The following is a 56,519-nucleotide window of genomic DNA, read 5'->3' as shown; positions in this document are numbered from 1 at the left end:
CCGAAAATCATCGCCACCCGTCGCCCACTCACGAGGAAGCCGCCCACCTCGAAAGGGGGCGGCTTCAGCTGCTCGTCTACTTCTTGTTCAGGTTGACGATGACGCCCTGATCGGCGCGCGCCGTCTGCAGCCCGGCCACGTGAGTGCCCATCGGGCCGATGAACGCCAGCGCCCCCATCTCCTCACCCTCCGGGAGGTTCGACACCTGCCACACGATGTCAACCAGCGCGGTGCCGTGCTCCCGGAGCTTCTCGTGCCGGGAGTCCTCGAACATCTCCCGCACCTCCCGGTACTCGGCCTCAGTCATCTTGTCGTCGCCGCCGGACTTGTCGTCGGCGACGACCTTGGTGCCGTCGCGCATCGCCTTGCAGGCCGCGACGCCGGAGTCCTCCTTGATGAAGCCCTCGTAGACGGCGAGTCCGGCGGTGGCGAGCAGCAGCACGGCCAGGACGGCGCCGAGGGCGACGACGAGCGGCTTGCGGCTGCGCTTGATCGGCGGGGTGGTGAGGTCTCCAGCCGGCTGCGGCTGCCCGACGGCGTCGGGCTGGTACTGCTGCGGCGGGTAGCCGGGGCCGCCCTGCTGATAGGGCTGCTGCGGCTGCTGCGTCGGGTACGGGTCGGTCATCTGTGTAGCGCTCCCCACGTGGTGTTGGCGTGTCGATGCTGGTGGGGACGGTTCGCCGGGCCTACGGGTTGTCGGGTAAGTGACTGTTGTTGTGGCCGGTCGGGCAGGGTGGGCGACCGGTCAGACACGCACGTGCGGAACGCGTCGGGGCGCACCTCGGGCGCCTACCTCACGCAGGGGCGCGTCATCGGCGGCTGCTCCCGCGGGTCACCACCGCGAGGCGGTCGCCAGTGTTGACCACGGCAAGGTCGCCGTCGGTGTCGGTGCGCAGCACCCGGGCGCCCGCGCGGGTCAGCCGGTTCAGCAGGCCCGCGTTGGGGTGCCCGTAGTCGTTGTCGACGCCTACGCAGACCAGCGCGACCGCCGGGCGGACCGCCGCGAGGAACTCCGGATCCTGGTACGCCGACCCGTGGTGGGCCACCTTCAGCACGTCGGCCCGGATGGCGCCGGCCGGCACGGTCTCCCGCAGCGCCCGCTGCTCCTCGGTCTCGGCGTCGCCGGGCAGCAGGATCCGCACCCCGCGCACGGTGGCGGCCAGCACCAGCGAGTTGTTGTTCGGGTCCGACCGGCTGCCGCGCAGCGGGTACGGCGGCCCGATCGCGGCCAGCTCGACCGCCCCGGCCCGCCACCGCCAGCCCGCCTCCACCGGCGCCAGCGGGGTGCCGCCCTCGCGCGCCGCGTCGCGTACCTGGGTGACGCCGTAGGGCGGCTCGGACCACTGCGGGGTCGCCACCGCGGCCACGCGCCGGCCCCGGAACACCCCGGCGACCCCGCCCACGTGGTCGGCGTGGAAATGGCTGACCACCAGCAGCGACACCTCACGTACGCCGAGCCGGCGCAGGCATCCGTCCACCCCGGACGGGTCCGGGCCGGCGTCGACCACCACGGCCCGGCCGGCGGCGACCGGCAGCACCACGGCGTCCCCCTGCCCCACCGCGCACGCCACGATGACCCAGCCCGGCGGTGGCCAGCCGGCCGCGAGCAGCCGGACGGGCAGCGCGCCGAGCACCACGGCGACCACGACGACCGCGACCAGCCGCCGGAGAACCGGCCGCCGGACGGCGACCAGCAGCGCCACGCTCACGGCGGCCAGCAGCAGGGCACCGGTCACCCCGCCCGGCCAGGGCAGCGTCCCCGCGGGCAGCCGCGCCCCCTGCGCGGCCACGGTCACCAGCCAGCGGGCCGGCCAGCTCGCCAGCCAGGCGGCGAACCCGGCGCCGGCCGGCCAGACCGGCGAGAGCACCGCCGCGAGCACCCCCAGCACCGTGGCGGGCGCGACCACCGGCACGGCCAGCAGGTTCGCCGGCACCGCGACCAGGCTCACCGTCCCCGAGATCCCGGCGATCACCGGGCCGCAGGCGAGCTGCGCGGCCGCCGGCACGGCCAGCGCCTCGGCCAACCCGGGCGGTACGCCCCGCCGGCGCAGCCCGTCCCGCCAGCCCGGGGCGAACAGCAGCAGCCCACCGGTGGCGCAGACGGAGAGCGCGAACCCGGGGTCCCCGGCCAGCTCCGGGTCCACCAGCACCAGCACGGTGACCGCGGCGGCCAGGGCGGGCAGCGCGGCCCGGCTCCGACCGGTGGCGAGCGCGGCCAACCCGATGGCCCCCATGGCCGCGGCGCGGACCACGCTCGGCGAGGGCCGGACCAGGATCACGAACCCGACCAGGGCGAGTACGCACAGCGCGGCGGCCGTCCGTGGACCGGCCCGGGCCCAGCGGGCGAGCAGCAGCACCGCCCCGACGACGATGGCCACGTTGGACCCGGACACCGCGTTGAGATGCGTCATGCCGGTGGCCCGGAAGTCCTCCTCCACCTCCGGCGGCAGCCGGCTGGTGTCCCCCACCACCAGGCCGGGCAGCAGCCCGCCCGGCGCGTCGGGAAGTGGCGCGCAGGCCCGTTGCAGCCCGGTCCGCAGCACGCCGGCCGCCCGCTGCGGCCACGGCGCCGGGCCGTGCCGGGTCGGTGGCCCGGTGGCCGACAGCACCGCCGCCGTCAGGTCCCCGCCGCGCGGGGCCGACAGCCGACCCTTCGCGGTCACCCGCTGCCCCGGCAGCAGCATGCGCCAGGCCGGGTCGCTCGCCAGCACGAGGCCGCGCACCGTGCCGGTGACCTGGCGGCCGGCCGGGTCGGTGAGGCGTACCAGGTCGGCCCGGACGAGCAGGGTGGCCGGGCGGCCCGCGGCACCCCGGACGGGGCGCGGGTCGTCGCGGACCACCAGCTCGGCGGTGACCAGGGTCCGCCCGGTCACGAGCGCCCGCACGGGCCCCGAGTCGCGGACCGCCAGGCGGGCCGCGGTGGCGGTCGCGCCACAGACCACGCCGAGCAGCACGGCCACGGCGATCCAGCCGTAGCGGCGGACCGGGGCGGCCGGGCGGCCGATGACGCCGCACAGGTAGGCGCCGGTGAGCAGCGCCAGGCCTGCGGCGACCGCGGCCAGGGTGACGCTCGCCCGTGCGGTGGAGTGCAGGCCGGCCAGGGCGGCGAGCCAGGCGGCCACGGCCAGCCCGGCCAGCCGCAGGTCGGGGACGTCCCCCACTGTCGCGCCGCCGCCATCGACCGGGACATCGGGCGCGCGGTCGGCGCGTCGCTCTCCTCCGGCTGCCACGCCGCTCCCGACGGCGGCGCGGCGGGGCGGCTCGCCGGTGTTCACACCGTCACCAGGTCCTTGAGCTGTTCGTACCGGGCGTCGCCGATGCCGTCGACCTGGCGCAGGTCGGAGACCGAGCGGAAGCCGCCGTGCTGGTCGCGGTGGTCGAGGATCCGCTGGGCGAGCACGGGGCCGACGCCGGGCAGCGCGTCGAGCTGGGCCAGGGTGGCGGTGTTCAGGTTGACCGGGCCGCTTCCCGGCGCCGCGCCGCCGGCCGCGGGTCCGCCTCCGGTCGTCGGCCCGGGCGGGGCGGCCTGACCGGGTGGGGCGCTGACGCCGACCAGGATCAGCTCGCCGTCGGTGACCTTGCGGGCCGGGTTGAGCAGGGCGACGTCGACGCCGGGCAGCGCGCCGCCGGCCGCCTCGATGGCGTCGGCAACCCGCGCGCCGGCCGGGAGGCGGACGAGGCCGGGGCGGCGGACCTTGCCGGCCAGCGCCACCACCACCTGGCCGGTGGAGGCGGTGGGCGCCGGCGCGGGGGTTTCCGGTGCGGCGACCGCCGCGGCCGGACGGACGGGCTCCGCCTGTGGCCGGGAACGCCAGGCCCAGACTCCGGCGACCAGCACGACGACGACCGCCACGGCGGCGAGGGCCCGGACACCCCGCCGGCCGGGATCGAAGGCACCCGGCCCGGGCAGCCGGGACGCCAGAGGAGGCCGCCGTGCCCCGGCATCGTCGGCAGCGCCCCCAGGTTCGTGCCCGCGTCGACCACCTTCGCCACCGGCCGGCAGCGCCTCGTCGGCAAGGCTCGTCAACGGCCACCTCTCGCCGACGTCAGGGGTCACCCGGCCCGACTCGGTTGTGCGACCGGACGCACGCACGGGGACCGAACCCGCGACCGCTGCGAGTGGCCGAGGATCGGCAGAGGAGGAAGCCTGCGCAGCCCACGGCAGGTCCGGGTCGAGATCCGGACCGAGCCGGAAGCCCTCTGCCGGCATGGCGGCACCGACCGGCTCGAACAGCCGGGACAGCCGCCGCCGTACCGTCGTCTCCTCGTCGTCTGACACGGCTGGAAGCTACGGCGCCAACCGGGCCCGGAGCGGACGTCAGCGCTCGCCTGTGGACGACGAACAGCCTTGTGGACGACCCCCCGGACCACCTCCATCTGTGCTAGGTGAGCCCTTGTGAGAGAGGTCGGAGCCGTCGCGCCGGGACACCGCGACCGCCCCGGCTCGTTGACAATGGTCGACATGACGATCCGATACGCCGAGGTGCTCAGCCCGCTACGAGAGGCGTACGACGCCCGCGCGGCATGGCGTGAAGGGCTCACCAAGGAGCCGTGGAAGGTGGCGGAACGGCAGGCGTTCCGTGACCGGCTGGCGGCGGGGGCGCGGCTGCTGGAGATCGGTGCCGGCACCGGACACGACAGCGCCTGGTTCCAGCGGGAGGGCTTCGCCGTTGTCGCGGCCGACCTCTCGCCGGCGATGGTCGAGCACTGCCGGGCCAAGGGCATCGAGGCCCACGTCATGGACTTCCTGCGACTCGACTTCCCGGCCAGCTCGTTCGACGCGGTGTTCGCGATGAACTGCCTGCTGCACGTGCCCAACCACGACCTGCCCACGGTCCTGGCGGCGATCCGGGCGATCCTGCGCCCCGGCGGGTTGTTCTTCGTCGGCGTGTACGGGGGCACCGAGAGCGCCGAAGGCCCCATCGACGGCGATGAGCACGAGCCGCCGCGCTTCTTCTCGTTCCGCACCGACGAGCAGCTGCTCGCGTTCGCCGCCGCGTCGTTCGACGTCGTGGACTTCCATCCCGTGGACGTCGGCCGCGGCCACCGGTTCCAGTCGCTGACGCTGCGCCGCCCGGACCTCGGCTAGCGGGAAGCCGCCCGCACGCCCACTGCCAGCGGGCCGGGGACAGCTCCCGGGCGAAGCGGCGTACGGCGTCGGTGACCGCCGCCGGGTTGTCGAAGTTGGCCGGGTGGCCGGCGCCCGGGACCAGATCGCCGGACGATCCACAGTGCCCGGTCTGCCTCCGGGACCGGACCCGGCGCCGCCCGACCCCCGTCGACCGGCAGGGTCACCACCCCTACCGCGCCTCGGGGTCGGGGCCGAGTGCCGCCCGGCCCCCGTCGACCGGCAGGGTCACCCCGTTGACGAAGGCCGCCCCCGCCGACAGCAGGAAGGCCACCACCTCGGCGACCTCTCCGGCGCGCCCGATCCGGCCCACCGGATGCAGCCGGGCCAGTTCCGCCTCGACCCGGTCCGCCTCGGCCGGACCCAGGTCCGCCAGGAAGGCGGCGTGCCGCTCGGTGTGGATCGAGCCGAGCGCGACCGCGTTCGTGCGGATCCCCTGGCCGCCGTAGTCCACGGCGAGGGCCCGGGTCAGTCCCTCGACGGCGGCCTTGGCGGTGGCGTACGGCAGCGCGCCCGGCACCGCCCGGCGGGCCTGGTGGGAGGAGACGTTGACGATCGCGCCGCCGGCGCCGGCGGCCAGGAACCGGCGTACGGCGGTGCCGGCGCCGACCACGGCGGGGCGCAGGTTGGCGGCGATCAGGTCGAACACCTCCCCCGCCGGCACACGGTGCAGGGCGGCGTCGCGGAACACGGCGGCGTTGTTGACCCAGCCGGCGAGCGGGGCGGCCGCCTCGGCCAGGTCGGCGGCCCGCCCCGTGGTGTCCTCGTCGGCGGCGTCGCCGGTCACGGCGCGCAGCCGGTCGGCGGCCGGGTGCCCGGCCAGCCAGTCCAGCGCGGACTCGTCCCGCTCGACGACGACCACCGTGCCACCGTCGGCGGCCAGCCGCTCGGCGATGGCCCGCCCGACGCCCCGGCCCCCGCCGGTCACCACGAAAGACCCGGCGCTCATCGGGCCGCCGAAGACCCGGCGACCAGGTAGGACCGCGCGGTCATCCGACCCTCCGAGTCCCGGCGATCGTGGCGAGTTGCCGTTCGAGAAAAACGGAAACTCTCCAAGATCCGACCAGTCGCAGCCCGACAACCAGAGCAACGACACCGACCACGGCGATCAGGACGCCACCCACGGCGGCGGACGCCATCACGGGCGCCGGTGGAGGACGACGCACGCCAGGCCGGGGCCGGCGTGCGCGGCGATCACCGCGCCGGCCTCGGTGACGTACGTGTCGTGGAGCCGGTCGCCCAGCCGCTCGGTGAGCGCGGCCAGCAACTGGTCGGCGCGCTGCGGCGCGGCAAGGTGGTGCACGGCGAGGTCGACGTCGGCGTCGCCGGCCGCCTCGACCGCCAGGTCGACGAGGCGCGCGATGCCCCGGCTGGCGGTGCGGACCTTGTCCCGCACCACGATCGAGCCGTCCGGCATGTGCATGATCGGCTTGACCGATAGGGCGGTGCCGAGCAGCGCCTCGGCGGCGTTGATCCGGCCGCCCCGGCGCAGGAACTCCAGGGTGTCGACGTAGAAGAAGATGGTGGTGCGGTCGACGGCGTCGAGCGCCGCCTGGCGTACCCCGGACAGGTCCGCGCCCCCGGCGGCGGCCGCGGCGGCGGCGAGCACCGGGAAGCCCAGGCCCATGCCGGTGGAGCGGCTGTCGACCACGGTGACCCGGTCGTCGCCGACCTCGGCGGCGGCCAGCCGGGCCGCCTCCACGGTGCCGGAGAGTTCGGCGGAGAGGTGCACGGAGACGACCCCGTCGGCGCCGTCGGCCAGCAGCTGCCGGTAGACCTGCGCGAACTGTTCGGGGGCCGGCCGGGAGGTGCTCACCGTGACGCGCCGGCCGCTCAGTACGCGGGTGGCGTCCTCCGGGAACGTCTCGACGCCTTCCAGCCCTTCGGCGCCGTTGAGCACGACGGTCAGCGGGACGACGGTGAGCCGGTGCGCGCGGACCAGCTCGGGCGGCAGGTAGGCGGTGGAGTCGGTGACGACCGCGACGGGCATGCCCGGCACGCTAGCCGATCTCACGGCGGCGCGCCGGGGCCGAACGGCTCAGAACGCGTCGGTGAGCGCGGGCTGGGTGATCAGCCCGACGTTGTGCGCCCGCAGGTGCCAGCCAGGAGATGTCCGCCGCTGCACGCCGTCGTCGTGCCGCAGCTCGGTCCAGTGGCAGTTGGCCAGCGACCCGACGCTGCGCAGCACCGCGTGGTCCCAGCCGAGGAGGTGGCCGACGCCCTGCCGGGCGCCGCCGCCGTGCGTGGTGACGACCACGGTGCCGCCGGCGGCCAGGTCGGCCGCCTCCTGGAAGGCGGCGCCGAGCCGCTTGCCGAGGTCATCGAGGCTCTCGATGCCCGCGCCGGGGTCGGGGTCGCCGGCCCGCCAGCGGGCGTACTCGTCGGGGAAGCGCTCGGCGACCTCGGTGAGGGCCAGGCCCTGCCACTGGCCGAAGTGCCGTTCGCGCAGCCGGGCGTCGGTGCGGACCGGCAGCCCGGTCAGCGCGGCGAGCGCGGCGGCGGTGTCGGCGGCCCGGCGCAGGTCACTGGCGACGATGGCGTCCGGGCGCAGCGCGGCCAGCACCGGCGCGGCGGTGCGGGCCTGCTCGCGGCCGAGGTCGTTGAGCGGCACGTCGGTCTGCCCCTGGACCCGGCCGGCGGCGTTCCAGTCGGTGTTGCCGTGCCGCCAGATGATCAGGCGGGTCATTCCGCGCTGGCGGTGCCGGCGGCCGAGTCGGCGAGGTCGCGATCCACGAACGGGACCTGCGGGCAGTCCTTCCAGAGCCGGTCGAGGGCGTAGAACTCGCGCTCCTCGGTGTGCTGCACGTGGACCACGATGTCGACGTAGTCGAGCAGCACCCAGCGGCCGCCCCGCTCGCCCTCGCGGCGGACGGGCTTGGCCTTCTCCGGCAGCTCCAGCAGGCGCTCCTCGATGGCGTCGACGATGGCGAGCACCTGACGCTCGTTCGGAGCGGCGGCCAGCAGGAACGCGTCGGTGATCGCGAGCTGGTCGCCCACGTCGATGATGACGATGTCCTGCGCCTTCTTGTCGGCCGCGGCCTGGGCGGCGGCCATCGCCAGCTCGTGAGCGCGTTCGGAAACTGTCACCGTTCTCCTTCGATCAACCGTGCGACCCTCCAAGCCTCTCACACCCGCCGGGGCGGCGACTTGTCAGTTCTGGTCGATTACGCGGACAAACGCTCACGTTCCGGGCGGAATCACCGCTGATACAGCCGCCGTTTGGCGATGTACTGCACCACACCGTCCGGTACCAGGTACCAGACCGGCTCACCCCGGGCCACCCGGGCACGGCAGTCGGTCGAGGAGATCGCCATGGCCGGGACCTGCACGAGGCTGACCGTGTCGGCGGGCAGGTGCTTGTCCGACAGCTCGAAGCCGGGGCGGGTCACCCCGATGAAGTGGGCAAGTTCGAGGACCTCGTCCAGGTCCTTCCAGGAGAGGATGCGCTCCAGGGCGTCCGCGCCGGTGATGAAGAAGAGCTGCACCTTCGGGCCGTACTCGGCCTGCAGGTCGCGCAGCGTGTCGACGGTGTAGGTGGGGCCGCCCCGGTCGATGTCGACCCGGCTGACCTGGAAGCGGGGGTTGGAGGCGGTGGCGATCACCGTCATGAGGTAGCGGTCCTCGGCCGAGCTGACCGGTTCGTCCGCCTTCTGCCACGGCTGGCCGGTGGGCACGAAGACCACCTCGTCCAGGCCGAACCGGTCCGCCACCTCGCTGGCCGCCACCAGGTGCCCGTGGTGGATGGGGTCGAAGGTGCCGCCCATGATCCCGATCCGCCGGATGTCTTCCTCCACCCCGCGATCGTAGGCCGGGGCCCGGCGAGCGTCCGCCGGGGCCGCTGGGCCGTCCCACGGACCGCGCCGGGCAGGGGTACGCCCCACCCGGCGCGGTCGCCCCGTCAGGCGCCCGCGGCGGCCACCGCCGTCCTGGCGACCAGGGCGCGGCGCAGGTCGTCGTCGAGGTCGACGACCCGCCGGCGCAGCCCCGGCGTGAGGTCGTCGCGGGCCAGCAGCGCCGCGGCCATTTCCCGGGTGGGCTGGGCCACGGCGTAGCGGGGGAATGCCAGGGTGGCGACCCGGTCGGCCGTCCAGGGGGTACGCAGCCGCGCCGCCGCCGGCATGTCGGCGAAGTACCGCTCGACGTAGCCGGCGGTCAGCTCGGTCTGCTCGGGCTGCCAGAAGCCCTCCGCGGTCGCCTCGACCAGTCGGTTGGAGAGGTCGGTGTTGCTGGTCACGATCTCCCAGGCGGCCCGCTTGGCCTCGGCGTCGGGCAGCGCGGCCCGGCAGCGCGCGGCCCGCTCCGCACCGGTGGCGCTGCGGTCGGCCGCCGCCTCGGCGGCGATCTCCGGCTCGCCGGCCGCGCCCAGCACCACGAGCCGGTGCAGCAGCGCCCAGCGCAGGTCGGCGTCGACCGCCAGCCCTTCGGGCACGCCGTCGCCGGCCAGCCAGCCGGCGAGCAGCCCCGTGTCGGTGGTGGCCCCGATCAGCCCGCGGGCCGCGGCGAGTTGCAGCGAGCCGCCGGCCGGGGCGCCGGCCAGCAGGGTGGCGCAGGCCCCGGCGACGCGGAGCAGGGCCGCGTCCCGGGCCAGCGGGTCCAGGTAGCGGTCGACCAGGTTGCGGCTGAGGCTGAGCACGTCCTCCGCGATGATCACCTCGGTCTCGGCCGGCAGCGCCGCCGCGATGAGGGACACCAGCGAGGTCACCGGCCGCTCGCCGTCGGTGGCCGCGTCCAGGGCCTCGCCCCAGAGCAGCGCCCGGGCCAGCGGGTCGGCCAGCCCCGGGAGCACCAGGGGCACCGCGTCCGCCGAGGCGGGGTCGAGCCGGATCTTGGCGAAGGTGAGGTCACCGGCGTTGGGCAGCAGCAGGCCGGTGGCCGGCTGCCCGACCAGCTCGGCCAGCACGGTGCGGCCCCGGTCGGCGGCCGGATCGAGGTCCACCTCGAAGTGGTGCACCGGGGCGTCGGGGGCGTGGCGGGCCACGCCGATGCGGTGCGGGCGCAGCACCGGGTACGCCTCCGGCGCGGTCTGCACCACCGCCGCCTTCGCCCAGCGGCCGTCGGCGTCCACGGCGGTCTCCATCCGCAGCGTGTTGACCTGCGGGCGGCGCAGCCAGCGCTCGGCCCAGTCGGCCAGGTCCCGCCCGCTGGCGGCGCTCAGGCTCTCCAGGAGGTCGGCGAGGGTGGCGTTGCCGAACCGGTGCTTGCCGAAGTGCGCGTTCAGGCCGGCCAGGAAGGGCTCGTCGCCGACCCAGGCGACCAGCTGGCGCAGGACGCTGGCGCCCTTGGCGTAGGAGATGCCGTCGAAGTTCAGCAGCGCCTGGGCCGCGTCGGCGACCTCCTCGGGGGCCACCGGGTGGGTGGAGGGGCGCTGGTCGGCCGCGTAGCCCCACGCCTTGCGGCGCATGGCGAAGGTGGTCCACGCCTGGGTGAAACGGGTGGCCTCGGCGGTGACCCGGGTGCCCAGGTACTCCGCGAAGGACTCGTTCAGCCAGAGGTCGTCCCACCAGCGCATGGTGACCAGGTCGCCGAACCACATGTGCGCCATCTCGTGCGCGATGGTGGTGGCCCGCAGCTCCCGCTGGGTGTCGGTGACCGCGGAGCGGAAGATGTAGTCGTCGCGCAGGGTCACCAGGCCCGGGTTCTCCATGGCGCCGGCGTTGAACTCGGGGACGAACGCCTGGTCGTACTTGCCGAACGGGTAGCGCTCGGCGAAGAGCTGGTGGAACCGGTCGAGGCACTGCTTCGTGACGGTGAAGATCTCCTCGGCGTCGGCGTCCAGGTGCGCGGCCAGGGACCTGCGGCAGTAGACGGCGAGCGGGATGCCGTCGTGCTCGTCCTCCCGGACGTGCCAGGGGCCGGCGATCAGCGTGACGAAGTACGTGGCCAGCGGCGCGGTGGGCGCGAACTCCCACCGCCCCGGCGCCGGCCGGTCGGCGAGCTGGCCGTTGGCGGCCACCGTCCACTCCGGCGGGGCGGTGACCGCGAGGGTCACCGGGGCCTTGAGGTCGGGCTGGTCGAACGCGGCGAAGATGCGCTGCACGTCGTCGAGGAAGGACATGGCGTAGAGGTAGGTCTCGCCGTCGGCCGGGTCGACGAAGCGGTGCACCCCCTCGCCGGTGTTGGAGTAGGCCATCTCGGCGCTCACGGTCAGGGTGTTCGTCGCGGCCAGCCCGGTCAGCGGCAGGCGGTTGTCCTCCAGCAGCGCCGGGTCGAGGTCCCGGTCGTTGAGGCGCGCCCCGAGGAGTCGGTGGGGTTTGACCTCGGCGAAGGTCTCGGCGCCGGGGGTCGCCCGGAACCGGATGGTGACGGTGGAGCGGAACCGCTCGGCGTCGCCGGTCAGGTCGAGGTCCACCTGGTAGGACTCGACGGTGATCAGCGCGCCACGCGCGGTCGCCTCTACACGGCTCAGGCTCGGCATCCGCTTATCCTGCCCGATGGGGTCCGAGTGGGCTCCCCCGTTACCCCTGGCGATGGAGGAACAACGATGGGTCAGCACCCCAAGGGCGACTTCGACCTGTCCCGTGCGGTCTGGCAGCGGGCCGAGGGCGACACGTCCGACAGCGCGGTCGAGGTGGCCTTCGTCGACGACCTGATCGGGATGCGCAACTCGGCCGAGCCGGACGGGCCCGTGCTGGTCTTCACCCAGGACGAGTGGGACGCCTTCGTCGCGGGCGCCCAGGACGGCGAGTTCGACCTGAGCTGAGCCCGGGCGCTCAGTCACCGTCGCCCCACCCGAGCCCGCCGGGCCCGGGCGCGTGGTGGAAGCCCGGGTGGCCGGCCACGTCCGCGCAGCGCTCGCCGTCGGGGCCGACCGCCCCGCAGAAGAGCCGCTCCGCGCGGTGCCAGGCGTCGGCCGGGGAGAGCGCCGCCGCGCCGAGCGCCAGCTCCGGGCGGAGCAGGCCGAGCGCCTCGGCGTAGGCGACCGCCAGCTCCCGCGCGATCGTGGGGTCAGCCGCCTCGAAGCCGAGGTGCACGGTGAAGTGCCGGGGCGGCCGGGCCCCGGCGCGCCGGGTCGGCGCGATCAGCGGCTCCTCCCGGTCGCCGTGGCGCAGCCCGGTCACCGCCCGCCGGTGCCGCCGGTGTGCCGCTCTGTCGTCGCGCATCCGTCCTCCCCGTCGCCGATGCCGCCCCGCCGGTGTCCTGCCGGCGCGGGCGGGACCGGCCGCCGCCGGCCCCGCCCCGAAGCGAACCAGCTTTTCCGCGCCCTGGGAGGGGCCAGCTTCCGCGCTCGCCGCCGGCCCCTCCCCCGGCACACCGCGACCGCCGGACCCGGAAGGCCGGGCCGAGGTGGCGCGGGGGCGCCGGCGGCGCCGACGGGCGGAGGGCTGGGTAGAGGAGGCTCGGGGGCGCCGGCGGCGCAGACGGGCGGGGGCTGGGTAGAGGATTCGCCTGCGCCGGCCCGGGTAGGTAGCGCAGCGACCGTGCAGGGCCGCCGAGCCGCGTCAGGAGCAGCTGATGAGCACCATCCCGAGCGACCGCAGCCCGGAGAGCACCCTGGCGTTCCTCCGCGAGGGCTACCGGTTCGTCGGCCCGCGGTGCGACCGCCTCGGCAGCGACATCTTCCAGACCCGGCTGCTGCTGGAGCCGACCATCTGCCTGCGCGGCCGCCCGGCCGCCGAGCTGTTCTACGACAACGAGCGCTTCGTGCGGCGCGGCGCCATGCCGATGCGCGGGCAGCGCACCCTGGTCGGCGTCGCCGGCGTCCAGGGCCTCGACGGCGCGGCGCACCGGGACCGCAAGGCGATGTTCATGTCGATCATGACGCCGGCGGCGGTCCACCACCTCGGGCAGCTCTTCGACGACGAGTGGCGGGCCCGGATCCCGGCCTGGGCCGAATCGGGGCCGGTGGTGCTCTACGACGAGGTGGCCCGGATGCTGACCCGGGCGGTCTGGGCCTGGGCCGGGGTGCCGCTGGCCGACGCCGACGTGCCGCGCCGGACCGCCGAGATGCACGCGATGATCGAGGGGCCGGCCGCGGTGGGCCCCCGGTACTGGCGGGGCGTGCTCGGCCGCCGCCGCGCCGAACGGTGGGCCGGCGACGCGATCAAGCGGGTGCGCTCCGGTGCGCTGCCCGCGCCCGAGGGCAGCGCGCTGCGGGTGATCGCCGGGCACCGGGACGAGCAGGGGATCCTGCTGCCCCGCCGGATCGCCGCGGTGGAACTGCTCAACGTGCTCCGCCCGACCGTCGCGGTGGACCGCTTCGTGGTCTTCGCCGCGCTGGCGCTGCACGACCACCCGCACTGGCGGGACCGGGTGCGCGGCGACGACGCGGCCACCGAGAGCTTCGTGCAGGAGGTCCGCCGCTACTACCCGTTCTTCCCGGTGGCCGCGGCCCGGGTCCGGCGCTCGTTCGAGTGGCAGGGGTACGCCTTCCCGCAGGGCCGGCGGGTGCTGCTCGACCTCTACGGCACCAACCACCACCCGCAGCTCTGGCCGGAGCCGGAGCAGTTCCGGCCGGAGCGCTTCGACGACTGGCGGGGCGACCCGTTCGGGCTGGTGCCGCAGGGCGGCGGCGACCACTTCACCGGCCACCGCTGCGCCGGCGAGTGGATCACGATCGAGCTGCTGAAACGGGCGGTCGGCAACCTGACCGGGTCGATGAGCTACCGGGTGCCGCCGCAGGACCTGGCGCTGGACCTGGGCCGGATGCCCGCCCTGCCGCCCAGCGGCCTGGTCGTCGACGGGGTACGCCGGACCGCGTGATCAGCGCACCACCGCGAACCGCAGGTCGGTGATCTGCCCCGGGTCGTCGCAGCGGGTCTTGCGGAGCGTCACCGGACCGAGGTCGGGGCTGTCGAAGAGGCGTACGCCGCCGCCGAGCAGCACCGGCACGAGGTGCACGACCAGCTCGTCGAGGAGCCCGGCCCGGAGGCACTGGCGCGCCACGTCCGCGCCGAACACGCCCACGTCGCGGTCGCCGGCCGCCTCCCGGGCGAGGTCGGCGGCCTTCCCGACGTCACCGGAGAGGAACGTGACCCCGTCGAGCGGCTCGGCGGGCCGGTGGGTCAGCACGAAGACCGGACCGGACCAGGCCCCGCCGTAGATGGCCCGGGCCCCCTCGCCGGGCCGGTTGCCGAGCTCCAGGCCCCGCCGGCCGGAGAGGATCGCGCCGGTGCGGCGCATGGTCTCGACCCCGAGCGGGCCGGCGGCGCCGAAGCCGAACATCCACTCCGCCGAGTCGTCCGGCGGGGCGATGAACCCGTCGAGCGACATGGTGACGTGCCAGATCATCCGCGCCATCGCGCCTCCTCGCGCCGCCCGCCCCGGACGGGCGGGGTCGGCGCCAGTCTCACCCGGGGGTGTGACAGGCGGTCACTCGGCGACCACGAGCGCCTGCGGGGCGGCCTGCTTCATCCGGGTGCTGAGCCACTTGAGCTGGATGGCGGTCTCCTGCTCGCACGCCTTGACCACACCGAGCAGGTCCTCGTCGCGCGCCCCGTACGCGGCCTGCCCGACCACCGTCCAGCAGATGTCGCACTCGGCGGCCATCAGGTAGAGGTCCTGGAGGTCACGGAGCAGCCCGATCGGACCGGTCCGGGTGCCGGAGAACAGCTCGGAGTGCAGCCGGTCCGGCTCGGCCGGGGCCTCCTCGGCGTACCGGCGGGCGAAGGGTTCCAGCTTCTCCGCGTGTCCGCGGCACTGGGTGGCCAGCTTCTCGCAGGTGTGGAAGACGTCCGGCTCGTCCCCGTGCGACTTCCCCACCTCGGTGAACGCGTCACCGAGGCGCTCCTGGGCCTTGTGCAGCAGGCCGAGATAGTGGGCCAGGTGCATGTCACTCCCCCCTCGACGGCGCCTCGGCGGCCGGCCCGCCGACCGTGGCCGGGATCCCGGAGCCCTCCGGCGGGGCGGAACCGCCCACCGTGGGCGCGGGCGAGGGCCGGCCGCCCGAGTCGGCCTCCTTCACCACCCGCACCGCCGCCACCTTGAAGATCGGCTGCTTGGAGACCGGGTCCCAGGCGGTGATGGTCAGCTCGTTGGCCGCCCGGTCGTGCCGCCCCTCGCCCGGTGCGGCCCCGTCGGCCGCGTCCCAGTAGCCGTAGTGGAAGGGGAGGAAGACCACGCCGGGGCGTACCCCGCAGATGCGGGCCCGGGCGCGGACGACGCCGCGCGGCGACTCGATGCGCACGAGGTCCCCCTCGCCGACGCCGAGCGGTTCGGCGTCGGCCGGGTTGAGCTCCACCCACGACTCGGGGGCGGCGTGCACGAGCTGGGCGGCCCGGCCGGTCTTGGTCCGGGTGTGGAACTGGTAGACGGTCCGCCCGGTGGTGAGCAGCAGCGGGAAGTCCCCGCTCGGCACCTCCGGCGACGGCTGGTACGGCGCGGCGTGCAGGAACGCCCGCCCGCCGGGCTGCTTGGCCCGGTACTCCCCGGGCAGCAGCTCGGCCCCGGTGGCCAGGTCGTGGCCGTACGACTCGCAGTAGTCCGGGTCGGTGTTGAACACCCCGTCGGTGTAGAGCCGCTCGGTGCCGTCCGGGTGCTCGTCGGTGCACGGCCACTGGACGCCGCCGGTGCGCAGCTTGTCGTAGGTGATCGCGGTGTAGTCGCAGGGCCGCCCGCGGGAGCACTCCTTCCACGCCTCGAACACCTCCTCCGGCCCGGTCCAGGTGATCAGCGGGTTCCCGTCGGAGTCCCGGAAGTCCATCCGGCGCGCGTAGTCGAGGAAGATGTCCAGGTCGGGCCGGGCCTCGCCGGGCGGCTCGACGGCCTTGTCGGAGATGTGCACGGTGCGGTCGACGCTGGTGAAGGTGCCGGTCTTCTCGCCCCAGGTGGCGGCCGGCAGCACCACGTCGGCCAGCTCGGCGGTCTCGGTCAGGAAGAGGTCCTGCACGACCACGAACAGCTCCGGGTTCGCCAGGATCCGGCGGATCCGCGCCAGGTCGGGCAGGGAGACCGCCGGGTTGGTGGCCGAGATCCAGAGCAGCTTGATCGAGCCCTGCTCGGCGTACCGGAAGATCTGCATGGCGTGCGTCGGCGGCGCCCAGTGGGGGATCTTGTCGACCTCGACGTTCCACAGCCGGGCCAGCTCGGCGATGTGCTCCTCGTTGGCCCAGTTGCGCAGGCCGGGCAGGTCGCCGTCGGCGCCGCACTCGCGGTTGTTCTGCGCGGTGGGCTGCCCGTTCATCTGGTAGAGCCCGGCGCCGGGCCGGCCGAGCATGCCGCGGATGAGGTGCAGGTTGTTCACCTGGCAGGACGCCGCGGTGGCCTGGTTGGACTGGTAGAAGCCCTGGAGGACGGTGGAGAGCAGCCGCTCGGACCGCCCGAGCAGCTCGGCGGCGCGTTCGATGTCCGCGGCCCGCAGGTCGCAGATGTCGGCCACCGTGGCGACCGGGTAGTCCTCCACCACCCGGCACAGCTCCTCGAAGCCGAGCGTGTGCGCCTCGACGTACGCCTCGTCGTACCAGCCGCGGTGGATGACCTCCCGGAGCAGGCCGTTGAGCAGCGCCTGGTTGGTGCCGTTGCGCAGCGCCAGGTGCACGTCGGCCTCCCGGGCCACCGGGGTGGCGCGCGGGTCGACGGCGAGCATCGCCGGCGGGTTCGGCCCGCGCCGCCGGTCCAGCATCCGCATCCAGAGCACCGTCTGGGTCTCCGCGACGTTGTGCCCCCAGAGCGCGATCGCGTCGCAGTGGTCCACGTCGGTGTACGACCCGGGCTGCCCGTCGGTGCCGAAGGACGCCTTGAGCGCAGCCGCGGCGGTGGCGGTGCAGAGCCGGGTGTTGCCGTCCATGTGCGGGGTGCCGATCCCGGCCTTCCCGATCACGCTGAGCGTGTAGTACTCCTCCAGGAAGAGCTGCCCGCTGGTGTAGAAGCCGAAGTGGCCCCAGCCGCCCGGGCCGTCCAGCAGTTCCCTGGACCGGGCCACGATCCGGCCCATCGCGGTGTCCCAGTCCGTCTCGACCAGCCGGTCCCCCTCCCGGACCAGCGGCCGGCGCAGCCGGTCCGGGCTGTGGTTGGCCTGCCAGCCGTAGAGGTCCTTCGGGTCGACCCGGCCGTGGTTGACGCGGTCGCCGGAGCGGCCGCGGACACCGACGATGCGGTCGTCCATGACGGCGATGTCCATGGCGTCGCCGTTGGAGTGCAGGATCGAGGCGCTGGGCACCCAGCGCTGCACGTCGGCCTCGGTGTGCCCGTCGGCCAGGAAGGTGTCCACCCGCACCGGCCAGCGCTCACCCGGACCGTACGGCGTGCGCGGCCCCCAGGGGTCGGCGATCCGGTCCACCATCGCTCATCCCTCCTTCGGCGCCGCCCAGAGCGGCATCGGTCGACCGGTCGCCCGGTTGAACAGCAGGTCCACCACGGTCACCAGCAGCACGGCGGCGAAGGCGACGGCGAGCTGGCCGGGGGTGTGCAGCAGCCCGAGGCTCACGATCAGCGTGGTCGCGCCGGCCGGCGGGTGCGGGGCCTTCAGCAGCACCAGCACCGCGGCGGTGACCGCGAGCGAGCCGGCCGCGGCCACAATCCGCGCCCCGGACACTCCCTCCTGGAGTGCCGACGGATGGTCGGCGAGGCCGGTGGCCAGCAGGAACCCGTATCCGGCGAGGAGCGCCACCAGGTGCCCGACGACCGTGTTGCGGGGCGAGGACTCGGGCTTGGCGGGCTGCTCGACGTGCAGCATGATCGCCGGTCCGAGGCTGGGGAACAGCCACGGCTGCCGGGTCAGCAGGGCGACCGCGCCGGCCACCACCACGGCGACCGCGCTGCCGGCGAAGGCCCGCGCGGCGGGCCGGGACGGCGTCTCATCGATCTCGGCGGGCATGGGGATGCTGTACCCCGCCCCGGGATTTCAAATCGACGCACGTCCCGGCGGTGCCGCGCCGGTCAGGCCGCCTGCGGGTGCAGCACGGTACGCAGGCAGCCGTCCTCCTTCTTCTGGAAGATCTCGTAGCCGCGGGCGCCCTCCTCAAGCGACATCGGGTGGGTGGCCAGGTAGCCGGGGTCGATCTCGCCGATGGCGACCCGGTCCAGCAGCATCGGGATGTAGCGCTGGGCGTGCATCTGCCCCATCCGCAGCACCAGCGCCTTGTTCATGGCCGCGCCGAGCGGGAACTTGTCGACCAGGCCGCCGTACACCCCGACGATGCTCACCGTGCCGCCCTTGCGGCACGCCATGATGGCCTGTCGGACCGAGGTCGGCCGGTCGCTCTGGAGCCGGGCCGTCTGCTTCGCCTTGTCGTACGCGTAGGTCGGCCCGACGTCGTGCGACTCCATGCCGACCGCCTCGATGCAGGCGTCCGGCCCGCGCCCGGCGGTCATCTCGCGCAGCGCCTCCAGCACGTCGGTCTCGGCGTAGTTGATCGTCTCCACGCCGAGCCGCTGCGTCGCAGTGGCCAGCCGTTCCGGCAGCCGGTCGATGACGACGACCCGCTCGGCGCCGAGGATCTGCGCGGACCGGGCGGCCATCTGCCCCACCCCGCCGGCGCCCCAGACGGCGACCACCTCGCCGCCCTTGAGGCCGCAGAAATCGGCCGCCATCCAGCCGGTCGGCATGGCGTCGGAGGCGAACACCACCGAATCGTCGGGCACCCCGTCGGGCACGGTGAACGCGCCGACGTCGCCGAACGGCACCCGGATGTACTCGGCGTGGCTGCCGGAGTAGCCCCCGGCCGCGTGCGAGTAGCCGAGGATGCCGGCCGGCGAGTGACCCCAGAGCTTCTCGGTGAAGACCGGCTGCGGGTTGGAGTTGTCGCAGAGCGAGTACTGCTCGGTGCGGCAGTACCAGCAGCCGCCGCAGGCCACCACCGAGCCCACCACGACGCGGTCGCCGACCTTGATCCGCTGCACGTCGGGGCCGGCCTCCACCACCTCGCCCATGAACTCGTGGCCGAGGATGTCACCCTCGCGCATCGCCGGCAGGTAGCCGTTGATGAGGTGCAGGTCGGAGCCGCAGACGCTGCTGGCCCGCACCTTGACGATGATGTCGCCGGCCGACCGGATGGTCGGCTCCGGCACGTCGCGCACGGCCAGCCGGCCGACGCCCTCCCAGCACAGCGCCCTCACGGCCGCCCTCCCGCCATCAGCTTCTCCCGGATCCGGTCGGTCGCCTCCTCCTGCTTCGGGTTGCGACCCGACGGGTCGTGCCGGGTGTCCAGCACCTGCCCGGTCTCGATCAGCGATTTGATCCGCCGCAGGCCGCTGCGCAGCGCGAGGTCCGGGTCGTCCCCGGCGGCCAGGCCGAGCGCCCGGCGGATCGGGCCGGACCGCCAGCGCAGCTCGGCGCGGATCTCGGTGCCCCGGTCCTGCGGCGCGGGCGCCAGCTCGACCCGCCCCTCCTGGGCCACCGGTCCGTCGGTGACCCGCCAGCTCAGCCGGCCCGGGCCGTCGACGGTGATCTCGGCCCGCCACTCGGTGCCCCCGCCGGCCGGGTCGCTCGCCACGCAGCGCCAGCGGTTGTCGTCGACCTGCTCCAGGGTCGCCCACTCGGCGAGCCCCCGGTCCAGCCGTTCCCGGTCGGTCCAGAAGCCGATCACCGCCGGCATCGGCCGGTCCACGGTGATCCCCCGGTGGACGACGTACCAGCCGTCCGCCCGGTCGGGTTGGTGCCGGCGCCGGCGCCGGGCCACCACCCGGCCGACCCCGAGCGCGGTCATCGTGGCGGCGCCCGCCAGCGCCCACCTCGTCGCGTTGCTGCTCATCACGTCTCCTCCACCGGGTCGTCTCGGACCGCCCGCATCCCGCAGCGCTACCCGGCCCGACAGGGTCGAAACGGCAAAACGGTTTGATCACCGAAATTTCGGGCACGCTGCCGGCCACCCTGCCAGACCGGAGAGGGGTTCGCGTGGCCTTTGACCGCGAGGAGTACGGCCGGCGCATCCCGGCCGCCGACGACGCGCCGTTCGTCCCGCCCGACCCCGGCACGGCGCCCGCGCCGGGCCGGCTCCCGCTGGCGTACGTCCTGCCGCTGCCCGCGGCCGGCGACACCGACCTCGCCGAGCTGACCGGCTACCTGCGCGAGCTGAGCCGGTCGGTGGACGTGATCGTTGTCGACGGGTCGCCGCCGGAGCTGTTCGCCCGGCACGCCGCCGCCTGGCGCGGCCTGGTCCGGCACGTCCCGCCCGATCCCGCGCTGCACGGGCGCAACGGCACGGCGCTCGGCGTGCTGACCGGGGTCGCCCTGGCCCGCCACGAGCACGTGGTGATCGCCGGCGCCGACGTCCGGTACGACGGCGCGGCGCTGCGTGCCGTGCACGGGCTGCTCGACCGGGTGGACCTCGTCCGGCCGCAGCACCACTTCGACCCGTTGCCCTGGCCGGCCTGGTGGGACACCGGCCGGATGCTGCTGCACCGGGCGCTCGGCGGGGACCGGCCGGGCAGCCTCGCGGTGCGCCGGAGCACCTTCCTGGCCATGGGCGGCTACGACCCGGACGTGCTCTTCGGGAGCCTGGAGCTGGTCCGGACGGTCCGCGCGTACGGCGCCGCCACGGCGGCTCCCGCCTGGCTGTACGTGCGCCGGCGCCCGCCCACCGCCGCGCGGTTCCGCCGGCAGCGGGTCCGGCAGGCGTACGACGACCTGGCCCGACCCGGGTGGCTGGTGGCCGCGCTGGCGGTGCTGCCGGCCGCGGCGGCCGCGCTCGCCGCCCGCCGGCCCGGGCTGCTGCTGCGGGCCGGGGTGGCCACGGTGGCCGTGGCGGAGCTGGGCCGGCGGCGGGCCGGCGGCGCCCGGGTCTTCCCGGCGCACACCGCGCTCGCGGCGCCGGTCTGGCTGCTCGAACGCGGCGTCTGCGCCTGGCTCGCCGTCGGCCGGCGGCTGCGCGACGGCGGGCCCGGCGCGGACGCCCGCCCGGTCGCGAACCCCACCCGGGCGTTGCGCCGGCGGCTGGCCGGACGCCGCCCCGACGACCTGGTGCTCTGGGTGGAGACCGGCGCCGCGCCGGCCCCGGCCCGGACGGACCGGCTGGTCCGCTGAGCGTCACCCCGGACGCGAACAGCTCGCGGCCACTCCCCGTGCTGCCGGGAGTGGCCGCGAGCTGCGGCGTACGGATGCCCTGGTCAGTACCGCACCTGATCGCGGGACTGCTGGGCGGTGTCCTTGACGTCCTGCGCGGCGGTCCTCGTGTCGTCCTTGACCGCGTGCACGGCGTCCTGCGCGGTGGCCTTCACCGACTCGGTGGCGTGCTGCGCCGGCTCGCGCAGCTCCTCCTTCAGCTCGCCGGCGACCTCGCTCAGCTTCTCCTTGACCACGCCGCCGTGCTCGGCGGCCTTCTCCTTGACCTGCGCGGCGACCTGCTGTTCGCGGCGGGTGGCCGGGATCAGCGAAGAGACCAGCATGCCGACGCCGAAGGCAATCACGCCGGCGGCGATCGGGTTGCCCTCGGACTTCTCCCGCAGCACCTGCGGCGCCCGCTGGGCGGCGTCACCGACGGTCGAGGCGGCGGCGTGCGCCTTGTCGCCGACCGTGGACGCCGCCGAGGAGGCGTGGTCGCCCACCGAGTGGGCGGCGTGGCCGGTGCTGTGGCCGAGGTCCGATGCGCTTCCCATCACCTTGTCCTTCACATTCGTCAGCGCGCTGCGGACGCGCTGCTTGCGGTCGTCGACGATGCGGCTCGGGCTGACCTTGTACGCCAGGGCGTCCACGTCCGAGCTCAGGTTGGTGCGAGTGGCTTCGATCTCCCGGCGGATCTGGTCGGGGTCGGTGCTCATCGGGTGACTCCCTCCGGGTGCGGCTTGAGCGCGTCGGGGATGCGCTGCACGCTGTCGTTGGTCTGCTTGAGGCCGCGGATCCGCTCGGCGTTCTTCTTCGCCATCGAGTAGAGGACCCCGGCGACGACGGCCCAGATCACGGCCACGATCAGCGCGGCCAGGCCCGAATCCATCACGTTGTCCAGGAACTGCCACAGCGCGATGGAGACGAAGAGCGCCACCATGTAGCCGCCGAAGCCGGCGCCGCCGAAGAGCCCGGCGGCCTTGCCCGCCTTCTTGCCCTCCTGGCGGATCTCGGCCTTGGCCAGCTCGACCTCCTGGCGCATCAGCGTCGAGAGGTCGGTGGTGACCTGGCGCATCAGCTCACCGATGGAGCTGCCCCGGACCTCGTCCGCGGTGGGCGGCGCCCCCGCCGCCTGGTAGCCGGAGTCCAGTCCGGACCCCTGCGTCGGCATGCTCATGCCGTCGCCTCCCTTCTGCCGGTCAGGCCGCTCACGGACGGTTCACGCCGCTCGACGGCACGCCCGGCAGGGGGTCGGTCCGGCTCGGCGGGGGCAGCGGCTGGCCGGTGCCACCCTCCGGGTCGGCCCAGGTGTTCGGGGCGCCGCCGGCCGGGTAGGTCGCGCCCGGCGCGGAGTAGCCCGGGTCCGGCTCGGCGTACGTGCCCGGGGTCGGGTCGAGGTAGCCGCCCGGCGGCACCTGCTCCGGCACCGCCCGGGAGGTCGGGATGACCGCGGTCCGGTCCGGGTCGTAGGACGGCCGGACACCGTCGGCGCCGTCGCCGATCGCCGCGATGTTCCGGGTCAGCCGGCCGGCGACCACGCCGAGGAGGGCGGCGCCCAGCAGGAAGGTGCCCGGGTTGCGGCGGGCGTAGGTCTTCACCTCGTTGAGCAGGTCGCCCGGCTCGCGCTGCTCCAGCCAGCCGGCCACGCCGTGCACCCGGTCGGCGGCCTGGTGGGCCAGCTCGGTGACCGGGCCCGCGCTGCCGCCGTTCTGCGCCATCGAGCGCATCTCCTCGGCCAGCGACCGAAGCCCGCTGGCCGCGCGCTGCTGCTGCTGGCTGGTCTGGGCGGTGACCTGGGTCCGGGCCTCGCCGTAGAGGTTGCGAGCCTGGCGCTTCGCCTCGCCGACGACCTCCTGGCCCTGCTCCTTGGCGGTCTGGGCGACCGCGCCGCCCGCGTTGGCGGCCTCGTTGCCGACCTGGCGGGCCTGGTCACGGACCCCGCCGCCGTTGGTCGACTCGTACGTGCCGGACGTGGATGAGAGATCGTAGGTCATGATGTCCCTTCCGCTCGGAATTCGTAGCGGTTGTGCTCGGGGGATCACGCCGACGTTGCTGTCGGCGTGTCGAATTCCCTACCCCCGGTCGTCGGGTCCATGCCTGATTCGTCATTTCTCTGCGGGAGCGACCCGCTCCGGTCACACAATGGAGGGTCTGCCCGCCCGGGCGGCGGTGAGCTCCACGGAGGTGACAGCGATGGCACGTGCCGTGCGCGGACGCGCCCCGGCCCGGCCCCGGCCGACGATCCAGAAGGTCGCCCTCGCGGTGGCCGCCGTCTTCGTGCTGATCGGCGTGCTCGGCTTCGTGCCCGGCTTCACCACCCACTACGGCGAGCTGAAGTTCGCCGGCCACCACTCCGAGGCCAAGCTGATCGGCCTGTTCCAGGTGTCGATCCTGCACAACCTGCTGCACCTGCTCTTCGGCCTGGCCGGCCTGGTGCTGGCCCGCCGGATCGCCGGGGCGCGGCTGTTCCTGGCCGGCGGCGGCGCGGCCTACCTGGGCCTCTGGCTGTACGGCTTCGCCATCGGCCGGGAGACCGCGGCGAACTTCGTGCCGTTCAACGACGCCGACAACTGGCTGCACCTCTTCCTCGGCTTCGGCATGCTCGCCCTGGGCCTGCTGCTCAACAACGAGGTGGGCACGGGCGGCCGGCCGGACAGCCCTCTCGACCGGCCCTGAACAGCACCGTCACCCGTTCGGGCGGCATCGCCCGGGACACACCGGGCACGCGTTTGCCCGCTCACCGCCCGGGGCAGGAGGACCACCACGGGGAGTGATCCCGGCGGGACGAGGAGGTCCGGCGATGCCACGGTGGTTGCGGGAGAACGCGCTCACGGTCGCCATGCTCGGCGCGTTCGTGGTCTTCCTGGTGTTGCAGAGCGTGTTCGGCTGGCAGGTGCACAACGAGGAGTTGGCCGAGTACGGGGCCGCGCCGCTGAGCTGGTGGGCGTACCTGGGCACCGGCCACTTCGCGGAGGCGGTCTTCGAGAACTGGGAGTCGGAGTTCCTCCAGATGGGTGGCTACGTGCTGCTCACCGCGTACCTGGTGCAGAGGGGCTCGGCCGAGTCGAAGCCGGAGGACCAGACGGACCGGCCCGAGGACGACCCGCGGCGCGCCGGCCCGGACTCCCCCTGGCCGGTGCGGGCCGGTGGCCTGCCGCTAGTGGTCTACCGGAACAGCCTCTCCATCGCGCTGCTCATGATCTTCGGTGGGGCGTTCCTCGGCCACCTCTTCGGTGGCGTGGCCGCGTGCAACGAGGAGCAGGCGTTGCAGAGCGGCGCCGCCCCGATCAGCGCGTGGCAGTTCCTCGGCACCAGCGACTTCTGGTTCCAGTCCATGCAGAACTGGCAGAGCGAGTTCCTCGCCGTGGGCGTGCTGATCCTGCTCAGCATCGTGCTGCGCCAGCACGCCAGCCCCGAGTCCAAGCCGGTCACCGCCGCGCACGCCCAGACCGGCGCCTAGGCCGTCGGCTCAGGCGGCGACCGGCAGGCGCTTGGCGAAGCAGACGCTGTACGGGTTGTCGACGTACTCCCCGTAGACCGGGACGGGCCGGTAGCCGCAGGACCGGTAGAGGCCGATGGCGGCCGGGAGGTAGATGCCGGTCTCCAGGCAGACGGTGGTGTGCCCCTGCCGGAAGGCCAACTCCTCCAGGGCGGCCAGCAACTGCCGGGCGATCCCCCGCCCCCGGTACGCCGGCCGGACGTACATCCGCTTCAGCTCGCCGGTGTCGGCGTCGAGGGCCTGGAGCCCGCCGCAGGCGACCGCCCGCCCGCCGTCGACCACCGCCAGGTAGCGGATGTCGTCGTGGGTGATCGTCGCCTGCCCGTCCAGGCCGCCGTCGGCCTCGCGCAGCTCGCGCTGCTGGGCGGCGACCAGGGCGGCGATCTCCGGATCCGTGGCGGGACGGGATTCGATCAGCATTCCGTCACGGTAGGTCGGCCGGATTTCGCGGAGGTTTCCGGCCAACATCCCGAACACGGACGGAGCGGAACTACTCCCAGTCCTCGTCGTCGGCGTCGTCCTGCGGGGCGGCCGCCACCTCGTCCTCCGGACGGATCCGGCGCGCCTTGCGGGCGGCCAGCCGCTCCGCGGCGGGGACGCGGGTCGACTTGTCCTCCAGCCGGACGTCGGTGCCCCGGTTGCCGGGGACGAAGTCGACGCCGGCGTAGAGGGTGGGCTGCCAGTCGAACTCCCGGTCACCGATGCGGACCAGGTCGCCCGCCTGGGCGCCGGCCTTGGCCAGCTTCTCCTCGACGCCGAGGCGGGCCAGCCGGTCGGCCAGGAAGCCCACCGCCTCGTCGTTGTCGAAGTTGGTCTGCTTGACCCAGCGCTCCGGACGGCTGCCCCGGACGGTGTAGGAGCCGTCCTCCTCCGCCTCGATGGTGAAGCCGGCGTCGTCGACCGCCTTCGGCCGGATCACGATCCGGGTCGGCTCGGCCGGCGGCGCGGCCCGGCGGGCCTGGTCGACCAGCTCGGCCATGGCGTACATCAGCTCCCGCAGCCCTTCGCGGGTGGCGGTGGAGACGTCGAACACCCGGAAGCCGCGGGCCTCCAGGTCGGGCCGGACGATGTCGGCGAGGTCCCGACCGTCCGGTACGTCGATCTTGTTGAGCGCGACCAGGCGGGGGCGGTCGGTCAGGCCGCCGTACTGGGTCAGCTCGGACTCGATGGCGTCGATGTCGGCGAGCGGGTCCCGGCCCGGCTCCAGCGTCGCCGTGTCGACCACGTGCACCAGCACGGCGCAGCGCTCGACGTGGCGGAGGAACTCCAGGCCCAGGCCCCGACCGGTGGCCGCGCCCGGGATCAGCCCCGGCACGTCGGCGACCGTGAAGGTGTGGTTGTCCACCCGGACCACGCCCAGGTTGGGCACCAGCGTGGTGAACGGGTAGTCGGCGATCTTCGGCTTGGCGGCGGAGATCACCGAGATCAGGGACGACTTGCCGGCGGAGGGGAAACCCACCAGGCCGACGTCGGCGACGCTCTTCAGCTCCAGCACCACGTCGAGCCGGTCGCCGGGCTCGCCCAGCTCGGCGAAGCCGGGGGCCTTGCGCCGGGCGTTCGCCAGCGAGGCGTTGCCCCGGCCGCCGCGCCCGCCCCGGGCCGCCTCGAAGGTGGTGCCCGCGCCGACCAGGTCGGCCAGCACCTTGCCGTCGAGGGTCTGCACCACGGTGCCGTTCGGCACCTTGATGATCAGGTCGTGGCCGTTGGCCCCGTCCCGGTTCGAGCCGGCCCCGCCCTTGCCGTTCTCGGCCTTCATGTGCGGCCGGAAGTGGAAGTCGAGCAGCGTGGTCACCTGCGGGTCGACGACCAGCGAGACGCTGCCGCCGTGCCCGCCGTTGCCGCCGTCGGGGCCGCCGAACGGCTTGAACTTCTCCCGGTGGATGGAGACACAGCCGTGCCCGCCGTCGCCGGCCTGCATGTGCAGGACGACCCGGTCAACGAACGTCGTCACGACGCCAATCCTTCCAGCGGGATCCACCCCGCACCTGAAAAAGCGAAGCGGGCCGGGACCCGAGGTCCACGGCCCGCGACGCCTGCGAATTACTGCTGCGGCACGATGCTGACGGTCTTGCGACCACGCTTGGTGCCGAACTGGACCGAGCCGGCGGCCAGCGCGAACAGCGTGTCGTCGCCGCCACGGCCGACCAGGTCACCGGGGTGGAACTTGGTGCCACGCTGACGGATGAGGATCTCACCCGCGCTGACGACCTGACCACCGAAGCGCTTCACGCCGAGCCGCTGGGCCGCGGAATCGCGACCGTTACGCGAGCTGGACGCACCCTTTTTGTGAGCCATTGGAGGACGACCTACTTCCCGCTGGAGATGCCGGTCACCTTGACCTGGGTCAGCGGCTGGCGGTGACCCTGGCGCTTGTGGTAGCCGGTCTTGTTCTTGAACTTGTGGATCCGGATCTTCGGGCCCTTGGTGTGCGCGGCGATCTCGCCGGACACCGCGACCGAGGCAAGCTTCGCCGCGTCGGTCACCAGGTCGTCACCGTCGACGAGGAGCACCGCGGTGAGCTTCACCGCGTCGCCGGGGGCACCGGCGAGCTTCTCGACCTCGATCACGTCGCCCTCGGCGACCTTGTACTGCTTGCCGCCGGTCTTGACGATCGCGTACATCGGAGGCGGACTCCCTGTCGTTGAGGCTGCTGGCGTTTTTACCCACCGTTGCCGGTCGGTCGTTCCCACGGCGTCTCGCCGGGAGCCGTGACACCGGCGGCGCGGGCACGCGGGAACTCGGCACACCAAAGTGCGCCGCAGGCAAGCGTACGCCATACCCGGCCCGCCACCCAAACCGGGCCACCGGTTCGGCGCGGGGTGAGGCGGAGCCCACCCGTGAGCCGGTCCTCGTGGGGTCGACGGAGACGACAGGGCCCCCGCCCGGGCTCTGTGGCCGGGGCAGGGGCCCTGTCGAACGCGCGTGCGGTCAGCGGCTACGGCCGGGTACGCCGCCGGGCGCCGCCACGCCGGGACCGCCGGCGGGCGGTGCCGGTGTCGGCGCCCTCCTCGTCCCCGTCGCCGAGGGCGTCCGGGTCGTCCGCGGCGGCCAGCCGGGCCGAGTCGCCCTCCTGGCTGTCCGTGACCGCCGGGGCGGCCGCCGTCTGGGTCTCGAACCGGGACAGGTCGTAGCCCTGGGTGTCGTAGTAGTCGTCGTCCGAGCTGTCGACCACCTCGGCGACGGCCTTCTCCGGCGCGGCCGGGGCGGGCTGCTCCGCGGCCTCCGCGGCGGGCTTCTCCGGGGCGGCCTTGCGGCCCCGGCGCCGGCCCTTCTCCTCGCCGGCGGGGGCGGTGACGGCCGAGGCGACCGCCTTGACCTTCTCCCCCGCGCCGCCGCGCGGCTTCTCCGGCACCGGCTCGGTGTGGATGATCACGCCCCGGCCCTTGCAGCACTCGCAGGTCTCGCTGAACGCCTCCAGCAGGCCCGCGCCGATCCGCTTGCGGGTCATCTGCACCAGGCCGAGCGAGGTGATCTCGGTGACCTGGTGCTTGGTGCGGTCCCGGCCCAGGCACTCGGTGAGCCGGCGCAGCACCAGCTCCCGGTTCGACTCCAGCACCATGTCGATGAAGTCGATCACCACGATGCCGCCGAGGTCGCGCAGCCGGAGCTGGCGCACGATCTCCTCGGCCGCCTCCAGGTTGTTCCGGGTGACCGTCTCCTCCAGGTTGCCCCCGGAGCCGGTGTACTTGCCGGTGTTGACGTCAATGACGGTCATGGCCTCGGTCCGGTCGATCACCAGCGACCCGCCGGAGGGGAGGAAGACCTTCCGGTCCAGCCCCTTGAGGATCTGCTCGTCGATCCGGTACTCGGCGAAGACGTCCGTGGTGCCGGCGTGCCGGCGCAGCCGCGCCACCAGGTCCGGCGAGACGTGCGACAGGTAGGACTCGACCACGTCGTACGCCGGCTCGCCCTCGATGACCAGCTCGCGGAAGTCCTCGTTGAACAGGTCCCGGACCACCCGGATGACCAGGTCGGGCTCCTCGTAGAGCAGCACCGGGGCGCCACCCTCGGCCGCCTTGGCCTGGATCTCCTCCCACTGCGCCTGGAGGCGCTTGACGTCCCGGGCCAGCTCGTCCTCGCTGGCGCCCTCGGCGGCCGTCCGGACGATCACGCCGGCGCCGTCCGGCACCAGCTTCTTGAGGATGTCCCGCAGCCGCTTGCGCTCGGTGTCCGGCAGCTTCCGGCTGATGCCGGAGGCGTTGCCGTTCGGCACGTAGACCAGGTGCCGGCCGGAGAGCGCGATGTGGCTGGTGAGCCGGGCGCCCTTGTGCCCGATCGGGTCCTTGGTGACCTGCACCAGCACCGAGTCGCCGGACCTGAGGGCCTGCTCGATCGAGCGGGCGCGGCCCTCCAGGCCGGTGGTGTCCCAGTTGACCTCGCCGGCGTAGAGGACGGCGTTGCGGCCGCGCCCGATGTCGACGAAGGCCGCCTCCATGCTGGGCAGGACGTTCTGCACCTTGCCCAGGTAGACGTTGCCGGCCATGGTGCCGGACGAGTTGCGGGTCACGTAGTGCTCGACCAGCACGCCGTCCTCGAGGACCGCGATCTGGGTCCGGTCGCCCCGCTGGCGCACGGCCATCACCCGGTCGACCGCCTCCCGGCGGGCCAGGAACTCCGACTCGCTGAGGATCGGCGGGCGGGTACGCCGCTGCTCGCGGCCGTCCCGGCGGCGCTGCCGCTTGGCCTCCAGCCGGGTCGAGCCGGAGACGCCCTGCACCTCGTCGACGGCCTTGCGCGGCTCGCGGATCTTGACGACCGTGGGCACGCCGTCCTCGGCGGCGGTCTCCGCCTCACCGGCGCCCCGGCGGCGGCGCCGACGGCGACGACGGGTCATCCCCTCGCCCTCACCCTCGGCCTCCTCCTCGTCCTCGGCCTCCTCGGCCTCGGCTTCGGCGGCCTCGGCCCGGACGGCCTCCTCGGCCTCCTCGTCCTCGGCCTCCTCGGCGCCCCGACCGCGGCCCCGGCCCCGGCGGCCCCGACGACGGCGGCGACGCAGGGCCGCCTCGTCCTCGTCCTCCTCCGCCTCGGCGATCTCCTCGGCCTCGGCGGTCGGCTCCTCCTCGACCTCGACCTCGACCTCGACCGGCTCGGCCTCGCGGCGACCGCGCCGGCGGCGCCGGCCGGTCTCCACCGGCTCCTCGACCGGCTCCTCGGCGACCGGGTAGGTGACCCGGACGACCGGGGCCTCCTCGGGCTGGGGAGGCATGAACAGGACGGTCGGCGCGGAGAGCGCGGCGCGACGGCGGCGGGTGGTCGGGGCGGGCTCCTCGGCCGGGCCCGGCACGGCGGCGCCCGGCGACACCTCACCGGTCCGGTCCTCCGGACCGCCGGCGCGGGCCAGGCGGGTCTCGTCGGCGCTCGGCTCGTCCTCGGCGTCCTCGCCGACCGCGTCCTCGTCCTCCGGCTCGCCCTCGGCGGGCGCCGGCGCGGCGGGCGGCTCGACGTCGGCCTGCGGCTCGGCGACCGCGTGCGGCTCGACCGCCGGCCCGGCGGCCTCGGCGGGCGCCTCGGTCGGCGACTCGTCCGCCGGGGTCTCGACGGGCGGCGGGGTGGTCTTGCGGCGGCGGGTACGGGTCACCTTGACCGGCGGCACCACCTCGTCGGAGGCGGCCTCCGCGCCGGCCGCGGCCACCGGCTCCTCGACCGCCTTGGCGGGGGTCGCCTTGCGCCGCCGCCGGGTCTTCGGCGCGGCCTCCAGGTCCCCGGCGACCGGGGCGAACACCTCGGCCTGCGGCGACTCGCCGCTGCCGGTCGCCGCCGTCGACGCCTCCACCGGCGCGTCCGTCTGCTCCGGCTGGTTCAGCGGCGCGGCCTTGCGGCGGCTGGCCCGCTTGCGGGCCGGCGGCTTGACCTCGGCGGTGCTGTCGGTGCTGCTGCTGGCGGTCGCCTCGGCCGGCTCTGCGCCGGTCCGTTCGCCGCCCTCGGGCTCGTTCTCGAGCATGGACGTTCTCCAGTTCTGGCTGCCCCGGGCGCGGGTGAGCGCTGCCACGCAGGGTCGCCGCAAAAGGTGTTTCCGCCGGGCGCGCAGGTGCGCGACCGCCGAAGTCTGCCTGCCAGAACGCTGACCGTCCGGTCAGCGCTCTCCGATGGCTGCCCCGTCGCGATCCGCGTCCAACGGATCCACGATCTCGCCCTGCGCGGTCAGCGTGCCCTGCGCCAGCCGGATCACCCTCGGGGAGACCGGCGGCTCCAGGTCGGCCACCACGCGGAGGCCGGAAAGGACGTCATCGGGTCGTACGGACGGGGTGACCTGCCGCACGACCAGTTCGAGTATCGCACACGGTACGGCCGTCGCCCCGGAAGGCGTCTCGGACGGCGGCAGCGTATCGATGGCGATGACCGCGGCACGGGCGTCGAAGGTGCGTCGGCCCTGCTTGGTCATCCGCTCGACCTGGATCTCCTCGGCGGCCGTGAACGCGCTCACCGCCCGCTCCAGCACGGCCGGGTCGACCTCGGGCAGCTCGATCCGCCAGCGGGACGCCTCGATCCGGTCGGCGAGGCTGCCACCGGTGGCCTCCACCGCGTCCAGGACGTCGAGCCCGGGCGACAGGGCGGCGTCGAGGGCCGCCCGCAGCTGGGCCGGGTCGACCGGCTCGCGCAGGCCGATCTCCAGGTACTCCGCCTCGGAGGCCACGCCGGTGGGCGCCGCGGAGGCGTACGAGATCTTCGGGTGCGGGGTGAAACCCTGGGAGAAGGCGATCGGCACGCCGGCCCGGCGCAGCGCACGCTCGAAGGCCCGGGCGAAGTCCCGGTGCGAGGTGAACCGCAGCGGTCCACGCTTGGCGTACCGGATCCGGACCCGCTGGACGACCGGCGCCTGGCCGCCCTCGGGTTGAGGCTTTCTGGCGATCGTGAGCTCCTCGGCTGTACCTGCGTGTCCGTCCCATCCTGGCGCAGCGGCCGGCGCGGCCCGCAGCCGGGGCGGCGCGAGCGGGCGGACGAACCGGCCGGAACCGGTCGACGGGGGATTCCCGCCCCACCCGGAGACGACGGTGGCCGGCCGGTGACGCAGGTCACTCGGCCGGCCACCACGGTTCAGGACCGGTTCCCGCCCGGTGGCGGGTAGGACCCCGGCGGGGGCGGGACGTGACCGGGCGGCGGCGCGTACGGGTTGGCGCCCGGCGGGGCCTGACCACCCGGCGCGCCCGGCGGGGCGTGGTAGCCGGCCGGGACGGGCGGGGTGCCGTAACCGCCCCCGGCGCCCTGGTCGAGCAGTTCGTCCGGTACGTCGGCGGCCCGGGCCGCCTCCCGCCGGTAGCGGCGCCGGTTCCAGATCAGGAACACCACCAGCGCCACCAGCACCACCAGCGCCACCGCGATGCCGATGCCGATGACCAAGACCTGCTGGTCCGTGGGACCGCCGCGGTCGCCGTGCTCGGTGACGTCGAAGTCGTCGTCCTCGGCGGCCTGCGGAGGGGCCGGGCTGGCCGCGGCCGGCTCCAGGAGCGGGTTCGCCGCGACCGCCGGCACCTTGGCGCTCAGCGCCGCCAGGGCGTCGATCCGGCCGAAGCCGAACTGCGGGTCCCGGCCGGGCGGGCCGGCGTCCCGGGCGGTGCGGATGATCCGGTTGATCACGTTGGGGGCGGAGAGATCCGGATACTTCGAGCGGATCAGCGCCGCCACCCCGGAGACGATCGCCGTGGCGTCGGAGGTGCCGTCACCCCAGCCGTAGCCGTGGTCCGGGCCGGCGTTGTAGATGGCGTCGCCGGGTGCGGCCACCACGGCCTCGGGTCCCTGGGCCGAGCCCGACCAGAAGCGCCCGCCCCGGGTGGTGCCCGTCACCGCGATCACCCCGCGGACGTTGGCCGGGCTGGTCACGTCGACCTCGCCCTTGCCCGTGTTGCCCGCGGCGGCCACCACCACCACGTCCCGGTCCAGGGCGTACCTGATCGCGGACTCCTCGTCGGCGGAGGCCGCGCCCACGGCGCCGTAGGACAGGTTGATCACCTTGGCGCCGCCGTCGACCGCCATCCGGATGCCCTGGGCGGACGCCGCCTCGCTGATCTCCCCGTCGCCCGGCTTCGTCTTGATCGGCAGGATGCGCACACCCGGCGCGATGCCGGTCACCCCGTCCGACCCGGCGTTGCGCGCCGCGATGATGCCGGCCATGTGGGTGCCGTGGCCGTCCACGTCGGAGCGCCCGTCACCGGCGGCGCCGTAGCTGCGGCGACCGGGGAGCACCTGGCCGGCGAGTTCCGGGTGGGTGGCGTCGACACCGCTGTCCACCACCGCGACGGTCACCCCGCGCCCCGTGGAGAGCCGGTGCACCTGGTCGATCCGCAGCTCGTCCAGGTACCACTGCTCGGCCCGTCGCGGCGCTGCGGCCGCCGGCTGGGCGACCCCCAGCACCATGAGCCCGGCCAGCAGGCCGGCCGCAGCCGGTCGGAGCGCGCCCGCGTGCAACCTCATCCGTCCGTCCTCAGCGCAGGATGCCCGGGGACGCGGCGTCACCGCTGCCCCACGGATCGTCGTCCTCAGTCAACCACGACGAGTGCTCGCTGCCGCTGCCGCCGTGCCCGGCCCCGCCGTGCCCGCCCATCCCGCCGCCCATCATGCCGGCGCCGCCGCGCGGGCCACCCGCGCCCGCGCCGGCCGCGTTGCGCAGCGCGCTGGCCGCGCTGGTCATCGGGGGCACCTTGCCGTTGCCGCCACCCACCATGCCGGGGATGCCGCCCATGCCCACCGCACCGGCCGCGCCGAGACCGCCGCCCCCGATGCCGCCGGCCGAGCCGAGGCCCGCCCCGCCACCACCGAAGCCGCCGCCGGCGCCGCCGAGCCCCGCGGAGTTGAGGCCGCCACCGAGACCGCCGGTGCCGCCGCCGATGGTGCTGGGGCCGCCGGCGCCGGCGAGGCCGCTGCCGTAGTCGTGGCCACCGGTGCCCGGGTAGCCGGCGCCGGTGGACGGCGGGGTGTAGGTGCCGGCGCCGCCGCCGGCCCCGCCCCCGCCGCCGAAGTCCGGGCCGCCGGTCGTGGGCGGGGGCGTCAGTGATCCGCCACCGCCGCCGCCGAAGGAGCCCCCGCCGCCCACGCCGGTGCTGCCGAGGGAGGGCCCGCCGCCGAACCCGCCGCCCGCGCCACCGCCACCGATGCCGCCACCCCCGCCCGGGAGGCCGGACGGCGGCTTGCGGTCGTCGGGACGGTAGTCGTCGGACTCGGTCCTCGGCTGCGGCACGACCAGCTTGGGCCGCTCCGTCTCCACCGCGGTGGGCAGCGGCGACATGGCCGAGTTGGCCGCCTGCTGGTTGTCCCGGTACCAGTTGTCCAGGTGCGACTTGGTGTCCCACCAGCCGCCGCGCTTGTTGTCGTCGGCGTTGCCGTCGACCTTCATGGTCGCCTCGAGGTCGTCGGCCTTGTCGCGGAACGCGCCGTCGGCGTACGAGGCGGGGTTGCTCTGGTAGTCCTTGCGCAGCGCGGCGAGGAAGCCCGAGGCGCTCTCGCCGTCGCGGGCGTCGTCGAGCTCGGTGCCGTTGGGCAGGCTCCACTCGTTCCAGCCGAAGTCGTCCATCAGCGGGATCGGGATGCTCGCCACCGACTTGCGGATGTCACCCTCGATCCGCGACAGCGCCCCGCTCACGTTGCTGGCGTGGGTGATCAGCTCCTCGATCTCCTTGCCGATCTCGCCCAGGTGCTCGCGGTACGCGTCGCCGCCGCTGCCCTTCCAGCCGGCGAGCAGGCCGGGCAGGCCGCCGCTGTGTGGACGCTCCTGGCCGGGCGCTATCGGACCGACGAAGGACCGCCCGACGAGCGCGTCGCGCAGGTAGCCCAGGCCGGTGGAGAGGCTGCTCCACCCGACACCGACCGAGCCGACCGTCTCCGGGTCCGCCGACAGCGTCACCTCGCGGACGCACCGCTCCCAGGTTCCTCCAGCCATGACCTTCTCCCCCTCAGGCCGTGTACGGGTAGGTGGGCTGCTGGCCCGTCGCCGGCGGCGGGGCGGCGGACTCCAGCATCCGCTCGATCTCCTTGCCGTTGGCGGCGTTGCGGGCCTCGGTGTCCCGGAACGCCTTGGCGATGTCCTCGGTGCCCTGCTTCAGGGTGGCCAGCTTGAGGGAGAGCGCCTTGAGGTGACCCTCCATGTTCGCCGTCGACTTCGTCAGCGCCTGCCACTGCATGCGGGCGTCCTCGTACGCGCCGAACGGCGTGCCGTTGGGCACCGTCTGCGCGTTGTTGCTGTCGCCCTTCATCCGCTCCTTGATGCGTTCCATCTCGTAGCCGATGGTGTCGTCGACGTACTGCTTGAGGCGCTCGACGTACTCCGCCGCGGCGTCCAGGTCCTCGACGCTGACGTGCAGATCGCCGGTGTCCGGCGGCCTGATGTCACCCATGCTGCTGCCCTCCCCGCTGCCGGCCCCCGGCCGGTCCAATACGGACGCAGCGTATCGAGTGACGGCCAGTCGAGGCACCCCCACCCCGCGGCGCTGGACATCGACGGGCGACGAGTCCCGGAATGTGACGGAGCGCGGGAGCCCTGTGGGGCTCCCGCGCTCCGGTGTGCGTCGCTGGCGTTACTGCTGGGCGCCGGTGGGCAGCTTCAGCCCGTTGACCGGGGTCAACGACAGCAGCTTCTTTCCGGTCGGGCCGATCTGGATCTCGGTGTCCATGGACGGGCAGACGCCGCAGTCGAAGCAGGGCGTCCAGCGGCAGTCGTCCTGCTCGTACTCGGTCAGGGAGTCCTGCCAGTCCTGCCAGAGCCAGTCCTTGTCCAGGCCGGAGTCGAGGTGGTCCCAGGGCAGGACCTCCAGCTCGTCGCGCTCCCGGGTGGTGAACCAGTCCAGGTCCACCCCGAAGGACGGCAGCACCTCGGCCGCCGCGTCCACCCAGCGCTGGTAGGAGAAGTGCTCGCTCCAACCGTCGAACCGGCCGCCGTTCTCCCAAACCTTGCGGATCACCGCGCCGACCCGGCGGTCGCCCCGGGACAGCAGGCCCTCGATCAGCGACGGCTCGCCGTCGTGGTAGCGGAAGCCGATGGCCCGGCCCAGCGACCGGTCGCTGTTGATGGCCTGCTTGAGCAGCCGCAGCCGGCCGTCGATGACCTCCGGCCGCTCCATGGCGGCCCACTGGAACGGGGTGTGCGGCTTCGGCACGAAGCCGCCGATCGAGACGGTGCAGCGGATGTCCTTGGACCCGGTCGCCGCCCGGCCGGCCTTGATCACCTCGTGAGCCATGTCCGCGATCTCGAGGACATCCTCGTCGGTCTCGGTGGGCAGGCCGCACATGAAGTAGAGCTTCACCTGCCGCCAGCCGTTGGTGTACGCCGTGACGACGGTGCGGATCAGGTCTTCCTTCGACACCATCTTGTTGATGACCTTGCGGATCCGCTCCGACCCGCCCTCGGGGGCGAAGGTCAGGCCGGTCCGCCGCCCGTTGCGGGACAGCTCCTGGGCCAGGTCGATGTTGAAGGCGTCCACCCGGGTCGACGGCAGCGACAGCGAGACGTTGGTGCCCGCGTACTGCTCGGCGAGGCCGGAGCACATGTCACCGATCTCGGAGTGGTCGGCCGACGACAGGGACAGCAGCCCCACCTCGTGGAAGCCGGAGAACTCCAGCCCCTGCTGCACCATCTGGCCGACCGTCGTGATCGAGCGCTCCCGCACCGGGCGGGTGATCATGCCGGCCTGGCAGAACCGGCAGCCCCGGGTGCAGCCGCGGAAGATCTCCACCGCGTACCGCTCGTGGACCGTCTCGGCCAGCGGCACGAGGGGCTTCTTCGGGTACGGCCACGCGTCCAGGTCCATGGTCGTGCGCTTGTGCACCCGGAACGGCACGTCGGGACGGTTCGGCACGACCCGCTGGATCCGGCCGTCCGGCAGGTAGTCCACGTCGTAGAAGCGCGGCACGTAGATGCTCTCGGTGCGGGCCAGCCGCAGCAGCAGCTCGTCCCGGCCGCCCGGGCAGCCCTCGGCCTTCCAGTCCCGGACGATCGCGGTGATCTCCAGCACCGCCTCCTCGCCGTCGCCCAGCACGGCGGCGTCGACGAAGTCGGCGATCGGCTCCGGGTTGAACGCGGCGTGCCCGCCGGCCACGATCACCGGGTCGGCCTCGGTGCGGTCGGCGGCCAGCAGCGGGATGCCGGCCAGGTCGATCGCGGTGAGCAGGTTCGTGTAGCCCAGCTCGGTGGAGAAGGAGACGCCGAACACGTCGAAGTCGCGCACCGCCCGGTGCGCGTCGACGGTGAACTGCGGCACGCCGTGGGCGCGCATCAGCTTCTCCAGGTCCGGCCAGACCGCGTACGTCCGCTCGGCCAGCACGTCGGGCAGCTCGTTGAGCACCTCGTAGAGGATCTGCACGCCCTGGTTGGGCAGGCCCACCTCGTACGCGTCGGGGTACATCAGCGCCCACCGGACGGTCGCCGCGTCCCAGTCCTTGACCACCGCGCCCAGCTCGCCGCCGACGTACTGGATGGGCTTGGTCACCTGGGGCAGCAGCGGCTCCAGCCGGGGCCACACGGAATTGGCCGCGACCGGGCGCGGCGTCGTCGACGGGGCACTCATGATGCCCAAGCGTACGCGGTCCCCAGCCGCCCACCACGCCGCACCGCTCCCCCCGGACCAGCGCGGGAGCCGGCCGCAGCCGCGTTGATCAAGAGGTTCGCGTCCGGACTCGCGGCCGATCCGGACGCGAACCTCTTGATCGACGCGGGTGGCGGTGCGGGGGCGGGGCGCGGCTGTGGATTCGTCGTGGTGGCGGGGCGGTACTAACCTCGTCACCGGCGCGAGAGGAGATTGCCGCGATGTCGCAGCCGCAGCCGGGGGCGGACCGGCCGGCCGACGGGGGCACCCCGGCCACCGGCCGGGACGGGAATCCGGCGGTCACCGAGCCGTCGGCCGACGTGCCGCCGCAGGCCGCCCCCACGCCCCCGACCACGACCGACGCATCCTCCGCGCCGGAGTCCGGGCCGGCGTCCGCCGCGCCGGACGCCGAGGCCGGGCCCACCGCACCGGGCCCGCAGCCGACCCCGTGGGCTGAACCCGCCGCGCAGGCCGACCCGGAGGCGCAGGCGGAGGCCACCGCGCCGGCCGAGCCCGCGACGCCGGCCGAACCGGAGACGCAGGCCGAACCGGAGACGCCGGCCGGACCGGAGACGCAGGCCGAGCCGGAGGCGCAGGCCGAGCCGGAGGCGCAGGCCGAACCCGACACCCAGGCGGCACGGGACACCGGAGCCGAGCCCGGCACGCAGGCCGAACACGACGGCCAGCCCGCACCCGATGCCCAGGCGGCGCCGGACGTCGAGGTGCGACCCGAGCCCTCGGCCACCGCGGAACCCGACCCGACCGCGAAGCCCGACCACACCGCGGAAGCCGACCCCACTGCGGACCCCGACCCCACCGCGGACCCCGACCCCACCCCGGTCTCGCCGGCCCATCCCGCCCGCGGTTCCGCCGCCGTGCCCGGCCCCGCCCGCGCCGCCGGCTCGGCCCCGGTCGCGCCCCGCCCCGACCCCACCCGGCTGGAGCGGCGACCCGACCCGACCCGCGTCGACGACCAGGCGGACGCCACCCCGGCCGGGCCTCCCGCGCCCCGCTGGAGCGGCTCGGCGGCCGTACCGCCCCCGCCGCCGCGCAAGCGCGCCTGGGGCGAGTCGGCCGACCTCACGCCGGTGCCGCCGGCCGACTCGCCGGAGCACCAGGTCCCGGTCGACCCGTGGGCGGGCGTGGACACCACCGGCTGGGACCTGCACTCCGCCGACTTCCCGGCGCTCCCGCCGACGCTCCCCTACACGGCGCCCTACCCGGTGCCGCACCCGCCGCCGGCACACACCCCGCCCCACCCGGTCGCATCGCCGCCGCCGCTGCGCCCGGCGCCCGCCGCCCGCCCGGCCCCGGCCCCGCCGCCGGCTGTCGCCCCGCCGGTCCCGCCGCCCCGGCCCACGCTGCCTAAGCAGCGCCGCGGGAAGACCCCGCCGGCGGTGACTGCGCCGCCGGGGTGGCAGCCGCCCAAGGGGTACGTGGCCGTGCCGGTCCGCCGCCGGCGCCGCTGGCCCTGGGTGCTGCTGCTCAGCGTCGCCTGCTGCTGCGGCGTGCCGCTCTGGTGGGTCCAGCCGCTCTCCGCCCAGTACCCGGCCCGCGCGAGCCTGCCCGACCAGCTCGGCTCGCTGCGGCTGCGCCAGGACGAGCGCAGCCAGGCCGCCGCCGAGGAGCTGAAGTCGCAGGTACGCCAGTCGCACCTGTTCGCCGAGGACACCTTCGCCGGCATCTACGGCACGACCGACGGCAAGCGGGTCACCCTGTTCGGCGGCACCGGGTTCCGGCTGAGCCCGGAGTCGGACGCGGAGGCCGAGCTGGCCCGCCTCACCGACCGGTACGCCCTCAAGCCGTCGGTGCCGGTGGAGACCGGCGTCCGGGGCCGGTACGAGCGCTGCGCGATCGGCCGGGCCGACGGCGACACGGTGGTGGTGTGCACCTCGGTCGACCACGGCAGCCTGGCCACCGGCGTCTTCACCCGACTGTCGCTGGACGACAGCGGCCGGCTGCTGGACGAGCTGCGCGAGCAGGTCGTGGTCCCCGAGGGATCCTGAACCGTCGTCACCGTTCGCAACGTATCGAACACGTAAAGGTTCCGTCTTCCTCCCGGGTCGGATCGGCCCGCGGGGCGACAATCGGGACATGTCGCGGCGTTGGCTCTTCGCTGACCAGCTGGGGCCGCACTTCCTCGACGAGCGGAAGCAGCCGGTTCTCCTCATCGAGTCCAAGGCCGTCTTCCGGCGCCGGGTCCACCACCGGCAGAAGGCCCACCTGATCCTCTCCGCGCTGCGGCACCGCGCCGCCGAGCTCGGCGACCAGGCGATCTTCCTGCGCGGCGAGACGTACGGGCAGGCGCTGCGCCGGGTCCGCGAGCCGCTGGAGGTCTGCCACCCGACATCGCGGCGGGCGCTGGAGTTCGTCCGCGAGCTGGACCGGGTGACCGTGCTGCCGGCCCGGGGCCATGTGACCAGCCTGGAGGACTTCGCCGACTGGGCGGACGGCCGGCGGGGCGCGCTGCGGATGGAGGCGTTCTACCGGTTCGCCCGGGAGCACCACGGCGTGCTGCTGGACGGCCGCGAGCCGGCCGGCGGCCGGTGGAGCTTCGACACGGAGAACCGCGAGCCGCCGCCGAAGGACGGGCGGCTCGACGTGCCGGCTCCGCCCATGCCGAAGGAGGACGACATCGACGCGGAGGTCCGGGCCGACCTGGACCGCTGGGCGCGGGAGGGCATCCGGTTCACCGGGCGGGACGGGCCGCGCCGCTTCCCGGCCACGGCCGAGGAGGCCACGGCGCGGCTGCGGCACTTCCTCCGGCACCGGCTCGCCGCGTTCGGCCGGTACGAGGACGCCATGCTCTCCACCGACCCGTGGCTGGCGCACAGCCTGCTGTCGTCCTCGTTCAACCTGGGCCTGCTGGACCCCATGGAGGCGGTCCGGGGCGCCGAGCGGGCGTACCGGCGGCAGGGCGCGCCGCTGGCCGCCGTGGAGGGCTTCGTCCGGCAGGTGATGGGCTGGCGGGACTACATCTGGCACACCTACTGGTACTTCGAGGAGGGCTGGCGGGACAGCAACGAGCTGGGCGCCCGCCGCTCCCTGCCGGACTGGTGGCGCGACCTGGACGCGGACGCGGTCGACGCGCGCTGCCTCCGGGACGTGCTCACCGGCGTCCGCGACCGGGCCTGGGTGCACCACATCCCGCGGCTCATGGTGCTCGGCAACTACGCCCTCCAGCGCGGCTGGCGCCCGGCGGAACTGGTCGAGTGGTTCCACACCCGGTTCGTGGACGGCTACGAGTGGGTGATGACCGGCAACGTGGTCGGCATGAGCCAGTACGCCGACCTGGGCCGGATGACCACCAAGCCGTACGTGGCCGGGGGCGCGTACATCAACCGGATGAGCGACTACTGCGGCGGCTGCCGCTACGACCCGCGCAAGCGGCTCGGCGAGGACGCCTGCCCGTTCACCGCCGGCTACTGGGCGTTCCTGGCCCGCAACCGCAGCCGGATCCCGGCGAACGCGCGGATGGCGCGGACCATGAAGCAGCTGAGCCGGCTCGGCGACCTGGACGCGGTGGTGGCCCAGGAGAAGCGGCGCGGCAGCGACCCGCCGTGACGCCTCAGGCGGTCGGGTCGGCGGTGGGCTCGGTGGGCTCGGCGCGCTTCGGCGCGTAGCGCGGCACGTACTCCTGGCCGGTGAGCTTCTGGATCTCGGCCATCATCTCGTCGGTCATCTCCCGCAGCGAGGTGCGGTCGTCCGACCGGCCGGTGAAGTCCAGCGGCTTGCCGAACCGGATGCTGATCTCCGCCCGCCCCGGCCGGGGCACCCGGGTGCCGATGGGCTGCGCCTTGTCGGTGCCGGTCACGCCCACCGGGATGATCGGCACGCCGGCCGCCACGGCCAGCCGCGCGGCGCCGGTCCGCCCCCGGTAGAGCCGGCCGTCGGGCGAGCGGGTCCCCTCCGGGTAGACGGCCACCAGGTCGCCGGCCTTGAGCACCGGAATGGCGGCGTCGAACGCGGACAGCGCCGCCCGGCCGCCGGCCCGCTCGACCGGGATGGCGCCCAGCCCGGTGAGCACGAACTTGGAGAACGCGCCCTTCACGCCGGTGCCGTTGAAGTACTCAGCCTTGGCCCAGAAGGCCAGGTGCCGGGGCACCACCGTGCCGAGCAGCAGCTCGTCGGCCACGGAGAGGTGGTTGCCCGCGAAGATCGCGCCGCCGGTCGCCGGGATGTGCTCCAACCCCTCCACGTGCGGACGGAAGGCCAACCGGAGCGTGGGCGCCACGGTGAGCTTGCCGATGGTGTAGAGCAGGGGCACGGGTCCTCCGGCGGTCGTACGCGAACAGGCGCTGTCACGGTAGCGGACGGGTCGACACCCGGCGGATCGGGTGGTCAGCCGTCCGCGGGGTGGTCCGGCGGCGCGGACGCCGCCGGACCCGCCATCAGAACCTCATACCCGCCGGACGGCCACCGTCACCCGCTCGCCCTCGCCGACCTCGCCGGCGAAGCCGTCGACGCCGTCGGCGAAGTCGACCGTGTCGGCCAGGACCTCCCGGGCCACGAACTCGGTGTACGCGGCGACCGCCGCGCGGACCTCCTCCGAGGCGGAGACGGCCACCACGATCCGGTCCGAGACGTCGAGGTCGGCGTCCCGGCGGGCCTGCTGCACCACGCGGACCACGTCCCGGGCCAGCCCCTCGGCGGCCAGTTCCGGGGTGACCTCGGTGTCCAGCACGACGACGCCCTCGCCGCCGGGCAGCGGCGCGGAGTGCTCGGCGTCGGCCGCGACGAGGCGCAGCTCGTACTCGCCCTCGGCCAGGGTGATCCCGGCGGCGACCGGGGCGCCGTCGTGAAGCTCCCACTCCCCCGCCTTGACCGCCTTGATCACCTGCTGGACCGCCTTGCCGACCCGCGGGCCGAGCGCCCGGGGCACCACGGTCAGCACCTGCTGGCAGTAGGCGGACACCTCGTCGGTGATCTCCACCGCCTTCACGTTGACCTCGTCGGCGACGAGGTCGGCGAAGGGCCGGAGCTGGGCCGCGACCGGGGAGGCCACGGTCAGCTTCGACAGCGGCAGCCGCACCCGCAGCCCCTTGGCCTTGCGCAGCGACAGGGCCGCCGAGGCGACCGCCCGGACGTTGTCCATGGCGGCCACCAGGTCGTGGTCGGCCGGGAACTCCTCCGCCGACGGCCAGTCGGTCAGGTGCACCGACCGCTCGCCGGTGAGCCCGCGCCAGATCTCCTCCGCGGTCAGCGGCGCCAGCGGCGCCACCACCCGGCAGAGCGTCTCCAGCACCGTCCACAGCGTGTCGAACGCGTCCGCGTCACCCGCCCAGAACCGGTCCCGGGACCGGCGCACGTACCAGTTGGTCAGCGCGTCCAGGTAGGACCGGACGGTGGCGCAGGCCCCCGAGATGTCGTACGCGTCGAACTGCCCCTGGACCGTCGACACCAGCTCGTTCGTCTTCGCCAGCACGTACCGGTCGAGCAGATGGGTGGAATCCACCCGCCGCTTCGCGGTGTAGCCGTCGGCGTTGGCGTAGAGCGAGAAGAAGTACCAGACGTTCCAGAGCGGCAGCAGCACCTGCCGCACCGCGTCCCGGATGAGCGTCTCGGTGACCGCCATGTCGCCGCCGCGCAGCACCGGCGAGGACATCAGCATCCAGCGCATCGCGTCCGACCCGTACGCGTCGAACACGTGGTAGACGTCCGGGTAGTTGCGCAGGCTCTTGGACATCTTGCGCCCGTCGGAGCCGAGCAGGATGCCGTGGCTCAGGCAGTTGCGGAACGCCGGCCGGTCGAACAGCGCGGTGGCCAGCACGTGCATGGTGTAGAACCAGCCGCGCGTCTGTCCGATGTACTCGACGATGAAGTCGCCCGGGTAGTGGTGCTCGAACCACTCGCGGTTCTCGAACGGGTAGTGCACCTGGGCGAACGGCATCGAGCCGGACTCGAACCAGCAGTCCAGCACCTCGGGCACCCGGCGCATCATCGACTTGCCGGTCGGGTCGTCCGGGTTGGGGCGGACCAGGTCGTCCACCGCCGGCCGGTGCAGGTCGGTCAGGCGTACGCCGAAGTCCCGCTCCAGCTCGTCCAGCGAGCCGTACACGTCGACCCGCGGGTAGTTGGGGTCGTCGGACTTCCACACCGGGATCGGCGAGCCCCAGAACCGGTTCCGGCTGATCGACCAGTCCCGGGCGTTGGCCAGCCACTTGCCGAACGAGCCGTCCTTGATGTGCCCCGGGGTCCAGTTGATCTGCTGGTTCAGCTCGACCATCCGGTCCTTGAACCGGGTGACCGCGACGAACCAGGAGGACACCGCCTTGTAGACCAGCGGCGTGTCGCAGCGCCAGCAGTGCGGGTAGGAGTGGGTGTAGGTGTCCTGCCGCAGCACCACCCCCCGCTCCTTCAGCTCCCGGATCACCGGCTTGTTCACGTCGAAGACCTGCTCGCCCTGGTACGGCGGGACCAGCCCGGTGAACCGGGTGTGGTCGTCGACCGTGACGACGGTCGGGATGCCGGCCGCGTTGCAGGTGTTCTGGTCGTCCTCGCCGAAGGCCGGGGCCAGGTGGACGATCCCGGTGCCGTCCTCGGTGGTGACGAACTCGGCGCCGAGCACCTGGTAGGCGTTCTCGCCGGCGTGCTCGACCAGGAAGTCGTAGAGCGGGGTGTAGCGGCGCCCGACCAGGTCGCGGCCGTACACGGTGCCGACCTGCTCGTACCCCTCCAGCTCCTTGGCGTACGCGGCCAGCCGCGCCGCGCCGACGACGTGGCGCTGCCCGTCGCGCTCCAGCACCGCGTACTCGATGTCGGGGCCGACGGCGAGCGCCAGGTTCGACGGCAGCGTCCACGGCGTGGTGGTCCAGACGCCGAGCCGCACCGGGCCACGCACCGGCTCGGGGGCCGACTCGTCGGCGGTCAGCTCGAACCACACGGTCAGCGTGGGGTCGTGCCGGTCCTTGTAGACGTCGTCCATCCGGGTCTCGGTGTTCGACAGCGGGGTCTCGCACCGCCAGCAGTAGGCCAGCACCCGGAAGCCCTCGTAGACCAGACCCTTGTCGTGCAGGGTCCGGAAGGCCCACATGACGCTCTCCATGTAGTCCAGGTCGAGCGTCTTGTAGTCGTTGGCGAAGTCGACCCAGCGGGCCTGCCGGGTGACGTACCGCTCCCAGTCCTGGGTGAACTCCAGCACCGAGGTGCGGCAGGCCTCGTTGAACCGGGCCACGCCGAGGTCGAGGATCTCCGCCTTGGTGGTGATGCCGAGCTGCTTCTCGGCCACCACCTCGGCGGGCAGGCCGTGACAGTCCCAGCCGAACCGGCGCTCGACGTGCCGGCCGCGCATGGTCTGGTAGCGCGGCACCACGTCCTTGACGTAGCCGGTGAAGAGGTGGCCGTAGTGCGGCAGGCCGTTGGCGAAGGGCGGGCCGTCGTAGAAGACGTACTCGTTCTTGCCGTCCTCCCCGGCGGGGCGGGCCTCGACCGACGCCTCGAAGGTCTTGTCGGCCGTCCAGTGCTCCAGGACCCGGCGCTCGACCGCGGGCAGGTCCGGGCTCGCCGGGACGCCGCCGGCGGTCGGGTCGTGCAACGGATAGGCCATCGGGGGTCGCTCTCCTCGCGCAGCTCACTCGTCGGTGGGTCTGCGAGGACGAGCTTCTCCGGGTTGGCCGTGTCGGCGCCCCCGGGTGGCCCGCGGTACCACCCCGCTTGACGGTCAAGGTGCGACCGCCCGCTCGTTGGTCGGCTGTGACGGGCCGTCCCGTCCGGTTCTACTGAGCCGGTCACCCGGCTGTTCTTCCGGAGGCTCACCGGTGATGGCCGGGTCGTCGCCTGTGTGCCCACAAGAGTACTCGACCCACCGCCCGTCCCGCCCCCGAGTATCGCCCCGGCCCGGTGATCATGAGGTTGACGGCGACGGCCGGGATCGTCGTCGCCGTCAACCTCATGATCGACCTACCGGGTGGGGGCCGGGAGGGTCGTGGTCCAGAGGGAAGCGCCCGTCCGGTCGCGGAGGTTCACCGTCAGGGCGGCCGTCCCGCCGTCGATCTCGACCTCGCCGAAGTGCTGGAAGCCCTCCGCCGGGGAGGTGTTGGCGCGGGGCGGGGCGTGGACGAAGACGGCCTGCGGGCCGAAGGTGCCGTCCAGGGCGTTCGGGCCGAAGGCGCCGGCGTGGGCCGGGCCGGAGACGAACTCCCAGAACGGGGTGAACTCGCCGAACGCCGCCCGGGCCGGGTCGTAGTGGTGGGCCGCGGTGTAGTGCACGTCGGCGGTGAGAAACACGAGCCCGGTCACCCCGGCCCGGTGCACGGCCCGCAGCACCTCGGCGAACTCCCGCTCGCGGCCGGCCGGCGCGCCCGGGTCGCCCTGCGCGACACCCTCCTGCGCGGCCGGGCCGTCCGGCACCACGAGGCCGAGCGGCAGGTCGTTGGCGATCACCTTCCAGGTCGCCGTCGACCGGGTCAGCTCTCCGACCAGCCACTCCCGCTGCTCCCGCCCGAGCAGGCCGCGGCCCGGGTCGGCGTACGTGTTGCCGTCGTTCGGGTCCTTGTACGTGCGCATGTCGAGGACGAAGACGTCCAGCAGCGGCCCGTACGACAGCTTCCGGTAGAGCGGGCCACCGGCGGCGACCGGCAGCCACTCGTGGAACGCCTGCCGGGCCCGGGCGGCGAGCACGTCGACCCGCTTCTCGGCGTACCGGTCGTCGACGAGGATCTCCCCCGGGTACCAGTTGTTCAGCACCTCGTGGTCGTCCCACTGGTTCACCTGGGGCACCTCCGCGGCGAACGCCCGCAGGTGCTCGTCGAGCAGGTTGTACGCGAACTGCCCCCGGTACTCGGCCAGGGTCTCGGCGACCTTGCTCTTCTCCGGGGTGACCAGGTTGCGCCAGATCCGGCCGTCGGGAAGCGTGACGGTCTCGGTGAGCGGGCCGTCGGCGTACACGGTGTCGCCGCTGCACAGGAAGAAGTCGGGGCGGCGCTCGCGCATCGACCGGAAGATGGCCAGGCCGTCGAAGTCCGGGCTGATCCCCCAGCCCTGCCCCACGATGTCCCCGGTCCAGACGAACCGCACGTCCCGGCGCTGGTGCCGCCCCGGCGCGGTGGCGAACGAGCCGGCCAGCGGATCGCTGCACAGGCCGGGCCGGTCCAGGCTCTCCACCCGGACCCGGTAGTACAGCCGTTCGCCGGCCGGCAGGCCGCGCAACCGGACCCGGCCGGTGAAGTCGCCGGTCGGGTCGAGCACCGGCCCGCGCACCACGCGCGCCCCGCGCAGGTCGGGCCGGCGGCTCAGCTCCACCAGCATCCGGCCGGGCCGGTCCGCGCGGGTCCAGACCAGCGCCGAGTCGGCGGTCACGTCGCCGCTCTGCACGCCGTGGGTGAGCAGCGGCCGCCCGGCCGGCCGCCAGGCGGGGGCGGCGAGCGCGCCGGGCGCGCCGAGCACCGCGCCGCCGGCGACGCCGGCCCCGGCCACCAGGCCGGCGCGGAGCAGCGTACGTCGGTCGAGTTGCGTCATGGATCCTCCCGGTTCAGAAGTCGCCAGGCCGGTCTACCGGCCCGACATGACCGGGGGTGCCGCCCGAGGTGGCCGGCACCTCAACGACGGCTGTCGAAACCCGCCACGCCGGTACCGGTAGCCTCGCGGCGTGATCCGGATCCATCTGGACGACCGGACCGTGGCCCACACCCGGATCGCGGTCAGTCCGCTGTGGGAGATCCAGGCCGGCTTCTGGCTGCTGCACCGCAACCCCGACGAACTGCCCTGGCCCTACACCGACTGGGCGAAGCAGGCCCGCCGGGTGCTGGCCGGGCTGCCCGACTCGGCGCCGCTGCGGGTCTACCTGGACGCCGGGCCGAACATGCCGGACTTCCTCAGCCCGATCCCGCCCACCGCCGCGCCCAGCCTGGCCGAGGAGACCGCCGCGCTGCGGGACACCCCCGCGGAACTGGTCGCCGAGCAGCTCGCCCGGCACTGGCCGGACGGTGTCCCGGACTGGCTGCGCCCGTACGCGACCGACCCGCGCGCCGCCCTCGACCGGGTCGCCGACGACCTGCTCGGCTGGTGGGAGGCGGCGCTCGCGCCCTGGTGGCCGGCGATGCGGGCGGCGCTGGACGAGGAGGTGCTGCACCGGGCGCGGGCCCTGGCCGCCGACGGGCCGGACGCTCTCCTGGCCGACCTGCACGAGCAGGCCCGGTGGGAGCGGCCGGTGCTGAGCGTGGTGAAGCAGTGGGAGCAGGAGGTCCGCGCCGCCGACCAGCGGCTGCTGCTCATCCCGCTGATCTTCTCCGGCGGCGGGCTGGCCTGCTCCACCGACCACCCGAACGTGGTGGCGGTCTCCTACCCGGCCCGGGGCGCGGCGCTGCTGGCCGCCGGGCCGGTCGGGCACCCGGACCCGGCCACCGACCGCCTGGCGCTGCTGCTCGGCCGGGGCCGCGCCACGGTGCTGCGGGCGCTGGCCCGCCCGGCCACCACCGCCGGCCTGGCCGCCGCCCTCGGGCTGGCGCCGAGCACCGTCTCGGAGCACCTGTCCGCGCTGGTCGCCGCCGGGGTGGTCCACCGCCGGCGGGTCGGCCGCCGGGTGCTCTACGGGCTGGAGCCGACCGGCGCCGCGCTGCTGGGCCTGCTCTCCGGCGAGCCGGTGGACCGGACGCCTGAGGATTCGGCCATGCCCGAATCCATGGCGCCGACGGCCGTCCCGCGCCTAGCGTGACCCGCGCAGCACGGTCCCGCCCGGTGGTCGCCTCGCGTCCGCCCGGGTCAGTCGGCCGACGCCGCGGGGCGGGGAGCGGCCCGCGGCGTCGACCGGGGGTCGACACGGGGAGCTGTCCGGCCCGGTCCCCCCAGGCGGCGCCCGGGCAGCTCCCCCATGACCACCGTCACACCTCGCGCCGTCACACCGCCCCGGCCCCGATCCGTCGTACGGGCGTACCGACGAGATGAGGGAGGCGGCCATGAGCCGAATCGACATGCCGGCGGTGGTGCCGCAGGCGTACCAGGCGGTGCTCGGCCTGGAGAAGTACGTTCAGAAGAACGTGGACCACACCGTTCTGGAGCTGGTCAAGCTGCGGGCGTCGATGCTGAACGGCTGCTCGTTCTGCGTGGACATGCACAGCCGGGACGCGCTGGCGGCCGGGGAGTCCAGCCGGCGGCTGTTCGCCGTCGCGGCGTGGCGCGAGGCGCCCTTCTTCACCGAGCGGGAGCGGACCGCGCTGGCACTGACCGACTCGGTGACCCGGCTGGGCGAGCACGGCGTGCCGGACGACGTGTGGGACGCCGCCGCGAAGGTCTGGTCGGAGAAGGAACTTGCCGATCTGGTGGTCGCCATCGCCACAATCAACGTGTGGAACCGGATCTCGGTGAGCACCCGCACCGAGCCGCCGGTCGAGGTGTGACCTCACCCTCGGCGGCGGCGCAGGCGGCCGGTGCGCTCGTCGCGCACCGGCCGATGCTGCTCGGGCTGGCGTACCGGCTGCTCGGCAGCCTGCACGACGCCGAGGACGTGCTCCAGGAGGCGTACCTGCGCTGGCTGGACGTCGACCGGGACAGCGTGGCCGAACCGCGCCGCTACCTGTCCCGGGTCGTCACCCGGCTCGCCCTGGACCGGCTGCGGGCCCGGCAGGCGGCCCGGGAGACGTACGTCGGGCCGTGGCTGCCCGAGCCGGTGCCGACCGATCCGTCGCCGTTCGGCCCGCTGGACACCGTCGAGCAGCGGGAGACGCTCTCCACGGCGCTGCTGCACCTGCTGGAACGGCTCACCCCGCCCGAGCGCGCGGTCTACGTGCTGCACACCGCCTTCGCCCTGCCGTACGCCGAGATCGGCGACCTGCTGGACCGGTCCGCGGCGGACTGCCGGCAGCTGCACCACCGCGCGGTCGCCCGGATCGCCGACGGCCGGCGGCGGTTCACCGCCGGAGCGGCGGAGCAGCGCCGGCTGCTGGACGCCTTCCTGGCCGCGGCGCGCGACGGCGACCTGGCCCGGCTGACCGGCCTGGTGGCCGACGACGCCACCGCCTGGAACGACGGCGGCGGCCGGGTCGCGTCGGCCCGCAACCCGGTGTACGGCGCAGAGCGGATCGCCCGCTTCTTCACCGGCCTGTACCACCGCCGTCACCCGGGCGTCCGGGGCGCCCCGATCGAGCTCAACGGCGCGCCGGCGCTGCTGCTGCACCTGCCGTCCGGCGCCCGCTACACGCTCTCCGTGGCCGCCGCCGACGGCCGGATCACCGGCTTCTACCTGATCGGCAACCCCGACAAGCTGGACCTCCTGCCCGGCTGAACACGCGCCGCGGCCCCGGCCCGCGGGCGCGGGACCGGGGCCGTGGCGAAGCCCGTCAGCCCAGTTCGGGGAACCAGAGGCCGATCTCGCGCTTGGCGCTGTCGACCGAGTCGGAGGCGTGCACCAGGTTCTCCCGGTTGGAGAGGGAGAAGTCGCCGCGGATCGTGCCGGCGGCGGCCTTGCGGCCGTCGGTGCTGCCGATCATCCCGCGGACCACCTCGATCACCTGGTCGCCGGAGAGCACCAGGGCGACCAGCGGACCGCCGGTCATGAACGCCTTCAGCGGCGGGTAGAACGGCTTGTCCACGTGCTCGGCGTAGTGCTGGTCCGCGAAGTCGCCGTCCATGGTGCGGGTCACCAGCGCGTCGATCCGCAGGCCCTTGCGCTCGAAACGGGCGAGGATCTCCCCCACCAGACCGCGGCGGACCGCGTCGGGCTTGATCAGTACGAGCGTGCGCTCGTCCGGGCTGCTGCTGGACACGCTGGTTTCCTCCTGTGCGCGGAACCGGGTCGGGCTGGGTACGGTCAGCGTAGCGACCCGGTCCCGGCGCCGGCGCGGCGGCTGCTCCTTCCCTGGGTCGTCGCGGCGGCCTAGCCTGGCCCTGGAACCCCTGGGAGGTCCACTGTGGCGAATGGCGGGAACCGACCGATCGCGCCGGTGCGCAAGCTGATCGGCGCCGTGCTGGGCACCCTGGCCACCTTCGTGATCCTGTTCGGGCTGGGCATGACGAGCTGGGCCATCGTGGCGCTCGGTTTCGCCCTGCTGGTGCTGGCCATCGCGCTGGCCACGGTCCGCGGCGGCGGCCGCACCTGGGTTGTCGGGCTGGGCCACGTGCACAGCGCCTCCGAGCCGCCCACCCAGTACGCCTTCGGCCGCTGCGAGCTGCAACTGGTGATCGACGCGCCCGGCCTGCCGCCCCGGTCCAAGAAGATCATCGAGCCGCGGGTCCCGGTCGCCAAATGGCCGTCGCTGGGCCAGGCGCTGCCCGTCCGGGTGGCCCTGGACGACCAGCGGCACGTCCGCGTGCTCTGGGACGAGGTGCCCACCCACGCCGAGACCGCCGCCGCGGTGGCCGACCTCCCGCCCGAGTACGCCGACCCGGACCCGGTCGACGAGGTGCTCATCGGGCAGGAGGCCCCGCCGTGGGCCGACCGCGCCCCGGAGGACGACTTCCGCGACGACTACCCGCCCGCGCCGGACCCCCTCCTCGACGACCTCACCGTGCTGCCGGAGGAGCGGGAGCCGGTGGTGCTGCACCAGCGCCCCGGCGGCGGGGTGGTGCTGGAGGGGCAACTGGTCGAGCCGACCGTGGGCGGCCCGCTCCCCCGCCGGGCCCCGGCGCCGCGCCCGCCCGCCGAGGAGCGGTTCGACACCGTGCCGGTGGACCCCATCGACGTCCCGCTGGACGAGCCGGCCGGCGAGGCGCCGCCCACCCCGGAGGAGCTGGACGAGGCCATCTTCGGCCCGGCCGGCGACGAGGAGCCGGTCGAGGTGGCGAGCCCGATCAGCGGGGTCGGCATCACCCTGCTCGTCACCGACCTGGACCGGTCCCTGGACTTCTACCAGGACCTCGGCTTCGACGAGCTGGACCGCGGCGAGGGCAACGCCGTCCTCGCCTCCGGGCCGACCCGCCTGGTGCTGCGCCGGGTGACGGGGGCCGCCCCGATCAGCCGCCGGCTGGTCCACGTCAACCTCGAGGTCGACGACATCCAGGCGGCGTACGAGCGGCTGCGCGGCTCGGGCGTCCGGTTCACGTACGCCCCGCGGGTCGTCAACCGGGGCACGAAGCTGGAGGTGTGGGCGGCCGCCTTCCGCGACCCGGACGGGCACGGCGTCGCGCTCACCCAGTGGCGCACCCTCGCCGACGCCTGAGCGCCCGCCCCGCAGCCGGCGACCGGGCCCCGCTCAGCCGAGGATGACCCGCCGCACGTGCAGCGCGTACGCCCACACCAGCGCGAACATGACGCCGAGCGCGAACAGCGACCAGTGCAGCAGGCCGGAGAGCAGCAGCAGGCCCTGGAGCACCGTGCCGGCGTGCCAGGCCCAGGCCCGCTTCATCTGGCCGGCGAGCGCCACGCAGGCGACCGCCAGCGCGACGATCGCGGCGATGGCCGCGCCGCTCAGGTCGCCGCCGACCACCCGGATGGGCTGGATGGCCAGCAGCAGGACGAGCGCCTCCAGGGCGAGCGTGCCGGCGCCGAGCCCGCGGACCGCCTTGTCGGGGTTGCGCAGCCCGGACCGCCGCTGCCCGCCGCCCTCGGCCTGAGCGCCCTCGGCCTGAGCGCCCTCGGCCTGAGCGCCCTCGGACGGGGTGCCCTCGGACGGGGCGCCCTTGGTCTGGGCGCCCTCGGTCTGGGCGCCCTCGGTCGGGGCACCCGTGCCGGGGCGCTCCTCCACCGGGCCGGTCATCGCTTGAGCAGCCGGCGGGCGTCGGCCACGGTCACCACCGATCCGGTGACCAGCACGCCCACCCCGGCCAGCTCGCCCGGCACGTCGGACTCGGCCTCGGCGACGGCCGCCTCGATGGCGTCCGGCATCTCCTCGGTCACCTGCACCCGGTCCGGCCCGAAGGTCTCCCGGGCCAGCGCGGCCAGCTCGTCGACGGGCATCGCCCGGGGCGAGCTGTTCGCGGTGACCACGATCGAGTCGAGCACCGGCTCCAGCAGCTCCAGCAGGCTGGCCGCGTCCTTGTCGCCGAGCACGGCGAGCACGCCGACCAGCTTGCTGAACGCGAACTCCTCCTGGAGCGCCGTGACGGTGGCGGCCATCCCGTGCGGGTTGTGCGCGCCGTCGAGCAGGATCGTCGGGGCGGTACGCACCTTCTCCAGCCGCCCCGGCGAGCTGGTCGCCGCGAAGCCCTCCCGGACCGCCTCGATGTCGAGCTGCCGCCGCGCGCCGGCGCCGAGGAACGCCTCCACCGCGGCCAGCGCCACGGCGGCGTTCTGCGCCTGGTGGGCGCCGTGCAGCGGAATGAAGATCTCCTCGTACACGCCGCCCAGGCCCTGGATGGTGAGCACCTGGCCGCCGACGGCCACCGCGCGGCGCAGCACGCCGAACTCGGCGCCCTCGCGGGCGACGGTGGCGCCCACCTCGGCGCAGCGCTCCAGGATCGGACGGGCGGCCTCCTCCTCCTGTGCCGCCGCGATCACCGTGGCGCCGGAGTGGATGATGCCCGCCTTGTGCAGCGCGATGTCCTCGATGGTGTCGCCCAGCCACTCGGTGTGGTCCAGCCCGATCGGGGTGATCACGGCGACCCCGGCCTGGATCACGTTGGTGGCGTCCTCGGCGCCGCCGAGCCCCACCTCCACCACGGCGACGTCCACGGGGGCGTCGGCGAAGGTGGCGAAGGCCAGCGCGGTGGTCAGGTCGAAGTAGGTAAGCGGCTCCTCGGAGCGCTGGTCGACCAGCTCGGCGAGGGGCGCCACCTCGCGGTAGGTCGCCACGAAGCGGTCCTCGCTGACCGGCTCGCCGTCCAGGCTGATCCGCTCCCGGACGGTCTCCAGGTGCGGGCTGGTGTAGCGGCCGGTGTGCAGCCCGAACGCCCGCAGCAGCGAGTCGATCATCCGGGCGGTCGAGGTCTTGCCGTTGGTCCCGGTCAGGTGGATCGACGGGTACGCCCGCTGCGGGCTGCCGAGCAGGTCGAGCAGGCTCTCGATCTTCTCCAGCTCGAAGCGCATGCGAGTGAAGCCGCGCGCGTTCAGCGCGGCCTCCACCTCGGCGAATTCGGTGCGGTCGGTCACGACGGCAGCGCCTCCAGTGCGGCATCGATCCGGACCAGATCCGCCTCGGCCACCGCCAGCCGCTCGCGGATCTTGGCGACCACGTGGTCGGGGGCCTTGCCGACGAACGCCGGATTGCCCAGCTTCGCCCGCGCCTGCGCGGCCTCCTTCTCGGCGGCCGCCCGGTCCTTGGTCAGTCGGGCCCGCTCGGCGGCCACGTCGATCGAGCCCCGGGTGTCCAGCGCGACGCTGACCTCGCCCGGCATGGCGAGGGTGGCGCTGGCCTGGAAGTCGTCGCCGGGCGCGTCGAGCCGGACCAGCGAGCGGACCAGCGGTTCGTGCGCCGCGATGCCCGCGCCGGCCAGGCCGTCGAGCCGGGCCGCCACCCGCTGCGTCGGGCGCAGCCCCTGGTCGGACCGGAACCGCCGGATCTCGGTCACCACCCGCTGGAGGGTGCCGACCTCGACCTCCGCGGCGTCGTCGACGAGGGTACGGTTGGCCGCCGGCCAGGCGGCGGTCATCACCGTCTCGCCGCCGGTCAGCGCGGTCCACAGCTCCTCGGTGACGAACGGGATCACCGGGTGCAGCAGCCGCAGCAACTGGTCCAGCACGTGCCCGAGCACCCGGCGGGTGGCGTCGGCGGCCGGCCCGCCCTCGGCGAGCACCGGCTTGCTCAGCTCCACGTACCAGTCGCAGACGTCGTCCCAGGCGAAGTGGTAGAGCAGGTCACAGACCTTGGCGAACTCGTACGCCTCGAACTGCTCGTCCACCTCGGCCGTGACGTGCGCGAGCCGGGAGAGGATCCACCGGTCGACGGTCGACAGCTCCGCCGGGGCCGGCAGCGGCCCTTCGGTGTGCGCGCCGTTGAGCAGCGCGAAGCGGGTGGCGTTCCAGAGCTTGTTGCAGAAGTTCCGCGAGCCCTGGCACCACTCCTCGCTGACCGGCACGTCCTGACCGGGGTTGGCGCCCCGGGCCAGCGTGAACCGGGTGGCGTCGGCGCCGAACCGGTCGATCCAGTCCAGCGGGTCGACCACGTTGCCGAACGACTTCGACATCTTCTTGCCGTGCTCGTCGCGGACCATGCCGTGCAGGGCGACCACGTCGAACGGCTGCACGCCGTCCATGGCGTAGAGGCCGAACATCATCATCCGGGCGACCCAGAAGAAGAGGATGTCGTAGCCGGTGACCAGGACGCTGGTCGGGTAGAACTTCGCGAGGTCCGGGGTGCGCTCCGGCCAGCCGAGGGTGGAGAACGGCCACAGGCCGCTGGAGAACCAGGTGTCCAGGACGTCCTCGTCCTGCCGCCAGCCGTCGCCGGTCGGCGGCTCCTCGTCGGGGCCGACGCACACGATCTCGCCGTCCGGGCCGTACCAGACCGGGATGCGGTGACCCCACCAGAGCTGCCGGGAGATGCACCAGTCGTGCATGTTGTCGACCCAGGCGAAGTAGCGCTTGGCCAGCTCGGCCGGCTCGATCTTCACCCGCCCGTCGCGCACCGCGTCGCCGGCCGCCTTGGCCAGCGGGGCGGTGTTGACGAACCACTGCAGCGACAGCCGCGGCTCGACCGTGGTCTTGCACCGGGAGCAGTGCCCCACGGCGTGCACGTACGGCCGCTTCTCGGCCACGATCAGGCCCTGCTCCCGCAGCGCCGCCACGATCGCCGGGCGGGCCTCGTACCGGTCCAGGCCCTGGAACGGGCCCGGCGCCGTGATGATGCCGCGCTCGTCCATGATCGTGAGCTGCGGCAGGTCGTGCCGCTGGCCGATCTCGAAGTCGTTCGGGTCGTGCGCCGGGGTCACCTTGACCATGCCGGTGCCGAAGCTCGGGTCGACGTGCTCGTCGGCGACGATCGGGATCCGCCGGTCGGTCAGCGGCAGGGCCACCTCGGTGCCGATGAGGTGCCGGTAGCGCTCGTCGTCGGGGTGCACCGCGACCGCGGTGTCGCCGAGCATGGTCTCGGCCCGGGTGGTGGCCACCACGACCTCGTCGCTGTAGCGGATCGAGATCAGCTCACCCTCGTCGTCGGTGTGCTCGACCTCGATGTCGGAGAGCGCGGTGAGGCAGCGCGGGCACCAGTTGATGATCCGGTTCGCCCGGTAGATGAGCCCGTCGTCGAAGAGCTTCTTGAACATGGTCTGGACGGCCCGGGACAGGCCCTCGTCCATGGTGAAGCGCTCGCGGTCCCAGTCGACCGCGTCGCCGAGGCGGCGCATCTGGCCCAGGATGGCGCCGCCGGACTCGGCCTTCCACTGCCAGACCCGCTCGACGAACTTCTCCCGACCGAGGTCGTGCCGGGACAGACCCTCGCCGGCGAGCTGCCGCTCGACCAGGTTCTGGGTGGCGATGCCGGCGTGGTCCATGCCGGGCAGCCAGAGCGCCTCGTAGCCCTGCATCCGCTTACGCCGGTTCAACGCGTCCATGAGGGTGTGCTCGAACGCGTGGCCCATGTGCAGCGAGCCGGTGACGTTCGGCGGCGGGATGACGATGGTGAAGGGCGGCTTGTCGCTCTGCGCCGACGCCCGGAAGTGGCCGGCGGCTACCCACTGCTCGTACCGTCGCTGCTCTACCTCGCCGGGCTGGTACTGGCCGGCAAGGGTCGGGGCGTCGGGGCGTCGGGCATCCAGTCTCTCGGTCACCCTGAAAGTCTACGGAGCGCTTTCGGAGACCCGACGTGCGCCACCTGTTAGTTCGCGTACGGTGGCGGACATGTCCGACGCGCACCTCACCGAGCGTCCGGTCGACGACGGCCCCGAGCCGGTCGACCTGACCGACGAGCCGATCCGGCTGAGCCGCCGCGACCCCGCGCTGGAGCCCGAGCGGCGCCCCGCCTCGCGGCGGCGGAAGATCGCGCTCACGGCGGCGCTCGTGGTGGGGCTGGCCGGCGCCGGGGCGCTCGGCCTCGGCGGCTGGCGGGTGCTGGCGGAGAAGGACACCGAGCTGAGCACACCGGCCACGGTGGCGGGGCTCGCCCGGGACGACAGCGACCGGGCCCGCAGCACCGCCGACTACCTGCGCGACGGTTTCGCCGCCGACATCGAGCTGGACCGCAGCTTCGGCACGGTCTACACCGATCCGGCGGACGCCAAGCGGTCGGTGCTGCTCTTCGGTGGCACCACCCTGCTGTGGCAGCCGGAGCGGGACCTGGACAGCCTCTTCGGGCTGATGGCCGACGAGACCGGCAAGGTGACGGGCCTGCGCGAGGTGGACGCCGGCCGCCTGGGCGGTGTCATGAAGTGCGGTACGACCAGCGGCGACGGCGGCGACTTCGCGGTCTGCGGCTGGGCCGACCACGGCAGCGTGGCGATGGGGATGTTCCCCGGCCGGTCGGTGGACGAGTCCGCGGCGCTGTTCCGCCAGCTCCGCGAGGGCATCCAGCACCGGTGAGCGGCCGGCGCCCCTCGGGGCGCCATTTCACTCGCAAACGCAGTCAGGGCCACCCCGAAGGGTGGCCCTGACTGGAAGATTGTCCGGCGGTGTCCTACTCTCCCACACCCTCCCGAGTGCAGTACCATCGGCGCTGGAGGGCTTAG

Annotated in this window: 49 protein-coding genes; 13 read left to right on the top strand and 36 right to left on the bottom strand. The window is 74.2% G+C overall.

Going from position 1 to position 56,519, the window contains the following annotated elements:
- Positions 1-76: 76 nt before the first annotated feature.
- From NLX85_RS20670 to NLX85_RS20660, 3 genes are all read right to left on the bottom strand, one after another.
- Positions 77-625, bottom strand: coding sequence for a hypothetical protein (locus NLX85_RS20670; protein WP_254337605.1), 549 nt, complete (start codon positions 623-625; stop codon positions 77-79).
- Positions 626-809: 184 nt separating this feature from the next.
- On the bottom strand, positions 810-3,161 hold the full coding sequence (locus NLX85_RS20665) for a ComEC/Rec2 family competence protein (protein WP_254337603.1): 2,352 nt from the start codon (positions 3,159-3,161) through the stop codon (positions 810-812).
- A gap of 110 nt (positions 3,162-3,271) precedes the next feature.
- A complete protein-coding gene (locus tag NLX85_RS20660) occupies positions 3,272-4,279 on the bottom strand; it encodes a helix-hairpin-helix domain-containing protein (protein WP_374628133.1) in 1,008 nt (335 codons plus the stop codon).
- Positions 4,280-4,453: 174 nt separating this feature from the next.
- Between NLX85_RS20660 and NLX85_RS20655 the strand changes: the two genes are divergently transcribed.
- Positions 4,454-5,089: a bifunctional 2-polyprenyl-6-hydroxyphenol methylase/3-demethylubiquinol 3-O-methyltransferase UbiG gene (locus NLX85_RS20655; RefSeq protein ID WP_254338760.1), complete on the top strand. Its 636-nt coding sequence runs from the start codon at positions 4,454-4,456 to the stop codon at positions 5,087-5,089.
- 211 nt (positions 5,090-5,300) lie between these two features.
- Here NLX85_RS20655 and NLX85_RS20650 read toward each other — a convergent pair whose 3' ends face one another.
- From NLX85_RS20650 to pepN, 6 genes are all read right to left on the bottom strand, one after another.
- Positions 5,301-6,077, bottom strand: a complete 777-nt coding sequence (locus tag NLX85_RS20650) for an SDR family NAD(P)-dependent oxidoreductase (RefSeq protein ID WP_254337599.1) — start codon at positions 6,075-6,077, stop codon at positions 5,301-5,303.
- 189 nt (positions 6,078-6,266) lie between these two features.
- On the bottom strand, positions 6,267-7,118 hold the full coding sequence (locus NLX85_RS20645) for a DegV family protein (RefSeq protein WP_254337597.1): 852 nt from the start codon (positions 7,116-7,118) through the stop codon (positions 6,267-6,269).
- Between the two features lie 48 nt (positions 7,119-7,166).
- Positions 7,167-7,814: a histidine phosphatase family protein gene (locus tag NLX85_RS20640; protein ID WP_254337595.1), complete on the bottom strand. Its 648-nt coding sequence runs from the start codon at positions 7,812-7,814 to the stop codon at positions 7,167-7,169.
- Positions 7,811-8,215 carry a ribosome silencing factor gene (rsfS, locus tag NLX85_RS20635; protein WP_254337593.1) on the bottom strand — a complete coding sequence of 135 codons (405 nt, stop codon included), beginning with the start codon at positions 8,213-8,215 and terminating at the stop codon, positions 7,811-7,813. Before rsfS ends, NLX85_RS20640 begins: the two co-directional genes overlap by 4 nt.
- Positions 8,216-8,325: 110 nt before the next feature.
- A complete protein-coding gene (gene nadD / locus NLX85_RS20630) occupies positions 8,326-8,922 on the bottom strand; it encodes a nicotinate-nucleotide adenylyltransferase (RefSeq protein ID WP_254337591.1) in 597 nt (198 codons plus the stop codon).
- Positions 8,923-9,026: 104 nt separating this feature from the next.
- Positions 9,027-11,543 carry an aminopeptidase N gene (gene pepN / locus NLX85_RS20625; protein WP_254337589.1) on the bottom strand — a complete coding sequence of 839 codons (2,517 nt, stop codon included), beginning with the start codon at positions 11,541-11,543 and terminating at the stop codon, positions 9,027-9,029.
- Between the two features lie 66 nt (positions 11,544-11,609).
- Between pepN and NLX85_RS20620 the strand changes: the two genes are divergently transcribed.
- Positions 11,610-11,828: a DUF397 domain-containing protein gene (locus NLX85_RS20620; protein WP_107077806.1), complete on the top strand. Its 219-nt coding sequence runs from the start codon at positions 11,610-11,612 to the stop codon at positions 11,826-11,828.
- A gap of 10 nt (positions 11,829-11,838) precedes the next feature.
- Here NLX85_RS20620 and NLX85_RS20615 read toward each other — a convergent pair whose 3' ends face one another.
- Entirely contained in the window at positions 11,839-12,228 is a 390-nt protein-coding gene (locus tag NLX85_RS20615) for a hypothetical protein (protein WP_254337587.1), read from the bottom strand.
- 352 nt (positions 12,229-12,580) lie between these two features.
- Here NLX85_RS20615 and NLX85_RS20610 point away from each other — a divergent pair, with 352 nt between their 5' ends.
- The gene (locus NLX85_RS20610) at positions 12,581-13,828 is read left to right on the top strand and encodes a cytochrome P450 (RefSeq protein ID WP_254337585.1); all 1,248 of its coding nucleotides are present in this window, start codon (positions 12,581-12,583) and stop codon (positions 13,826-13,828) included.
- On the opposite strand, the gene NLX85_RS20605 is transcribed toward NLX85_RS20610, so the two are convergent.
- The 6 genes from NLX85_RS20605 to NLX85_RS20580 form a co-directional block, all read right to left on the bottom strand.
- The gene (locus tag NLX85_RS20605) at positions 13,829-14,365 is read right to left on the bottom strand and encodes a dihydrofolate reductase family protein (protein ID WP_254337582.1); all 537 of its coding nucleotides are present in this window, start codon (positions 14,363-14,365) and stop codon (positions 13,829-13,831) included.
- 72 nt (positions 14,366-14,437) lie between these two features.
- Positions 14,438-14,896, bottom strand: coding sequence for a hypothetical protein (locus tag NLX85_RS20600; protein WP_254337580.1), 459 nt, complete (start codon positions 14,894-14,896; stop codon positions 14,438-14,440).
- Between the two features lies 1 nt (position 14,897).
- Positions 14,898-17,345, bottom strand: a complete 2,448-nt coding sequence (locus NLX85_RS20595; protein ID WP_254337578.1) for a molybdopterin oxidoreductase family protein — start codon at positions 17,343-17,345, stop codon at positions 14,898-14,900.
- Positions 17,346-17,348: 3 nt separating this feature from the next.
- On the bottom strand, positions 17,349-17,879 hold the full coding sequence (locus NLX85_RS20590) for an HPP family protein (protein ID WP_254337576.1): 531 nt from the start codon (positions 17,877-17,879) through the stop codon (positions 17,349-17,351).
- 62 nt (positions 17,880-17,941) lie between these two features.
- Positions 17,942-19,120: a zinc-dependent alcohol dehydrogenase gene (locus NLX85_RS20585; RefSeq protein ID WP_254337573.1), complete on the bottom strand. Its 1,179-nt coding sequence runs from the start codon at positions 19,118-19,120 to the stop codon at positions 17,942-17,944.
- Positions 19,117-19,755, bottom strand: coding sequence for a cyclase (locus tag NLX85_RS20580; protein WP_254337571.1), 639 nt, complete (start codon positions 19,753-19,755; stop codon positions 19,117-19,119). The genes NLX85_RS20585 and NLX85_RS20580 overlap by 4 nt, the downstream gene beginning before the upstream one ends.
- A 143-nt stretch (positions 19,756-19,898) precedes the next feature.
- Between NLX85_RS20580 and NLX85_RS20575 the strand changes: the two genes are divergently transcribed.
- Positions 19,899-21,026 (top strand): glycosyltransferase family 2 protein, encoded by a 1,128-nt coding sequence (locus NLX85_RS20575; protein ID WP_254337569.1) that lies wholly within the window; start codon positions 19,899-19,901, stop codon positions 21,024-21,026.
- Between the two features lie 83 nt (positions 21,027-21,109).
- Here the strand turns inward: NLX85_RS20575 and NLX85_RS20570 are convergent, their stop codons facing one another.
- Genes NLX85_RS20570 through NLX85_RS20560 form a run of 3 tightly spaced genes read right to left on the bottom strand, consistent with a single transcriptional unit; the run spans position 21,110 to position 23,038 of the window.
- A complete protein-coding gene (locus tag NLX85_RS20570) occupies positions 21,110-21,760 on the bottom strand; it encodes a DUF3618 domain-containing protein (RefSeq protein ID WP_254337567.1) in 651 nt (216 codons plus the stop codon).
- Positions 21,757-22,221, bottom strand: a complete 465-nt coding sequence (locus tag NLX85_RS20565) for a phage holin family protein (RefSeq protein ID WP_254337565.1) — start codon at positions 22,219-22,221, stop codon at positions 21,757-21,759. Before NLX85_RS20565 ends, NLX85_RS20570 begins: the two co-directional genes overlap by 4 nt.
- 31 nt (positions 22,222-22,252) lie before the next feature.
- Positions 22,253-23,038, bottom strand: a complete 786-nt coding sequence (locus NLX85_RS20560) for a hypothetical protein (RefSeq protein ID WP_254337563.1) — start codon at positions 23,036-23,038, stop codon at positions 22,253-22,255.
- Positions 23,039-23,237: 199 nt separating this feature from the next.
- On the opposite strand from NLX85_RS20560, the gene NLX85_RS20555 reads away from it, so the two are divergent.
- Together NLX85_RS20555 and NLX85_RS20550 are read left to right on the top strand one after the other, a co-directional pair.
- Positions 23,238-23,720 (top strand): DUF4383 domain-containing protein, encoded by a 483-nt coding sequence (locus NLX85_RS20555; RefSeq protein ID WP_254337561.1) that lies wholly within the window; start codon positions 23,238-23,240, stop codon positions 23,718-23,720.
- A 124-nt stretch (positions 23,721-23,844) separates the two neighbouring features.
- Positions 23,845-24,504 carry a DUF6766 family protein gene (locus NLX85_RS20550; protein ID WP_254337560.1) on the top strand — a complete coding sequence of 220 codons (660 nt, stop codon included), beginning with the start codon at positions 23,845-23,847 and terminating at the stop codon, positions 24,502-24,504.
- 9 nt (positions 24,505-24,513) lie between these two features.
- Here the strand turns inward: NLX85_RS20550 and NLX85_RS20545 are convergent, their stop codons facing one another.
- From NLX85_RS20545 to NLX85_RS20495, 10 genes are all read right to left on the bottom strand, one after another.
- Positions 24,514-24,963, bottom strand: coding sequence for a GNAT family N-acetyltransferase (locus NLX85_RS20545; protein WP_254337558.1), 450 nt, complete (start codon positions 24,961-24,963; stop codon positions 24,514-24,516).
- A gap of 70 nt (positions 24,964-25,033) precedes the next feature.
- Positions 25,034-26,494 (bottom strand): GTPase ObgE, encoded by a 1,461-nt coding sequence (obgE, locus tag NLX85_RS20540; protein WP_254337556.1) that lies wholly within the window; start codon positions 26,492-26,494, stop codon positions 25,034-25,036.
- Positions 26,495-26,583: 89 nt separating this feature from the next.
- Entirely contained in the window at positions 26,584-26,838 is a 255-nt protein-coding gene (rpmA, locus tag NLX85_RS20535) for a 50S ribosomal protein L27 (protein ID WP_013288010.1), read from the bottom strand.
- Positions 26,839-26,849: 11 nt separating this feature from the next.
- Positions 26,850-27,164, bottom strand: a complete 315-nt coding sequence (gene rplU / locus NLX85_RS20530) for a 50S ribosomal protein L21 (protein ID WP_088960746.1) — start codon at positions 27,162-27,164, stop codon at positions 26,850-26,852.
- Between the two features lie 314 nt (positions 27,165-27,478).
- Positions 27,479-30,484 carry an Rne/Rng family ribonuclease gene (locus NLX85_RS20525; RefSeq protein WP_254337554.1) on the bottom strand — a complete coding sequence of 1,002 codons (3,006 nt, stop codon included), beginning with the start codon at positions 30,482-30,484 and terminating at the stop codon, positions 27,479-27,481.
- A 132-nt stretch (positions 30,485-30,616) separates the two neighbouring features.
- Entirely contained in the window at positions 30,617-31,336 is a 720-nt protein-coding gene (locus NLX85_RS20520; protein ID WP_308210795.1) for a TIGR03936 family radical SAM-associated protein, read from the bottom strand.
- A 242-nt stretch (positions 31,337-31,578) separates the two neighbouring features.
- Complete coding sequence (gene mycP, locus NLX85_RS20510; protein ID WP_305885052.1) at positions 31,579-32,952, bottom strand: type VII secretion-associated serine protease mycosin; 1,374 nt, start codon at positions 32,950-32,952, stop codon at positions 31,579-31,581.
- Between the two features lie 10 nt (positions 32,953-32,962).
- Positions 32,963-34,414 carry a hypothetical protein gene (locus tag NLX85_RS20505; RefSeq protein WP_254337553.1) on the bottom strand — a complete coding sequence of 484 codons (1,452 nt, stop codon included), beginning with the start codon at positions 34,412-34,414 and terminating at the stop codon, positions 32,963-32,965.
- Between the two features lie 13 nt (positions 34,415-34,427).
- Positions 34,428-34,868 carry a hypothetical protein gene (locus tag NLX85_RS20500; RefSeq protein ID WP_254337552.1) on the bottom strand — a complete coding sequence of 147 codons (441 nt, stop codon included), beginning with the start codon at positions 34,866-34,868 and terminating at the stop codon, positions 34,428-34,430.
- Positions 34,869-35,048: 180 nt separating this feature from the next.
- On the bottom strand, positions 35,049-37,034 hold the full coding sequence (locus NLX85_RS20495; protein WP_254337550.1) for a TIGR03960 family B12-binding radical SAM protein: 1,986 nt from the start codon (positions 37,032-37,034) through the stop codon (positions 35,049-35,051).
- 239 nt (positions 37,035-37,273) lie between these two features.
- Between NLX85_RS20495 and NLX85_RS20490 the strand changes: the two genes are divergently transcribed.
- On the top strand, positions 37,274-39,058 hold the full coding sequence (locus NLX85_RS20490) for a hypothetical protein (RefSeq protein WP_254337548.1): 1,785 nt from the start codon (positions 37,274-37,276) through the stop codon (positions 39,056-39,058).
- Between the two features lie 88 nt (positions 39,059-39,146).
- Positions 39,147-40,616, top strand: coding sequence for a cryptochrome/photolyase family protein (locus NLX85_RS20485; protein ID WP_254337546.1), 1,470 nt, complete (start codon positions 39,147-39,149; stop codon positions 40,614-40,616).
- Between the two features lie 4 nt (positions 40,617-40,620).
- On the opposite strand, the gene NLX85_RS20480 is transcribed toward NLX85_RS20485, so the two are convergent.
- The 3 genes from NLX85_RS20480 to NLX85_RS20470 all read right to left on the bottom strand — a co-directional run bounded on the left by NLX85_RS20480 (position 40,621) and on the right by NLX85_RS20470 (position 46,508).
- Positions 40,621-41,319: a 1-acyl-sn-glycerol-3-phosphate acyltransferase gene (locus NLX85_RS20480; RefSeq protein WP_254337544.1), complete on the bottom strand. Its 699-nt coding sequence runs from the start codon at positions 41,317-41,319 to the stop codon at positions 40,621-40,623.
- A gap of 132 nt (positions 41,320-41,451) precedes the next feature.
- Positions 41,452-44,598 carry an isoleucine--tRNA ligase gene (gene ileS, locus NLX85_RS20475; protein WP_254337542.1) on the bottom strand — a complete coding sequence of 1,049 codons (3,147 nt, stop codon included), beginning with the start codon at positions 44,596-44,598 and terminating at the stop codon, positions 41,452-41,454.
- A 353-nt stretch (positions 44,599-44,951) separates the two neighbouring features.
- Positions 44,952-46,508 carry an alkaline phosphatase gene (locus tag NLX85_RS20470; protein ID WP_254337540.1) on the bottom strand — a complete coding sequence of 519 codons (1,557 nt, stop codon included), beginning with the start codon at positions 46,506-46,508 and terminating at the stop codon, positions 44,952-44,954.
- Between the two features lie 130 nt (positions 46,509-46,638).
- Between NLX85_RS20470 and NLX85_RS33490 the strand changes: the two genes are divergently transcribed.
- The 3 genes from NLX85_RS33490 to sigJ all read left to right on the top strand — a co-directional run bounded on the left by NLX85_RS33490 (position 46,639) and on the right by sigJ (position 49,269).
- Entirely contained in the window at positions 46,639-47,703 is a 1,065-nt protein-coding gene (locus NLX85_RS33490) for an ArsR family transcriptional regulator (RefSeq protein ID WP_254337538.1), read from the top strand.
- Between the two features lie 241 nt (positions 47,704-47,944).
- The gene (locus NLX85_RS20460) at positions 47,945-48,385 is read left to right on the top strand and encodes a carboxymuconolactone decarboxylase family protein (protein ID WP_091319142.1); all 441 of its coding nucleotides are present in this window, start codon (positions 47,945-47,947) and stop codon (positions 48,383-48,385) included.
- Positions 48,382-49,269, top strand: coding sequence for an RNA polymerase sigma factor SigJ (gene sigJ / locus NLX85_RS20455; protein ID WP_254337536.1), 888 nt, complete (start codon positions 48,382-48,384; stop codon positions 49,267-49,269). The genes NLX85_RS20460 and sigJ overlap by 4 nt, the downstream gene beginning before the upstream one ends.
- Positions 49,270-49,324: 55 nt before the next feature.
- On the opposite strand, the gene ndk is transcribed toward sigJ, so the two are convergent.
- A complete protein-coding gene (gene ndk, locus NLX85_RS20450; RefSeq protein ID WP_091319140.1) occupies positions 49,325-49,750 on the bottom strand; it encodes a nucleoside-diphosphate kinase in 426 nt (141 codons plus the stop codon).
- A gap of 144 nt (positions 49,751-49,894) precedes the next feature.
- Between ndk and NLX85_RS20445 the strand changes: the two genes are divergently transcribed.
- Positions 49,895-51,142 (top strand): VOC family protein, encoded by a 1,248-nt coding sequence (locus NLX85_RS20445; protein WP_254337534.1) that lies wholly within the window; start codon positions 49,895-49,897, stop codon positions 51,140-51,142.
- Positions 51,143-51,175: 33 nt separating this feature from the next.
- Here the strand turns inward: NLX85_RS20445 and NLX85_RS20440 are convergent, their stop codons facing one another.
- The 3 genes from NLX85_RS20440 to NLX85_RS20430 are packed head-to-tail and all read right to left on the bottom strand — an operon-like array spanning position 51,176 to position 55,625.
- On the bottom strand, positions 51,176-51,679 hold the full coding sequence (locus tag NLX85_RS20440; RefSeq protein WP_254337532.1) for a DUF4233 domain-containing protein: 504 nt from the start codon (positions 51,677-51,679) through the stop codon (positions 51,176-51,178).
- A complete protein-coding gene (locus NLX85_RS20435) occupies positions 51,676-53,010 on the bottom strand; it encodes a folylpolyglutamate synthase/dihydrofolate synthase family protein (protein WP_254337530.1) in 1,335 nt (444 codons plus the stop codon). Before NLX85_RS20435 ends, NLX85_RS20440 begins: the two co-directional genes overlap by 4 nt.
- Positions 53,007-55,625, bottom strand: coding sequence for a valine--tRNA ligase (locus NLX85_RS20430; RefSeq protein WP_254337528.1), 2,619 nt, complete (start codon positions 55,623-55,625; stop codon positions 53,007-53,009). Before NLX85_RS20430 ends, NLX85_RS20435 begins: the two co-directional genes overlap by 4 nt.
- Before the next feature lie 70 nt (positions 55,626-55,695).
- Here NLX85_RS20430 and NLX85_RS20425 point away from each other — a divergent pair, with 70 nt between their 5' ends.
- The gene (locus tag NLX85_RS20425) at positions 55,696-56,373 is read left to right on the top strand and encodes a hypothetical protein (RefSeq protein ID WP_254337525.1); all 678 of its coding nucleotides are present in this window, start codon (positions 55,696-55,698) and stop codon (positions 56,371-56,373) included.
- The last annotated feature ends 146 nt before the right edge of the window (positions 56,374-56,519 follow it).

Source organism: Micromonospora sp. A3M-1-15 (genome assembly GCF_024213425.1).
GTDB lineage: Bacteria > Actinomycetota > Actinomycetes > Mycobacteriales > Micromonosporaceae > Micromonospora > Micromonospora chersina.
The sequence above is the reverse complement of the archived record's forward strand: the minus strand, read 5'-3'. Positions and strand labels throughout refer to the sequence as shown.

What these genes read in the sequence shown, in the direction of transcription:
- NLX85_RS20670 (WP_254337605.1), bottom strand. Translation starts at nt 625, where the DNA reads ATGACCGACCCGTACCCGACGCAGCAGCCGCAGCAGCCCTATCAGCAG.
- NLX85_RS20655 (WP_254338760.1), top strand. Translation starts at nt 4,454, where the DNA reads ATGGTCGACATGACGATCCGATACGCCGAGGTGCTCAGCCCGCTACGA.
- NLX85_RS20650 (WP_254337599.1), bottom strand. Translation starts at nt 6,077, where the DNA reads ATGAGCGCCGGGTCTTTCGTGGTGACCGGCGGGGGCCGGGGCGTCGGG.
- NLX85_RS20645 (WP_254337597.1), bottom strand. Translation starts at nt 7,118, where the DNA reads ATGCCCGTCGCGGTCGTCACCGACTCCACCGCCTACCTGCCGCCCGAG.
- NLX85_RS20640 (WP_254337595.1), bottom strand. Translation starts at nt 7,814, where the DNA reads ATGACCCGCCTGATCATCTGGCGGCACGGCAACACCGACTGGAACGCC.
- pepN (WP_254337589.1), bottom strand. Translation starts at nt 11,543, where the DNA reads ATGCCGAGCCTGAGCCGTGTAGAGGCGACCGCGCGTGGCGCGCTGATC.
- NLX85_RS20620 (WP_107077806.1), top strand. Translation starts at nt 11,610, where the DNA reads ATGGGTCAGCACCCCAAGGGCGACTTCGACCTGTCCCGTGCGGTCTGG.
- NLX85_RS20615 (WP_254337587.1), bottom strand. Translation starts at nt 12,228, where the DNA reads ATGCGCGACGACAGAGCGGCACACCGGCGGCACCGGCGGGCGGTGACC.
- NLX85_RS20610 (WP_254337585.1), top strand. Translation starts at nt 12,581, where the DNA reads ATGAGCACCATCCCGAGCGACCGCAGCCCGGAGAGCACCCTGGCGTTC.
- NLX85_RS20605 (WP_254337582.1), bottom strand. Translation starts at nt 14,365, where the DNA reads ATGGCGCGGATGATCTGGCACGTCACCATGTCGCTCGACGGGTTCATC.
- NLX85_RS20600 (WP_254337580.1), bottom strand. Translation starts at nt 14,896, where the DNA reads ATGCACCTGGCCCACTATCTCGGCCTGCTGCACAAGGCCCAGGAGCGC.
- NLX85_RS20595 (WP_254337578.1), bottom strand. Translation starts at nt 17,345, where the DNA reads ATGGTGGACCGGATCGCCGACCCCTGGGGGCCGCGCACGCCGTACGGT.
- NLX85_RS20590 (WP_254337576.1), bottom strand. Translation starts at nt 17,879, where the DNA reads ATGCCCGCCGAGATCGATGAGACGCCGTCCCGGCCCGCCGCGCGGGCC.
- NLX85_RS20580 (WP_254337571.1), bottom strand. Translation starts at nt 19,755, where the DNA reads ATGAGCAGCAACGCGACGAGGTGGGCGCTGGCGGGCGCCGCCACGATG.
- NLX85_RS20570 (WP_254337567.1), bottom strand. Translation starts at nt 21,760, where the DNA reads ATGAGCACCGACCCCGACCAGATCCGCCGGGAGATCGAAGCCACTCGC.
- NLX85_RS20565 (WP_254337565.1), bottom strand. Translation starts at nt 22,221, where the DNA reads ATGAGCATGCCGACGCAGGGGTCCGGACTGGACTCCGGCTACCAGGCG.
- NLX85_RS20560 (WP_254337563.1), bottom strand. Translation starts at nt 23,038, where the DNA reads ATGACCTACGATCTCTCATCCACGTCCGGCACGTACGAGTCGACCAAC.
- NLX85_RS20555 (WP_254337561.1), top strand. Translation starts at nt 23,238, where the DNA reads ATGGCACGTGCCGTGCGCGGACGCGCCCCGGCCCGGCCCCGGCCGACG.
- NLX85_RS20550 (WP_254337560.1), top strand. Translation starts at nt 23,845, where the DNA reads ATGCCACGGTGGTTGCGGGAGAACGCGCTCACGGTCGCCATGCTCGGC.
- NLX85_RS20545 (WP_254337558.1), bottom strand. Translation starts at nt 24,963, where the DNA reads ATGCTGATCGAATCCCGTCCCGCCACGGATCCGGAGATCGCCGCCCTG.
- rpmA (WP_013288010.1), bottom strand. Translation starts at nt 26,838, where the DNA reads ATGGCTCACAAAAAGGGTGCGTCCAGCTCGCGTAACGGTCGCGATTCC.
- rplU (WP_088960746.1), bottom strand. Translation starts at nt 27,164, where the DNA reads ATGTACGCGATCGTCAAGACCGGCGGCAAGCAGTACAAGGTCGCCGAG.
- NLX85_RS20525 (WP_254337554.1), bottom strand. Translation starts at nt 30,484, where the DNA reads ATGCTCGAGAACGAGCCCGAGGGCGGCGAACGGACCGGCGCAGAGCCG.
- mycP (WP_305885052.1), bottom strand. Translation starts at nt 32,952, where the DNA reads ATGAGGTTGCACGCGGGCGCGCTCCGACCGGCTGCGGCCGGCCTGCTG.
- NLX85_RS20505 (WP_254337553.1), bottom strand. Translation starts at nt 34,414, where the DNA reads ATGGCTGGAGGAACCTGGGAGCGGTGCGTCCGCGAGGTGACGCTGTCG.
- NLX85_RS20500 (WP_254337552.1), bottom strand. Translation starts at nt 34,868, where the DNA reads ATGGGTGACATCAGGCCGCCGGACACCGGCGATCTGCACGTCAGCGTC.
- NLX85_RS20495 (WP_254337550.1), bottom strand. Translation starts at nt 37,034, where the DNA reads ATGAGTGCCCCGTCGACGACGCCGCGCCCGGTCGCGGCCAATTCCGTG.
- NLX85_RS20490 (WP_254337548.1), top strand. Translation starts at nt 37,274, where the DNA reads ATGTCGCAGCCGCAGCCGGGGGCGGACCGGCCGGCCGACGGGGGCACC.
- NLX85_RS20485 (WP_254337546.1), top strand. Translation starts at nt 39,147, where the DNA reads ATGTCGCGGCGTTGGCTCTTCGCTGACCAGCTGGGGCCGCACTTCCTC.
- ileS (WP_254337542.1), bottom strand. Translation starts at nt 44,598, where the DNA reads ATGGCCTATCCGTTGCACGACCCGACCGCCGGCGGCGTCCCGGCGAGC.
- NLX85_RS20470 (WP_254337540.1), bottom strand. Translation starts at nt 46,508, where the DNA reads ATGACGCAACTCGACCGACGTACGCTGCTCCGCGCCGGCCTGGTGGCC.
- NLX85_RS20460 (WP_091319142.1), top strand. Translation starts at nt 47,945, where the DNA reads ATGAGCCGAATCGACATGCCGGCGGTGGTGCCGCAGGCGTACCAGGCG.
- NLX85_RS20440 (WP_254337532.1), bottom strand. Translation starts at nt 51,679, where the DNA reads ATGACCGGCCCGGTGGAGGAGCGCCCCGGCACGGGTGCCCCGACCGAG.
- NLX85_RS20425 (WP_254337525.1), top strand. Translation starts at nt 55,696, where the DNA reads ATGTCCGACGCGCACCTCACCGAGCGTCCGGTCGACGACGGCCCCGAG.